35 protein-coding genes (1 of these 35 only partly in view) are annotated in these 41198 nt (G+C 40.4%); 21 read left to right on the plus strand and 14 right to left on the minus strand.

All coding sequences use genetic code 11. The features are described from left to right. The 5 genes from pgm to AAEZ18_RS09270 form a co-directional block, all read left to right on the plus strand. Positions 1–883, plus strand: partial view of a phosphoglucomutase (alpha-D-glucose-1,6-bisphosphate-dependent) gene (pgm, locus tag AAEZ18_RS09250; RefSeq protein ID WP_011328312.1) — the 3' portion only. It extends 755 nt beyond the left edge of the window; 883 of the gene's 1638 nt are visible here — the last part of the coding sequence; its start codon lies off the left edge, out of view; the stop codon is at positions 881–883. 97 nt (positions 884–980) lie between these two features. Then, positions 981–2036 carry a succinylglutamate desuccinylase gene (gene astE, locus AAEZ18_RS09255; RefSeq protein ID WP_011328311.1) on the plus strand — a complete coding sequence of 352 codons (1056 nt, stop codon included), beginning with the start codon at positions 981–983 and terminating at the stop codon, positions 2034–2036. A 264-nt stretch (positions 2037–2300) separates the two neighbouring features. Continuing rightward, positions 2301–3515: a thiamine pyrophosphate-dependent dehydrogenase E1 component subunit alpha gene (locus tag AAEZ18_RS09260; protein WP_350594572.1), complete on the plus strand. Its 1215-nt coding sequence runs from the start codon at positions 2301–2303 to the stop codon at positions 3513–3515. Continuing rightward, the gene (locus AAEZ18_RS09265) at positions 3515–4492 is read left to right on the plus strand and encodes an alpha-ketoacid dehydrogenase subunit beta (RefSeq protein ID WP_011328309.1); all 978 of its coding nucleotides are present in this window, start codon (positions 3515–3517) and stop codon (positions 4490–4492) included. Before AAEZ18_RS09260 ends, AAEZ18_RS09265 begins: the two co-directional genes overlap by 1 nt. A gap of 8 nt (positions 4493–4500) precedes the next feature. Continuing rightward, positions 4501–6075 carry a dihydrolipoyllysine-residue acetyltransferase gene (locus AAEZ18_RS09270; protein ID WP_350594574.1) on the plus strand — a complete coding sequence of 525 codons (1575 nt, stop codon included), beginning with the start codon at positions 4501–4503 and terminating at the stop codon, positions 6073–6075. Positions 6076–6151: 76 nt separating this feature from the next. Here the strand turns inward: AAEZ18_RS09270 and AAEZ18_RS09275 are convergent, their stop codons facing one another. Both AAEZ18_RS09275 and AAEZ18_RS09280 read right to left on the minus strand, forming a co-directional pair. Then, positions 6152–7324 (minus strand): putative manganese transporter, encoded by a 1173-nt coding sequence (locus AAEZ18_RS09275; RefSeq protein WP_350594577.1) that lies wholly within the window; start codon positions 7322–7324, stop codon positions 6152–6154. A 121-nt stretch (positions 7325–7445) separates the two neighbouring features. Beyond that, a complete protein-coding gene (locus AAEZ18_RS09280; RefSeq protein ID WP_350594579.1) occupies positions 7446–9071 on the minus strand; it encodes a M28 family metallopeptidase in 1626 nt (541 codons plus the stop codon). Between the two features lie 116 nt (positions 9072–9187). On the opposite strand from AAEZ18_RS09280, the gene AAEZ18_RS09285 reads away from it, so the two are divergent. From AAEZ18_RS09285 to AAEZ18_RS09300, 4 genes are all read left to right on the plus strand, one after another. Continuing rightward, complete coding sequence (locus AAEZ18_RS09285) at positions 9188–10000, plus strand: DUF3025 domain-containing protein (RefSeq protein ID WP_011328305.1); 813 nt, start codon at positions 9188–9190, stop codon at positions 9998–10000. Next, on the plus strand, positions 9997–10785 hold the full coding sequence (locus AAEZ18_RS09290) for an ABC transporter ATP-binding protein (protein ID WP_011328304.1): 789 nt from the start codon (positions 9997–9999) through the stop codon (positions 10783–10785). The genes AAEZ18_RS09285 and AAEZ18_RS09290 overlap by 4 nt, the downstream gene beginning before the upstream one ends. Continuing rightward, positions 10778–11986 carry an ABC transporter permease gene (locus tag AAEZ18_RS09295; RefSeq protein WP_011328303.1) on the plus strand — a complete coding sequence of 403 codons (1209 nt, stop codon included), beginning with the start codon at positions 10778–10780 and terminating at the stop codon, positions 11984–11986. Before AAEZ18_RS09290 ends, AAEZ18_RS09295 begins: the two co-directional genes overlap by 8 nt. Before the next feature lie 229 nt (positions 11987–12215). Beyond that, positions 12216–15275, plus strand: a complete 3060-nt coding sequence (locus AAEZ18_RS09300; protein ID WP_350594581.1) for an ATP-binding protein — start codon at positions 12216–12218, stop codon at positions 15273–15275. Positions 15276–15395: 120 nt separating this feature from the next. Here AAEZ18_RS09300 and AAEZ18_RS09305 read toward each other — a convergent pair whose 3' ends face one another. The 5 genes from AAEZ18_RS09305 to AAEZ18_RS09325 form a co-directional block, all read right to left on the minus strand. Then, complete coding sequence (locus AAEZ18_RS09305) at positions 15396–17120, minus strand: proline--tRNA ligase (protein WP_089368340.1); 1725 nt, start codon at positions 17118–17120, stop codon at positions 15396–15398. Positions 17121–17214: 94 nt separating this feature from the next. After that, positions 17215–17919, minus strand: coding sequence for a tRNA (N6-threonylcarbamoyladenosine(37)-N6)-methyltransferase TrmO (gene tsaA / locus AAEZ18_RS09310; RefSeq protein ID WP_041454438.1), 705 nt, complete (start codon positions 17917–17919; stop codon positions 17215–17217). A 403-nt stretch (positions 17920–18322) separates the two neighbouring features. Next, on the minus strand, positions 18323–18892 hold the full coding sequence (locus tag AAEZ18_RS09315; RefSeq protein ID WP_011328299.1) for an outer membrane beta-barrel protein: 570 nt from the start codon (positions 18890–18892) through the stop codon (positions 18323–18325). A 261-nt stretch (positions 18893–19153) separates the two neighbouring features. After that, positions 19154–19618 carry an acyl-CoA thioesterase gene (locus AAEZ18_RS09320; protein WP_011328298.1) on the minus strand — a complete coding sequence of 155 codons (465 nt, stop codon included), beginning with the start codon at positions 19616–19618 and terminating at the stop codon, positions 19154–19156. Between the two features lie 121 nt (positions 19619–19739). Then, positions 19740–21386 carry an electron transfer flavoprotein-ubiquinone oxidoreductase gene (locus AAEZ18_RS09325; RefSeq protein ID WP_182676647.1) on the minus strand — a complete coding sequence of 549 codons (1647 nt, stop codon included), beginning with the start codon at positions 21384–21386 and terminating at the stop codon, positions 19740–19742. A gap of 219 nt (positions 21387–21605) precedes the next feature. On the opposite strand from AAEZ18_RS09325, the gene AAEZ18_RS09330 reads away from it, so the two are divergent. Further along, positions 21606–22355 (plus strand): electron transfer flavoprotein subunit beta/FixA family protein, encoded by a 750-nt coding sequence (locus AAEZ18_RS09330; RefSeq protein ID WP_011328296.1) that lies wholly within the window; start codon positions 21606–21608, stop codon positions 22353–22355. Beyond that, complete coding sequence (locus AAEZ18_RS09335; protein ID WP_339683149.1) at positions 22356–23282, plus strand: electron transfer flavoprotein subunit alpha/FixB family protein; 927 nt, start codon at positions 22356–22358, stop codon at positions 23280–23282. Positions 23283–23557: 275 nt separating this feature from the next. Here AAEZ18_RS09335 and asnS read toward each other — a convergent pair whose 3' ends face one another. Continuing rightward, entirely contained in the window at positions 23558–24955 is a 1398-nt protein-coding gene (asnS, locus tag AAEZ18_RS09340; RefSeq protein ID WP_011328294.1) for an asparagine--tRNA ligase, read from the minus strand. 304 nt (positions 24956–25259) lie between these two features. Between asnS and AAEZ18_RS09345 the strand changes: the two genes are divergently transcribed. Next, positions 25260–25694, plus strand: coding sequence for an ATP-binding protein (locus AAEZ18_RS09345; RefSeq protein ID WP_058373461.1), 435 nt, complete (start codon positions 25260–25262; stop codon positions 25692–25694). A 55-nt stretch (positions 25695–25749) separates the two neighbouring features. Here the strand turns inward: AAEZ18_RS09345 and AAEZ18_RS09350 are convergent, their stop codons facing one another. The 5 genes from AAEZ18_RS09350 to bioA all read right to left on the minus strand — a co-directional run bounded on the left by AAEZ18_RS09350 (position 25750) and on the right by bioA (position 31593). After that, complete coding sequence (locus AAEZ18_RS09350; RefSeq protein ID WP_339683153.1) at positions 25750–26769, minus strand: ABC transporter ATP-binding protein; 1020 nt, start codon at positions 26767–26769, stop codon at positions 25750–25752. Between the two features lie 14 nt (positions 26770–26783). After that, positions 26784–28283, minus strand: a complete 1500-nt coding sequence (locus tag AAEZ18_RS09355) for an ABC transporter permease (RefSeq protein ID WP_011328291.1) — start codon at positions 28281–28283, stop codon at positions 26784–26786. Beyond that, positions 28283–29323: an extracellular solute-binding protein gene (locus AAEZ18_RS09360; protein ID WP_339683158.1), complete on the minus strand. Its 1041-nt coding sequence runs from the start codon at positions 29321–29323 to the stop codon at positions 28283–28285. Before AAEZ18_RS09360 ends, AAEZ18_RS09355 begins: the two co-directional genes overlap by 1 nt. Then, positions 29324–30136 (minus strand): hypothetical protein, encoded by an 813-nt coding sequence (locus tag AAEZ18_RS09365; RefSeq protein WP_182683482.1) that lies wholly within the window; start codon positions 30134–30136, stop codon positions 29324–29326. 155 nt (positions 30137–30291) lie between these two features. Beyond that, the gene (gene bioA, locus AAEZ18_RS09370) at positions 30292–31593 is read right to left on the minus strand and encodes an adenosylmethionine--8-amino-7-oxononanoate transaminase (protein ID WP_339683163.1); all 1302 of its coding nucleotides are present in this window, start codon (positions 31591–31593) and stop codon (positions 30292–30294) included. 99 nt (positions 31594–31692) lie between these two features. On the opposite strand from bioA, the gene bioB reads away from it, so the two are divergent. The 7 genes from bioB (at position 31693) to AAEZ18_RS09405 (ending at position 37856) form a co-directional block, all read left to right on the plus strand. After that, positions 31693–32733: a biotin synthase BioB gene (bioB, locus tag AAEZ18_RS09375; RefSeq protein ID WP_339683166.1), complete on the plus strand. Its 1041-nt coding sequence runs from the start codon at positions 31693–31695 to the stop codon at positions 32731–32733. Positions 32734–32786: 53 nt separating this feature from the next. Continuing rightward, complete coding sequence (locus AAEZ18_RS09380) at positions 32787–33938, plus strand: aminotransferase class I/II-fold pyridoxal phosphate-dependent enzyme (protein ID WP_339683169.1); 1152 nt, start codon at positions 32787–32789, stop codon at positions 33936–33938. Next, a complete protein-coding gene (locus AAEZ18_RS09385) occupies positions 33935–34831 on the plus strand; it encodes a methyltransferase domain-containing protein (RefSeq protein ID WP_197107973.1) in 897 nt (298 codons plus the stop codon). Before AAEZ18_RS09380 ends, AAEZ18_RS09385 begins: the two co-directional genes overlap by 4 nt. A gap of 36 nt (positions 34832–34867) precedes the next feature. Beyond that, positions 34868–35551 carry a dethiobiotin synthase gene (gene bioD, locus AAEZ18_RS09390; protein ID WP_306288009.1) on the plus strand — a complete coding sequence of 228 codons (684 nt, stop codon included), beginning with the start codon at positions 34868–34870 and terminating at the stop codon, positions 35549–35551. 154 nt (positions 35552–35705) lie between these two features. After that, positions 35706–36575, plus strand: a complete 870-nt coding sequence (gene htpX, locus AAEZ18_RS09395) for a protease HtpX (protein WP_089368331.1) — start codon at positions 35706–35708, stop codon at positions 36573–36575. Positions 36576–36691: 116 nt separating this feature from the next. Beyond that, positions 36692–37144 (plus strand): DUF302 domain-containing protein, encoded by a 453-nt coding sequence (locus tag AAEZ18_RS09400; RefSeq protein WP_339683176.1) that lies wholly within the window; start codon positions 36692–36694, stop codon positions 37142–37144. Between the two features lie 49 nt (positions 37145–37193). After that, positions 37194–37856 carry an NADPH-dependent FMN reductase gene (locus AAEZ18_RS09405; RefSeq protein ID WP_339683179.1) on the plus strand — a complete coding sequence of 221 codons (663 nt, stop codon included), beginning with the start codon at positions 37194–37196 and terminating at the stop codon, positions 37854–37856. Positions 37857–37938: 82 nt separating this feature from the next. Here AAEZ18_RS09405 and gloA read toward each other — a convergent pair whose 3' ends face one another. After that, positions 37939–38466, minus strand: coding sequence for a lactoylglutathione lyase (gene gloA, locus AAEZ18_RS09410; RefSeq protein ID WP_086993386.1), 528 nt, complete (start codon positions 38464–38466; stop codon positions 37939–37941). 285 nt (positions 38467–38751) lie between these two features. On the opposite strand from gloA, the gene AAEZ18_RS09415 reads away from it, so the two are divergent. Next, on the plus strand, positions 38752–39363 hold the full coding sequence (locus AAEZ18_RS09415; RefSeq protein ID WP_350550121.1) for an excalibur calcium-binding domain-containing protein: 612 nt from the start codon (positions 38752–38754) through the stop codon (positions 39361–39363). A 258-nt stretch (positions 39364–39621) separates the two neighbouring features. Continuing rightward, positions 39622–41127: an AIPR family protein gene (locus tag AAEZ18_RS09420; RefSeq protein WP_350594582.1), complete on the plus strand. Its 1506-nt coding sequence runs from the start codon at positions 39622–39624 to the stop codon at positions 41125–41127. Positions 41128–41198: the final 71 nt, after the last annotated feature.

Consider the following 41198-nt stretch of genomic DNA (forward strand, 5'->3'; position numbering starts at 1 on the left):
ATATAATTTAGACATTAGCGTTGTAAATGATGTTGTTGATCCTCGTTTTGCATTTATGCCACTTGATAAAGATGGCAAAATTCGTATGGATTGCTCGTCACCTTATTCAATGGCCAACCTTATTGCGCTTAAAGATGATTTTGATATTGCCATTGGTAACGATCCAGATTACGACCGCCATGGCATAGTAACGCCAGATGGTTTAATGAACCCTAATCACTTTTTAGCGGTTGCGATTGATTATTTGCTTAAAAATCGAGACTGGAACGCAAATGTGCAAATTGGCAAAACGTTAGTTTCCAGCTCCATGATCGACAAAGTTACTGAGCGTAATGGCCGTAAAGTAAAAGAAGTACCGGTTGGCTTTAAATGGTTTGTTGAAGGGTTAAATAAAGGCAAGTTAGCCTTTGGCGGCGAAGAAAGTGCTGGCGCCGCATTTTTACGTTTTGATGGCAGTGTTTGGTGTACCGACAAAGATGGCTTTATTATGGGCTTATTAGCGGCCGAAATACTTGCTGTTACCGGTAAAACACCGTCTGCTCTTTATAAAGAGTTAGAGCAAGAATTTGGCTCGCCGCTTTATAAACGTATAGACGCACCGGCTACAAGCACGCAAAAATCGCGTTTAAAAGCCCTCAGTGCCGACGACGTTAAAGCCGATACACTCGCAGGTGAACCTATTTTACAAAAGCTAACCCATGCGCCAGGTAATAATGCGCCAATTGGTGGTTTAAAAGTAGTTACCGAAAGTGGTTGGTTTGCAGCGCGTCCATCGGGTACTGAAGATATATACAAAATTTACCTTGAGTCGTTTAAAGGTGAAGCGCATTTAGCACTACTTGAAAAAGAAGCTAAAAAGCTAGTAGACTCAGTTATTAGCTAATATCGCTTATATTACTTAAAAACGGCTGATTTAATCAGCCGTTTTTGTTTTTAATTGCATAATAATAATTTCAATTTTACAAAGGGCTTTTATCCATATGTCAGCCACTACTCCAGATTACATCGAAGAATTAAAACAAACTGGCGACTTTTTAACGCTAAGCCGCAATAACGAATGGCACTTAGCCGCAGGGGAGTTCACCCTCAATAATGGCACAGTAGTTACTATTCATGATACCGGTGTTATAGAGTTTCAACCGGCCACTGTTTCAAGCAAAGACGTAGTGTACTCAAGTGCAGTGCACGGAAACGAAACCGCACCAATCGAAATATGCGACGAATTAATTAAACAAATAATCGCCGGTGAGCTGCTCTTAAAGCAGCGCGCTTTATTTATTTTTGGTAATCCGCAATCAATTAATATTGGTTTGCGTTTTGTAGAAGAAAACCTTAACAGGTTGTTTAATGGCCACCATAGTGTAGACGGCGTACCAATGAATAACGAACGTACCCGTGCAGCCAAATTAGAGCAGTACGTAAGTGACTTTTTTAGCCGAGGCGAGCAAGGTAGCAGCCGCTGCCATTACGATTTACATACTGCAATTCGTGGCTCTAAAAACGAAAAGTTTGCAGTGTATCCCTATTTACATGGTAAACCGTGGAAAAAGTCGCAATTACAGTTTTTATTAAGTTGTGGGGTAAATACCGTATTAATGATGAAATCCCCAGCAACCACCTTTAGTTATTATTCATCATTTGTGCATGGTGCCGATTCGTTTACGGTCGAGCTTGGCCAAGTTAAGCCCTTTGGTGAGAATGACATGAGCCGCTTTGCAAAAACCAAACAAACACTCACTGCATTAATTAGCCAAGATAAGGTTGAATATCCAGAATTTAATGCAGATGAATTCGAGTTGTTTACTGTGCACCGCACCATAAATAGAACGCAGAATGAATTTAGTTTTCCATTTTCAGATCAGGCCGAAAACTTCACAGGTTTTGCCAAGGGTGAGTTGTTAGCTACTGATGGCGATACACCTTACTACGCCGATGTGCAAGGAGAAGCGATTATTTTCCCCAATGCAAACGTAGCTATTGGGCAGCGAGCGCTGTTAACCGTTGTGCCAATGGCGATAGACAGTAATTTTATTTAAAATAGCTGATCAGACCACTTGTTGTAATAAGTTAACTATATGATTAATAAATAGTAAAATATCTGTATAGTTAACTTGCCATTTTTATACTCACTATTTAGTTTTGTTTCGTCACAGATTTGTTGAATATCACTTTACGTTAACGTAAAGTGTCGGCAGCTTTAATTAAAGACAGTGCAGATGTTGCAAAGTTTATTCGCAGCAATCAACCCACAATAATAATTTAATGGGCACTGTTTTATCGACAACAAAAGAAGGTAGGTTATGAGTAATCCAAATAACGTATCGCTGAATATTAACCATAAGCTTGAGTTTATCGATGGCAATGCGTTAACTATTCCAACCCTTAGTATTTTAACTGAGGACGGCGAGATTCATCCAGGTGCAACCGCACCCGACATTTCAAAACATACCGCAATTAAATTATACGAAACCATGCGCTTTATACGTTTGTTAGATGAGCGCATGCAAGGTGCTCAGCGCCAAGGCCGCATTAGCTTTTATATGCAATGTTTAGGTGAAGAAGCTGCAGTAACAGCCTCTGCAGCTGCGCTTGATCAAAATGATATGATTATGGCTCAGTACCGTGAACAAGCGGCTCTTCACTATCGTGGTTTTACGCTTGATCAGTTTATGAACCAAATGTTTTCTAATGAACTGGATTTAGGCAAAGGCCGCCAAATGCCGATTCATTATGGTTCTAAAGCATTAAACTATATGACCATATCATCGCCATTAGGAACACAAATTCCACAAGCGACTGGCTACGCTTATGGTCAAAAAATTAAACATATAGATGCTAAAACAGGTGAGCTTGCCAGCACTATAGATAACATCACTATTTGTTATTTTGGTGAAGGCGCAGCGTCTGAAGGGGACTTTCATGCCGGTGTAAATATGGCCGCAGTGCATCAAGCGCCGGTAATATTTTTTGCCCGTAATAATGGTTATGCTATTTCGACCCCTGCAGATGAGCAGTTTAAAGGTGACGGCATTGCTTCTCGTGGCGTTGGTTACGGTATTAAAACAATTCGTGTTGATGGCACAGATGCCCTTGCAGTGTATGCGGCAACTAAAAAAGCCCGTGAAATTGCAGTGAGCACAGGCGAGCCAATTTTAATTGAATCAATTGCTTATCGCTTAGGTGCGCATTCGACCTCAGACGATCCAAGTGGTTATCGCTCTAAAGATGAAGAAGCTAATCATCAAATATGCCCAATCGACAAGTTTAGAAAATGGCTAATTAAGCAAGACTGGCTAAACGAAGCCGACGATGTAAAAGCTAAAGAATCAATTCGTGAAGAAATTTTAGCTGCGCTAAAACGTGCCGAAGTAGTGGCAAAGCCAGCTTTAGAAGAATTAATATCAGATGTTTACGATACCCCAATTCCATCATTGCAACGCCAATATGAGCAACTAAAAGCGCATATAAAACTGCATCCAGATGCCTACCCAGTTACAGCAGGGAGAATTAAGTAATGGCTAAAATGAACATGCTACACGCAATTAACTCTGCACTTGACATTACTATGGCAGAGCATCCACAAGCCTGTATTTTTGGCGAAGATGTGGGTTACTTTGGTGGTGTATTTAGAGCAACTTCAGGCTTACAAGAAAAGTACGGTAAACACCGTGTATTTAATACCCCGCTTACAGAGCAAGGTATTTTAGGTTTTGCGAATGGTTTAGCGGCTTTTGGCGCTCCAGCGCTGGCAGAAATTCAGTTTGCAGATTATATATTTCCAGCCTTTGACCAAATAGTTAATGAATCAGCTAAATTTCGCTACCGCAGTGGTAATGAGTTTAATGTGGGTAATTTAACTATTCGTACACCTTACGGCGGCGGAATTGCAGGGGGCTTGTATCATTCACAATCACCCGAGGCTTACTTTGCACATACACCAGGCTTAAAAGTGATTGTGCCGCGTAACCCGTACCAAGCAAAAGGCTTATTACGCGCGGCAATCAAAGATGACAACCCGGTATTGTTTTTTGAACCAAAACGCTTATATCGCGCATCAATCGGCGAAGTGCCAGAAGAAGATTACACCATTGAGCTTGGAAAAGCCGAGGTAGTACAGCAAGGTACAGACGTGACCTTACTTGCGTGGGGCGCGCAAATGGAAATAATAGAAGACGCCGCCAAACAAGCAAGTGAACAAGGCATTAGCTGCGAAGTAATTGATTTACGCAGTATTTTACCATGGGATGTAGAGGCAATTGCACAGTCGGTGACTAAAACTGGACGCTTGATTGTTAGCCACGAAGCGCCAATTACTAATGGCTTTGGTGCAGAAATAGCGGCAACCATTGGTCAAGAATGTTTCCTACATTTAGAATCGCCAATTATGCGCGTGTGTGGCTTAGATACGCCGTATCCGTTAGCGCTTGAAAAAGAATATGTACCGGATGCATTAAAAGTATTGGCCGCAATTAAACAATCAATGGATTTTTAGGGGATACCATGGCTAAAGATTTTATATTACCCGATATTGGTGAAGGCATAGTTGAATGCGAAGTTGTTGAATGGCTTGTGGCAGAAGGTGACACTGTGGCTGAAGATCAGCCTATTTGTGATGTAATGACAGACAAGGCATTAGTGCAAATACCCGCTGTACATGATGGGGTAATTACCAAGCTTTATTATCAAAAAGGTGAAATTGCCAAGGTTCATGGGCCATTATTTGCTATGAATGTAAGTGGTGAAGCAGTTAGCGAAGAAGCTGATGCAGCACCTGAAAAAGCAGCTCAAACGGTTGTCAGTAATAATAGCAGCGAGCACTTAGAAGATTTTATTTTGCCAGATATAGGCGAAGGTATTGTTGAGTGTGAAATTGTTGACTGGTTAGTTGCCGAAGGTGAAGAAATAGTTGAGGATCAAGCGGTTTGTGATGTAATGACAGACAAAGCCTTGGTACAAATACCGGCAAAATATACTGGTGTTGTAAATAAGCTGTATTATCAAAAAGGTGAAATAGCCAAAGTGCACAGCCCGTTATTTCAAATGACGGTAGCAGGGCGCACAGCTAAAGCCGATGCAGATATAAATCAAGCAGTGGTAAAAGCACAAACTAATGCAGCAGATAAACCAGCGGCTATTAAAGCTGAGCAAACAACTAAAATTGTGAATAAAAAAGCAGTTGCATCGCCAGCGGTTCGTCGTAAAGCACGCGAGCTTGATGTTGATTTAACCTGTGTACCGGGCAGTGGTAAAAATGGCCGTATTTATAAACAAGACATAGAAGAGTTTGTAAAAGGCGAAGTTCCTAACACTATCGATACCTCACCATTGCACAGTGGCAATGAGCAAAGAACATCAGCTACACACTCAGGTGGTACACGTGTAGAGCCAATTAAAGGCATAAAAGCGGCAATGGCTAAACAAATGGTGGCGTCGGTTTCGACCATTCCACACTTTACCTTTAGTGATGAAGTAGACTTAACTAAGCTAATTGCGCTTCGCTCTAGTTTAAAAGAGCAGTATAAAGCGCAAGATATTAAACTAACCATGATGCCGTTTTTTGTTAAAGCATTATCGCTTGCAATGAAAGAGTACCCAGTACTTAACTCTAAAGTAAATGATGAGTGCAGCGAGCTTACCTATTATAACGATCATAATATTGGAATTGCAGTTGACTCAAAAATAGGTTTATTAGTGCCTAATATTAAGTCGTGTCAGAGCAAAAGTATTGTAGAAGTTGCAAACGATTTAACCCGTTTAACCGACTCAGCGCGAGAAGGTCGTGTTGCGCCAGATGATTTGAAAGGCGGTACTATTAGTATTTCAAATATTGGTGCAATTGGCGGCACTATTGCGACGCCTATTATTAATAAACCAGAGGTGGCTATTGTTGCTTTGGGTAAATTACAGCACTTACCGCGTTTTGATGAAAACGGCCAAGTGGTAAGCAAAGCTATAATGCAGGTGAGCTGGTCTGGCGATCATCGCGTGATTGATGGCGGCACTATTGCTCGTTTTAATAACCTTTGGAAATCGTACCTAGAAAACCCATCGGTAATGATGATGGCGATGAGCTAAACATACGCGCTTATTGTTATTAAAAAAACCAGCTTCGGCTGGTTTTTTGTTTACTGTATTTAAAAGTATTATTTACTCACCAAAAATATAAACCATAACCCACGGCTAAAGCCGGTATTGCAGTATAAAAAGTTGCTATGAGCGCGGCTTTTGGTGCCATTGCTATGGCAGGAAACAGCGCATCGCCATCGTTAGAAATAGCATTTGCAGTTAAAGCACTAAATGGAATAATACCTTGAATGTACAAAGTGGTAACAATTATTTGTGGCCCGCAACCGGGTAAAAAACCGATTAATACCGCTATAAGTGGTGCTAAATACGCATAGTGTAAAAACCATGCTTTTAAATCAAGTCCTGCCACATTTACTAATATTTCAAATAACATAAATGACACAACGACCCACGCAGTTACAAAGTGAGTGTCTTGTAATACCTTGGTAATATTAGAGGGAGGATTACGCTTACATGCATCGTCTTCTGCGGTGACTTCTTTATAGCTCTCTCCTTTAGACGAATACGCCCAAATACTGACAATAAACAGTGCCATTGCAGCGCCAAAAGAGCTAATAATGTTAGGTATATTAGTATCCCACTTGTTAAAATCAACATTAAACGCAATTAACAAAGCAATAATTAAGCTTGGAACAATAGCAACCATCCATACCGGCTTAGATATTTTAATAATAGCTGTTGGTAGCTGTATAACCTGTTGTTTATGCTGTTGTGGGAGTGGTCGCAAAAAGTCTTTTTTATGAATAGCATTTACTATCAACCCGCTTAAAGTTCCTACAACCAAGCCAATACCCATAATAATTACCCCTTCAGTAGGGCGAGTAGCAAGTAGTAAAAATGCCGCATCACCCATTGTTGCAGCTAAAACCGCGACAATAGCGCCAAAACTGGCTTGGCCTTTTGTAAATTGGGTAACAACAATAATTGCACCACCACAGCCTGGTAATGCACCTAGTATAGATGCAAAAGCAACTTCTAAAATAGGCGACTTAGCGCTTAAATAACTAAGCTCTAATTGTGGTAAACGTGCTATGGCATAGTAGTAAATTAGTAAGGTAGCTGCTACAAAAACACTGACCTGAAAAAATGCGTCACTGAGTGCAGTAATAGTAATAGCGCGTAAATTAGGTAGGGCTAAACACACTAATATAAAGAGTGGTAATAATAAGCGTTTGTTTTGACCCATAAAGCGTTTTGAATTGGCTGTTATAAATCCACTATGTGAGAGTAATTGCATAAAGTGTGGCCTAGTAAGTAACTAAGCTACACTTTACATTGCACTCAAATGATAATCAATATCATTTGAGTGCAATTATATCGATTACTCTATTTGAGTTTTTCGATTAGATAAGATTAAATTACTTACGTTGGAACTCAGAGTTAGTGTTCCACGTTGGCCATTGCTCTTGCTCAGAAATATTAAAACCTACTTTATAAAATAATTGTAGGTCTTGCACCGCGCCCGATAAATCCCATTCATCACGGTAGCGATCGCATGGTTGATGATAACAACCACGTAGTACTAAGCTCATACGCTTACGGTAGTTTGCAGTTTCTTCGTCAAAGGCTTGCGTGCCACCACCTGCGTACATGGCTGGAATGCCCATGTTTGCAAAAGCAAAGTGATCAGAGCGATAGTAACCACCCGAAGAAGGATTAGGATCGCCAGATATTGTTCTGTCTTGCTCAAGCGCAACCGTTGTTAATAAATCATCCATTTGTGATTTACCAATACCTACCACGCTAATATCTTTTACTTTGCCTAATAAATTTAAGCTGTCCATATTAATGTTAGCAACGGTTTTATTGGCAGCAATAACAGGGTTAGCTGCATAATATTTTGATCCTAATAAGCCTTGCTCTTCAGCGGTTACCGCTAAAAAGGTCATTGAACGGCTAGGGTGCTTAGGTAATTTAGTAAAGGCTTCAGCCACTTCAATTAAACCAGCCGTACCGGTAGCATTATCGTGCGCGCCATTAAAAATTTGATCCCCTTTGCGGTTTTTATCAGTGCCTAAGTGATCCCAATGTGCAGAATAAATAACATGTTCATCTGGTTTTTCACTGCCCGGTAAAGTGGCAATAAAGTTATACGAGATAGACTTTTTAATGGTGTTTTTTATCTTTATAGAGGCAGTCAAATCGCCCATATCAACGTGGTAAGCGCCTTTTGCAGCATTGGCTTTTAGTGTATCAAAATCAAGCCCTGCTTTATTAAACAGCTCTTTGGCTACGTCTGTTGTTACCCAGCCTTCAACGGCTACACGGTCCATATTGTTGTTTTCTTTTTGAAAACCAAACTGCTCACCACTCCACGAGTTTTCTACTACAGACCAAGGGTATGAAGCTGGTGCTGTTTCGTGAATAATAATTGCGCCCGCTGCACCTTGACGACTCGCTTCTTCGTATTTATAAGTCCAACGGCCATAATAGGTCATGGCATCGCCAGTGAATAAATCAGGGTTTTTAGTTGCAAAGCCCGGATCGTTTACCAGCATTACTACCGTTTTGCCTTTAACATCTAAGCCTTCGTAATCGTTCCAGTTATACTCTGGTGCATTAACGCCGTAACCAACAAATACGAGCTCAGAGTTTTCAATTGCTTGGTTTTCGCTAATGCGACTACTGCCCATTACCATGTCTGTTTTGTATTGGTAGTTTTTACCACCAATTTTTAATACCATGTCTGAGTCTGCTTCAAGCGAAACCAGCGGAACTTCTTGTAAAAAGCTATTGCCATTACCGGGCTTTAAACCCAAGGCTTTAAATTGCGCTGTTAGGTAATCAAGCGTTAGCTTTTCGCCTGGCGATGAAGGGGCACGGCCACCAAATTCATCCGATGCTAACACTTTTACATGCTTAGCAATTTCATCAGCTTGAATACTATTGTAGCCCTTAGTTACATCATCGGAGGTAATACTTGTTGTAGCGCAGCCCGCTAATACGGCAGCAGTGATAAGGGTAAGAGAGAAATAACGTTTCATATTGGCTCTATTTTTGTTTTAAGATAACCCAGTATATGAAGTTCTATTAATTAGAACCAGTTTTTGCGGTAAACTGTTACAAAATTTAAGGTATAAACTAGTAAGTACAAATAATAATGAAGCGTTTTACTCCCCCAGAAGAATTTCAGCCAAGCTGCTTACAAAGCGGCGCTTTTGAGCATTTGCGCACGTTGTTTAATATACATGAGCAAAAAAATTGGCCTCTGCCTAGCTGGTTTAGCCCACACTTAAACGCAATTAATGCCAATAACTTGGCTATTAGCTTTGTCGATGATGCAAAAATAGATTTTGCTGAGCGTTATTACGAGCAAGTTATTTTTGAAACAGGGCAGGTGCCTACGCGTACAGAAAATTGGCACGACTTATTTGGTGGCTTTATTTGGTGTTTATTTCCTAAAACCAAAGCGCTCATTAATCAACGCCACGTAGCAGATATTGCAGTACATGGCACAAAGCAGCGTACCAAACATCGCAATGCCCTAACCTTATTTGACGAATGCGGTGTTGTACTGGCTATTAGCAATACCCAATGGCAACAGTGGTTGCGCGATCATCAATGGAAAACAGCGTTTGTTGAGCATAGAGCGCAGTGGGGAAAAACCATCAAACCATTTATGTTTGGCCATGCAAATTACGAAATGCTAACTAAACCCTATATTGGTTTAACGGGTAAAGCGTTGTTTGTAACTGTACCCGATGAAATATTTTGTAAAGATTTAGTTACCCAATACCAGTACCTAGATCAAAGACTTTATGAGATGATAAAAACCGATCAGTGTTTAGCCGACAATAAACTCCTTTCACCTTTACCACTACTAGGTGTTCCGGGGTGGCATGAGGACAACACCGACGACACATTTTATAATAATACGGATTACTTTAGAGAAAAACGAAGGATACGAACATGATAGAAGTTATTGGCCTTAAAAAGAAATTTAAGCTAACTAAAGATCATAAAAAAAACAAAGTAGATGAAATAGACCCGCGCGAAGATAAAGATTATTTTCATTCAGTTAGAGATGTTAGCTTTCGTTGTGCAAAAGGCGAAGTACTTGGACTGCTAGGACCAAATGGCGCAGGTAAAACCACCACGTTAAGAATGATTTCTACTGCCTTAAAACCCGATGCCGGCAGTATTACCATTGCCGGTAACGACATAATAAAAAAGCCATTGCTGGGGCGTAAATCGATTGGGTTTCTATCGGGTTCAACCGGCTTATACGGGCGTTTAACCGTAAAAGAAAACATCGAATATTTTGCAAAACTCCATGGCATGAGCAAAAAAGATATTGCAACACGCTGCGAAGAGCTATTTACCTTGCTCGATATGCATAAATTTATAGATAAGCGTGCAGAAAACCTCTCAACCGGAATGAAACAAAAAGCCAATATTGCCCGCGCAGTAGTGCATTATCCTGCTGTAGTGGTTTTAGATGAGCCAACGACCGGGTTAGATATTATGACCACACAAACGGTAATTAACTTTATAAAAGGTTTAAAAGCGCAAGGCACACCGGTTGTTTTTTCAACGCACCACCTAGATGAAGTTGCTTTACTGTGCGACCGCGTAGCAGTGATTAACGAAGGCGTAAGCTGTTTTGATGGCACTGTAGAAGAGTTTAAACAAACAGGTAACAGTGAAGAACTTAACCAAGCGTTTATGAACATATTAACGGAGAAACGTGATGTTTGAAGTATTTAAAAAGGAATTAAGAGAGTTACTACGCGATAAAAAAACGCTCATATTTGTAGTGGCTGTGCCAGTTGCAGTGTTCCCACTTATTTTTGCCGTTGTTGCCTTTATTAGCGCACAAGCAGCTATGGATGCAGAGCAAAAAGTAAATACCTACGCTATTGTAAACGGCGACTATGCGCCAGAGTTTACCGACAAAGTGTTTTACCATAAAAGTTTTGAGCAGTATAAAGGCACTAAAACCTTTAATAGTGTTGCACAGCTTAAAGCCGCAGTGATTGCTGGCGATATTGATATGGGCATTTATTTACCAAGCAATGCACAGCAAACGTTAAATAATGCACAGCAAAGCAAATGGCAGGTAGTGTTTAACGACGCTAAGTCTATTAACTTTTTGTTTCAGCGGGTGAAAGAGCTAGCGCAAGAATACAGCGATGCGTTACAAGTACAAAAGCTGCTTAGTTTTGGCATTGACGAAGCAACGCAAAAAGCAATACTTGAACCAATTGAAGTTGTAAAAGTAGATACCGCCGACAAACGTGAAAACCTAGGTGAAAAAATAGGTGGGTTTTTACCGTACTTATTAGTACCTTTAGTATTAATGGGAGCAACTTATCCTGCCATTGACTTAGGAGCAGGCGAAAAAGAACGTGGCACCCTAGAGACATTATTGTTAACACCTATCACTCGTACACAACTTGTTTTAGGTAAATTTATTACCCTTTTAACTACTTCGATTGCCTCTACAACCATTACTGTGCTGAGTATGGGAGTGTGGATAGCCTTGGCGATTACTTTTGCGGATCTTGAATTTATTAAAGTTGCATTTAGTAGCTTAGCCGTTTCTGATTTATTAATGATTTTTGTATTACTGTTACCACTGGCGGCTATATTTTCTGCGCTAGCGTTAGCTATTTCAATTTACGCACGTACCTTTAAAGAAGCGCAAAACTACATGACACCGTTATCTCTGGGCGTTATTTTTCCGGTAATAATTGCCTTAATGCCAAATGTGGAACTCACTGTTAAAACAGCGTTTATTCCTGTCACTAATGTAGCGTTAGCAATAAAAGAAATAGTTAAAGGCACAGTAGATTACACGCTAATAGGGCTAATATTTTTAGCTACAGCTATTATTGCCGGTATTTTATTAGCTTTTTGCGTTAAATGGTTTAACCGCGAAGATGTGTTATTTAGATAGTTAATAGACAAAGCTTTAAGTTTTGAAGGCAGCACTCGCTGCCTTTTTCATTTATAAACAAATATAAATAGCGTTTAGTTTATTTCATTAAGAGCAATGGTAGTGGTAGAATACACTTCATAATTTGGCACTCTTTATTGCAAATAAAAGAGGTAAGTAATTAATTTTGAGGTTTATTGTTTCTCAATCTAGACTACTTATGTAAGTACTATAGTGTAGGTAATAGTAAATGTTAAAACGAAATTTTTTATCTAGAGTTGCAAAAAGTAATAAGCTAATACTTTTTGCCGTAATGATTTTTATGATCATTGCGTTGCCTTCAATGTATATATTTGAGCAAAAAGTAAGAAGTGAAATTTATCACACGGCGCAAATAGAGCTAAAACGTGAACTCGAAACTAAAACATTATCGTTAAAAAAACACTTTACCGACAGCGTTAACGCCATTCGATTTTTAGATGCAACCCCACCTATAAAAGCAATATCACGCGCTAGTGAAAATCAATTGTCAGATCCAGCATCTGCAACGCCTATGGCTATTTGGAAAAATCGCTTAGCGAGTATATTTTCTGGCTTTATGCGCACCGACGAAAGCATATTACAAGCGCGTTATATAATGCTAGCAGAAGGCGGGCAAGAAGTCGTAAGGGTTGATCGGACCGAGCAAGGCAAAATTACCATACTCGAAGGCGAGCAATTACAACAAAAAGGCCAACGAGATTACGTTATTAAAACCAGTATGCTTGATGAGCACACTGTTTATATTTCACCAATAAATTACAACCGTGAAAATGGTAAAATTCAGCAGCCTTATATCAGTACCTTTCGGGTAGCAAAACCTGTATTTGACAAAAACAAACAGGTTTCTGCGGTTTTAGTTACGAATTATTATGCAGAACAATTATTTAAAAGCCTCACTTTTGAGTCTCCGCAAGGCACTGCAATTTATTTAATGAATAACCAAGGTGAGTTTTTATATCATCCAAACCCAGAGCTGCGCTTTGGGTTTGAGTTTAATAAAAGCAGAACCTGGGAGCAAGAGTCTGTTGGCGCGCAAAATATGGCTGCAGACAAAACGCTGCCGTTAAATAACTACCCACAACAATACACACTGCAAAAGCGTATTTATTTTGGTAATGATATTGCCATGCTGCCACTCGAGCTTGCTGTGAGTGTAGATACGCAAACATTATTAGCAAAAGTGAGCGAGAGACGCCAAAGCTTTATTACTACATTAGCTGTATTTTTTGGTGTGTTTTTAGTTATGACCATGCTGTATCAGCGCTTTATAAACCGAAAGTTACTTATTCACTCGTTAAAAGAGCAAAATAACACAGTAATAGAAAACTCCTTAGATGCTATTTTTAGCATTTCAGAGTCGGGTAAAGTGGTGCAATTTAATAACACCGCTAAACAAGTGTTTGGCGATATACTAGAGAGTGATAACGTAAATTTTATTTCTTTATTTACTTTAAATAAAGAAGATGAGCAATGCATAAGAGAAACCATTAAAAATGGCTCTAAAATGCCCTTTGAAGCCATGCACACCGACAGTTCGGGCAATAAATACTACTACTCAATAACCCTCAGCAGTATTTATGATGTGTTTAATGAGCGTTATCAAGTTGCGGCTATTTTAAGAGACATAAGTTCGCTTAAAAATATTCAAGCTGAACTAGAGGGAGTTAATACCACTTTAGAGCTTAAAGTTTCGCAAAGAACCCGAGAGCTTGAACGCGCAATAGATGAAGCATTAGCAGCAAGCCAAGCTAAAAGTGACTTTGTAGCTAATATTTCTCACGAAATACGCACCCCTATGAACGGGGTATTAGGCATGCTAGAAATGCTTAAAGAAGATGGCTTATCAGAGCAACAGCATCATTATTTAAAACTTGCAAATAGCAGTGCTAATTCTTTAATGAATTTAATTAATGATATTTTAGATTTTTCAAAAATAGAAGCGGGTAAGCTCGATATTGATAATCACAGCTTTGATGTTGTTACTGTGTGCAGCGATATGATTAACTCATTAGCGCTACAAGGGCAACGCAAAGGACTTGAAGTATTTTTACACACCCACAATATTGTTGATCGTATGGTCGTAGGTGACAGCCATCGCCTTAAGCAAATTTTAATTAATTTGGTTAATAATGCTTTTAAGTTTACTCACAAAGGTGAAGTTAGCTTAACCATAGGCTCTAAATACATTACCGATACTAAATTACAGATGAGTTTTGCGGTTAAAGACACTGGAATTGGCATAGCAGCTGAAAATATAGATAAACTATTTGAAGTGTTTACCCAAGAAGATTCAAGCACCACACGCCATTTTGGCGGTACCGGCTTGGGTTTATCAATTTGTAAAAAGCTAGCGCAATTAATGGGTGGTAATATATCGCTAACAAGCGAAAAAGGGGTAGGGAGCACTTTTACTGCAACCGTTGAGCTGCATGTAGCACCCCAGAAAAAGCTAAATACCGGCATTGAGCTTGCTACCAGTATTGATGTTGCTGCATTAATTGCTCGCGATAATGTGTATAACAATGTGTGTGATTTATTACTGCAAACATGCAAAGTAGATAAAAGTAATATTGTTAGGTTAGATTACTTTAGTGAGCATGATGAGTTTGAAGCGGACTTATTAATTATTGACGACGACCATCCACAAGTTAATGCCCTGATTAGCTTTTGCAAACAGTACGATAAAAAATATGTACTAATTTTGCGTGATATGGTGATGAACAAACAATCGAAAAAAGTATTTCCTGATCATCTACATATTTTAAATAAACCGCTTACCCAAGATGAGTTTAGTTACAAATTAGCGAGTTTATTTGGTGCCAGTAGCGAGTTTGTTATTACCCCACCAAAGAGCTTAATTGAAGAGCCTGTAGATGCAGACTTATCAGCTTATCATGTACTTTTAGTTGACGATAATATGATCAACATAGAAGTGGCTAAAGCGATTTTAAAGCACACTAAAGTTAAAATCACCTGTGCATCTGACGGTCTTGAAGCTTTAGAGGCGTTAAAGAGCAATAAACAGCAACCTTTTAACGTTATTTTAATGGATTGCCAAATGCCTAATTTAAACGGCTACGATACCACCAGCGAAATTAGAAACGCCAAAGCCGGAATAGAATATATTCATGTGCCTATCATTGCGATGACAGCAAGTGCAATGGAAGGCGACAGAGAGCGTTGTTTAACGGCCGGTATGAACGACTACATTACTAAACCAATTAAGCCGCAAACGTTAAAAGACAAGCTTATTACGTGGTTGAGTTAACACTAAAGCGAAATAGGCGGCTTTTAATAAGTCACCTTTTTAGCTGAAGTGATTATATTTTAGATATAAAAAAACCGCTTTAAAGCGGTTTTTTTATTTATAGTTAAGTGTATTTTATGCTTAACCTTTAACAGCTGCTTTAATTGCATCGATTGCTGTATCAATATCAATCATTAGCTTTTCACCAGTGCGGCGGTTTTTAAGTTCAACTTTGTTTTCATCAAGGTTGCGCTCGCCAATAACTAATGTAAATGGTACGCCAATTAATTCCATGTCGTTAAACATAACGCCAGGGCGCTCTTTACGGTCATCAAATAACACATCAAGGCCAGCATCTTTTAAGCCTTGGTAAAGGTTGTTAGCAATATCTGGAATGCGATGCGACTTATGCATATTCATAGGCACAATAGCTAAATCAAACGGTGCAATTGGTTGTGGCCAAATAATACCGTATTGGTCGTTGTTTTGCTCGATTGCTGCAGCAACAATACGCGACACACCAATACCATAACAACCCATAGTCATTATTTGGTTTTTACCTGATTCGTTTAATACGCCAGCCTTCATTGCTTGTGAGTATTTAGTGCCAAGTTGGAAAATATGGCCAACTTCAATACCACGTTTAATTTGTAAAGTGCCTTGGCCACATGGGCTTGCATCGCCTTCTACAATATTACGTATATCAGCAACTTCATAATCAGTTACATCACGATCCCAGTTAATGCCGCTGTAATGCTCGTCGTCTTTATTAGCGCCGGCAACAAAGTCAGCTAGTATGTTAGCGCTTCTATCAACAATAATTGGCATAGACAGGCCAACCGGACCTAATGAGCCAGGTTTTGCACCAATAGCAGCAACAATGTCTGCCTCTGTTGCCATTTCAAGCGGAGAATCTACTAACGGGTGTTTTTCAGCTTTTAGTTCGTTAAGGTCGTGATCGCCGCGTAAAACTAGCGCAACTAAACCACGTACCCCGTTTTCATCAGGCGTAGCGTAAACGATTAATGTTTTAACACCGCGATGTGGTTTAACACCGTAGTGCTTTTTAAGCTCGTTAATTGTTTTAGCGTCAGGCGTTGGAAACGCTTTAAGCTCTTTTGTTGCAGCTGGGCGTGGCTCGCTTGGTGCAAGTGCTTCTGCTTTTTCAATATTTGCTGCGTAGTCGCTGCCATCACTAAATGCAATAGCGTCTTCACCAGATTCTGCAAGTACATGAAACTCATGCGATACGCTACCACCAATAGAACCCGTGTCGGCAATAACAGGGCGGTAGTCTAAGTTTAAACGCTCAAAAATATTACAATACGCTTTGTGCATTACTTGATACGTTGCATCTAAACACTCATCACTTAAGTGAAATGAATAGGCATCTTTCATTGTAAATTCGCGGGCGCGCATTACACCAAAACGCGGACGACGTTCGTCGCGCACTTTAGTTTGTATTTGGTATAAAGAAATTGGTAGCTGTTTATAGCTGCTAATTTCTTTACGAACAAAATCAGTGATCACTTCTTCGTGAGTTGGGCCAAGCGCAAAGGTACGATTATGACGATCGGTAAAACGCATAAGTTCAGGACCAAACTCATCCCAACGACCTGATTCTTCCCATAAATCTGCTGGTTGAATTACTGGCATCAGCATTTCAATCGCATTGGCTTTATTCATTTCTTCACGTACGATATTTTCTACTTTTCTAAGTACCCGTAACCCAGTGGGTAACCAAGTGTATAAACCCGAAGCGACACGACGGATCATACCGGCTCTAAGCATTAATTGATGCGATACAATTTCAGCATCCGAAGGCGTTTCTTTAAGTGTGGCGAGTATATATTGACTGGTACGCATGTTGTTTCCGAAATTAGAGTAATTATGTACATATTGTAAGGGCTTCAGTCTACCAGCGGTTGCATTTACACTAAAGCGCTAAGTGATAAATTATTTAGGTATTTTCTATACTAGTAACTAAATTATGCGACTCATTAACTTGCCAGCAAATATTATAGTTATACAAAGTCATACCGTAGCTTTGCTGTCCGTCTTTTTGCTTTTTATAAGCAGGGCGAGGATCTTGCTTTAGCACATTACTTATAAACGCCTGTAAATCTGGATATTGCGTTTGCTGCGCAATAAAATCTAGTACTTCAGGGGTAAATTCAACGCTCATGTGGGTTTCTGGGCGGGTGTCGGCAAACCCCGCACTGGCCTCTGGCATAGAGTCAGAATAGGGTAAGTAAGGCTTTATATCGATTATTGGTGTGCCATCGAGTAAATCTATTCCGGCGAGTAATAAGCTCAGTTGGCCATTTTTATACTCTATACCTTCTAGTTTTACCGCGCTCATACCAATGGCGTTAGGCCTAAAAGTGGCTCGCGTGGCAAACACGCCTTTGCGGGCATTACCACCTAAACGAGGCGGGCGCACCATAGCCGAATAGCCTTTGTCGGCTGTTTCATGAAAACGAAATAGCAGCCAAATATGGCTAAACTCATCAAGCCCGCGTACAAATTCTTCACGATTAAAGTCAGGCGCAAAAATAAGCTTTGCTTTAGCTTCTGGCACTAAACGAGGTTGCCTAGGTATAGCAAACTTTTGTTTATAAGGAGATTGAATGTGGCCAATAGCCGAAATGGTATAATCGCTCATAGTACTCGGGTGCAAATGAAATAGAGCGCTATTCTACCCATATTTAGCGTTTATGGCATTACTTGTAAGTGAGTTTATTACTTAACCTGAGCTCCGGATAATAAACCTATCTCAAGCAGCTACTTTCAGCGCTAACTGCGTTGAATTTACTTGCAATAGGCCAGCTATTGACGCGTAAATTCGCCTTATTTTCACTGAAAATCTCTGGCTAGAGAAAATAAAATTAAATATAACTATGATTTAATACGTTAGTAAATCTCTTAACCAGAGCTCAGGTTACTTATAGAAGCCTAGTCTAAAAGGTATTGATTAGACTAAGTGGTTTATATGCATGTGCGTTTAAACCACTCAAAACAAAAAAGGTAAGCCTAAGCTTACCTTTTACACACGTTTTAGGGTTTAATTAAAACATGTACTGCACTGATACAGACGCTACATCCATATCTGGGTCAATATCGTCATCAAGTTTATAGCGTTCATACTCTAAACGAAATTGAACGTTTGTTGTAAGTGCATATTCAATACCTGCACCGTAAAACGCATCACCACCATCTGTAGAAGCTGAAACAGAACCTACTGGTAAATCTTGTGTGTATTCTGCATCCCACTCAAGCCAACCGCCTTTTGCATACACAGAAAAACTCTCTGTAATAGGGTAGCCCAAGCGTGCGGCAAGCGATACGCCATCAATTTCAGCTTTGCTGTCCACATCACTTACTTCATCAAAGTTTTGATAAGCAAGCTCTAAGCTTAAATACTCGTTAAATTGTGCGCCAACGTAACCTTTTAGCATTTGTGCATCGTCGTCAAAGTCAGTGTCTTTGTCACTGTCTTCAAATTCAAAAGAATATTGACCGTAACCAACACCCGTGTAGATACGTGGAGAATCGAAATCAGCAATATCAGCCTTAGCTGCAGTATTAAAACCCAGTGTTACTAAAGCAAGTGTAGAAAGAGAAAGTGTTTTAATCATGAATTAGCTCCTTTAATAATAAAAATCAAATGCTTGAAAAAATAAGATGTAATTAAATCAAACGTCATCAAGGTAGGTGCAGTGAGCATGCCAATTATTAAAAACATAAAAAAACGGCCATAAAAACCTACTTTAGTATTGGTTTTTATGGCCGTTTGTATGATACGTGTACAGCAGTGAACTTTTATTAGTTGTTACTTTCTAAGCTCAATTGCATGTTTTACAAAAAGTGTGAGGTTTTTACAGGCACACTTTAGTTACTTATACCTTATGCAGTAAGTTTTCCGTCTCTATTGCAATTTCTTTCATTTTTATAGCGTAGTTTTCTAATTTTAAATCTTCTTCGGTAATCGCTTTAAAAGAAGGCACTGCTACTGGGTAACCGGTTTCATCCATAGCAATAAAGCTAATAACACAGTGGTTGGTTTCAACCATATTTTGTGTTTTGGGGTCGCCACAACGCACTTGAATAAATATTTGCATACTGGTTTTACCGGTATGCGCTATTTTAGCTTCCACTTCAACAATTTGGCCTACTAAAATAGGGCGTCTAAACTTCACCCCAGCAACAGATACGGTAACACAGTAATGGCCACTCCAGCCTGCAGCACATGCATAGCCAGCTTGGTCAATCCACTTCATGACGGCTCCACCATGCACTTTACCACCAAAATTTACATCAGTAGGCTCTGCTAAAAAACGAAAAACAACTTTTGACGACGGCATAACTAATTCTCTTTTATAAAAACTAGGGTAAGCATAGCGCAAAACAGGGGCACAAGCCCCTGCAAATTAGTGTAGGTTTATAATTTATATGTAAAAACCTACTTTTTATTAACAATAATAACTACATATTAGGATAATTTGGCCCGCCAGTCCCCTCCGGAGTTACCCAAGTAATATTTTGGCTCGGATCTTTAATATCGCAGGTTTTACAATGCACGCAGTTTTGCGAGTTAATCACAAACTCTTTAGTGCCAGCAATTTCTTGAATTTCATAAACCCCAGCAGGGCAATAGCGCTGCGCTGGCTCATCAAATTTAACTAAGTTTACAGCAATTGGAATACTCGGATCTTTTAATTGCAAATGACACGGCTGTGACTCTTCGTGGTTAGTATTTGATAAAAATACCGACGACAACTTATCAAAACTGAGTTTACCATCGGGTTTTGGATACACTATTTTATCGGCATCCGCCGCATCAACTAAAGTATCGTGATCTGGGGTGTTGTCTTTAAAGGTAAATGGCAAGCAACCATTAAAAATATTTTGATCTAGGGTGTTATATGCGCCACCAACAAACTTACCTAACTTGTGCATAACAGGGCCAAAGTTACGTGATTGCTGCAATTCTTTATAAGCCCAAGATTGCTCAAACGCGTCTTTAAACTCGCTTAAGTCGGTATTTGCTTGCTCATTTTCTAATGCTTTAAAAATAACTTCAGCTGCCACCATACCCGACTTCATTGCAGTATGATTACCTTTAATTTTTGCAAAGTTAAGCGTACCTGCATCGCAGCCTACCAATAACCCACCAGGAAAATGCATTTTTGGTAATGAGTGCAAGCCGCCTTTAGCAATAGCACGAGCACCATAAGCAACACGTTCGCCGCCTGCTAATACATTTTTAAACACAGGATGGTGTTTCATGCGCTGAAACTCATCAAACGGGCTTAAATGCGGGTTTGAGTAGTTGAGATCAACAATCAGTCCTACCACAACTTGGTTGTTTTCACAGTGGTACATAAATGCGCCGCCGTTAGTATCGCCTTGTAATGGCCAGCCTGTACCGTGTACTACTGTGCCTAATTGATGCTTACTTTCATCAATTTGCCAAATTTCTTTTAAGCCTAAGCCATAGTGCTGCGGTGATGACTCATCATCGAGGGCAAATTCATTAATGAGTTGTTTGCCCAAATGACCACGACAACCTTCGGCAAATACGGTGTATTTAGCGCGTAGCTCCATGCCAGGCATGTAACCATCTTTTTCGTTGCCGTCTTTATCAAGGCCCATATCGCCAGTAATAATGCCTTTTACTGTGTCGTCTTCAATAATAAGCGAATGCGCACTAAACCCAGGAAAAATCTCGACTCCCAGTGCTTCTGCTTGCTCAGCTAACCAGCGACAAACATTCCCCATAGAGACAATATAATTGCCATCATTATGAAAGGTTTTTGGTGTGGCAAAGTGCGGAATAGCGGTGGCTTTTTGTTCGTTGTTAAACCAGTAAATTTCATCCTTTGCTACTTTGGTGGTTACAGGGGCGTTGAGCTCTTGCCAATTTGGCAGTAATTCATCCAGCGCTTTGGTTTCAAACACGGCACCAGAGAGTATATGAGCACCCACTTCTGAACCTTTTTCAACGACACAGATCATGCATTCTTGTTGTTTATTTTGCGCTTGTTGTGCCAGTTTTATTGCACATGCAAGACCCGCTGGGCCTGCACCTACAACAACTACATCAAATTCCATGGTTTCCCGGGTGATCATAAATACCTCTTATTCGAATGGTTAACGTACCCTATATTTAACTACACGTTAATGAAATACATAACCCATTTGATAGATGCTAATAAAAAGTTATGGGTTGTGAATGTTTAAAGGTTATTTTAGGTTGATGTTTACGTCAATAGACAGTAGTCTGATTTCATAAAATAAATAGGTTGACGTGCACGTCAGCTTGTAGGTTTAAATAACGATGGAGTCCATATGAAAGTTCTCGTACCAATAAAAAGAGTTATAGATTACAACGTAAAAGCGCGAGTTAAGTCAGACAAAACAGACGTTGATTTGACCAACGTAAAAATGGCGATGAACCCATTTTGCGAAATTGCAATTGAAGAAGCTATTCGCTTAAAAGAAGCGGGTACAGCAAGCGAAGTTATTGCCGTAACAATTGGGCCAAAAGCCTCGCAAGAACAGTTACGTACGGCATTAGCCCTAGGCGCCGACAAAGCCATTCACATCGAAACCGATGAAAAGTTAGAGTCGCTGCACATTGCTAAATTACTTGCAAAAATTGTAGAACAAGAAGCACCAGAATTAGTTATTTTAGGTAAGCAATCAATTGATTCAGACAATAACCAAACCGGCCAAATGCTAGCTGCATTGACCAAACGTGGCCAAGGTACGTTTGCTTCAAAAGTTGAAGTGGTTGATGGAAAAGTTAATGTTACCCGTGAAGTTGATGGCGGCTTACAAACAGTAGCGCTTAATTTACCGGCTATTGTAACTACCGATTTACGTTTAAACGAGCCACGTTATGCGTCGCTGCCAAATATAATGAAAGCAAAACGTAAACCGCTTGAGGTTATTGCAGCCGATACTTTGGGTGTTGATTTAACGGCCCGTGTGCAATTAATTAGCGTTGAAGAGCCAGCTAAACGTACTGCCGGTATTATAGTTGAGGACGTGGCGCAACTTGTAGAAAAATTAAAAACAGAGGCGAAGGTAATCTAAATGAAAACACTTGTAATAGCAGAACACGATAACGGTGTATTAAAACCAGAAACCTCAAAAACAATTAACGCAGCAGCAAAACTTGGTTTTCCTATTGATGTGCTTATTGCGGGCGAAAACCTAGGTGTATTAAGCGAAGAAGTTGCGCTTATTAATGGCGTAGCCAGTGTACTGGTAGCAGATAACGCAGTATATGCACACCAATTAGCTGAAAGTATGGCAGATTTAGTGCTATCGCTTGCTGATTCTTATAGCCACATAGTGGTAAGTGCTACCACTACAGGTAAAAACTTTATGCCGCGCGTTGCAGCCTTGCTTGATGTTGCACAAATTTCAGAAATTGTTGACGTTGTTGACGCAGAAACATTTAAGCGTCCTATTTATGCGGGCAACGCAATTGCCACGGTTAAGTCACTCGATAGCAAAAAAGTTATCACTGTACGTGCTAGTAGCTTCGACTTACAAACAGAGCAAGCAAGCGCGCCAATAACGGCAGTTAATACGGTATCCGATTCTGCGCTAAGCAGCTTTGTAAGCGATGAGCAAACTAAATCAGAGCGCCCAGAATTAACCGCAGCTACTGTGGTTATCTCAGGTGGTCGTGGTATGCAAAATGGCGAAAACTTTAGTTTATTACACGGAATAGCCGACAAGTTAGGCGCTGCTATTGGTGCTTCGCGCGCAGCAGTTGATGCAGGCTTTGTACCAAATGACATGCAAGTAGGGCAAACAGGTAAAATTGTAGCGCCAAACTTGTACATTGCAGTGGGTATTAGTGGTGCAATTCAGCATCTAGCCGGTATGAAAGACTCAAAAGTAATTGTCGCAATTAATAAAGACCCAGACGCACCTATTTTTCAGGTTGCAGACTACGGTTTAGTTGCCGATCTGTTTGATGTTTTACCACAGCTAGAGCAAGCTCTATAAGTTAATAACTAAAAATTATATTTGTATTTATAGTTATAGTGATAAATTAAAAGCCGCAGTATCATTTTATGATGCTGCGGCTTTTGATTGTGCCTAATAAACCTAAGGTACTTATTCACTTAACCTGACTGGCCTATTGCAAGAAAATTCAACGCAGTTAGCGCTGAAAAATAGCTGCTTGAGATAAGTTTATTATCCGGAGCTCAGGTTACTTAGGCATAAAAAAACCAGCCATCGGCTGGTTTTTACTATGGTACACAGTAAGCGTTAACGTATTAGTACGTTGCGCTGCCTTTAGTACGAGGGAAGGCGATAACGTCACGTACGTTGCCCATACCAGTAACATAAGCAACTAAACGCTCAAAACCTAAGCCAAAGCCTGAGTGCGGCACAGTACCGTATTTACGTAAATCGCGGTACCAGCTGTAGTCGTCTTTGTTTAAGCCCATTTCGTCTAAACGAGCATCGAGAATATCTAGGCGCTCTTCACGTTGTGAGCCACCAATGATCTCACCAATACCTGGCGCTACTATGTCCATTGCGGCAACGGTTTTACCGTCTTCGTTTTGGCGCATGTAAAACGCTTTAATATCGCGTGGGTAGTTTTTAATAACAACCGGTGCTTTAAAGTGTTCTTCTGCTAAGTAACGCTCGTGTTCAGACTGTAAATCTACGCCCCATTCAACAGCGTACTCAAACTTTTTACCACAGGCTTTTAATATTTCTACCGCTTCGGTGTAATCAACTTGTGCAAAGTCTTTTTCTACAAATTCTTCAAGGCGAGTAATGGCTGTTTTTTCTACACGTTGTGCAAAAAATTCCATGTCATCGCGGCGCTCTTCTAGTACGGCTTTAAACACATACTTCAACATCTGCTCTGCTAGTTTTGCAATATCTTCTAAATCAGCAAATGCTAATTCAGGTTCTACCATCCAAAACTCGGCAAGGTGGCGCGAAGTATTTGAGTTTTCTGCGCGGAAGGTTGGGCCAAACGTATAAATTTTTGACATTGCCGACGCGTAAGTTTCACCATTTAACTGGCCAGATACAGTAAGAAATGCTTCTTTACCAAAAAAATCTTCGCTGTAATCTACTTCGCCTTTATCGGTAAGCGGTAAGTTTTGCATATCAAGCGTTGATACGCGGAACATTTCACCTGCGCCTTCACAGTCACTTGCTGTGATAATAGGGGTGCTTATCCATAAAAAACCTTGCTCATGGTAAAAGCGATGAATAGCTTGAGCTAAACAGTTACGTACACGGGTTACGGCACCAATCATGTTAGTACGAGGGCGAAGGTGAGCGTGCTCACGTAAGTACTCAATACTATGACGCTTTGCAGCCATAGGGTACGAATCTGGGTTTTCTACCCAACCTAATACAGTAACCGAGTTAGCTTGAATCTCATAAGACTGACCTTGGCCAGCAGATTGCACTAAAACACCGGTAACCGACACAGAACAACCGGCTGTTAGGCTAGTGACTTCATCATAATTATTAAGTGAATTAGGAACTACCGCTTGAATAGGATCAAAACACGAACCGTCATGAACGGCTAAAAATGAAATTCCTGCTTTTGAATCGCGGCGAGTACGGATCCAGCCTTTTACTGTAACTTGGCTGTCTACCGATACCTTGCCTTTTAATAGCTCTGAAATCGCTAAATGGCTCATCTTCACTCCAATGATATAAGTTGCCTAACTATATAATTTAACTACGCACCACACGCTGGCAAAATTGCTCTTAAACGGCGCTGCACTTGAACCCTGTATCTTACCTAGTAAAGTAAGATAAAAAAACTATTGTGGGCAACTCTTTAAAAATTTTTATAAATGCGCTTTATTTTTATACAGTTTTAAGGCCTAAATGTGAGTATTGTTATTTGTTGCTCTTATGTTTACCCATTTTGTGGCATTATGAACATTCAGATATTTTTATATTAATCGTTTTACCATTACATACTAAAAAATGGATGCTATGAAACAAGTTTTTATTTTACGAGGACTACCAGGAAGCGGTAAGTCTTATTATGCGCAAAATCTTGCTGACGAACTCGCCGGTGCAGACGAAAGCCAATATGTTATTTGCTCAACCGATGATTATTTTATTAATGATCTAGGTGAATACCAATTTGATAAGTTTAAATTGCCGCAATACCATAATTTAAATTTAGCGCGCTTTATTAACGCTTTAGCACAAAATATTCCGTTGGTGATTGTAGATAACACCAATATTAAAAAGTGGGAATTTATCGCGTACACACAAGCAGCAGTCGCTTTGGGCTATCAAGTAAAAGAAGTGATTGTGGGCGAAGTAAAAGACAAATCTATGCAGCATTTATATGCCAAGCGTAACAGCCATAACATTCCACTTAAAACTATTAGTAAAATGGCCTATATGTTTGAATGGTAATTTATACAGATTAAAAAAGCCCATGTTAATGGGCTTTTTAGTGTTGCATACTTTATTATTGCGCGAGTTGTTTATAAACCGCTAACGGATGCAAGGTACTTAAAGATACATGTACAGCATCGCCAGGGCTTACCACTATTTCATGGCTAACACGGCTGGTTACTACAGTTCCGCAGGCAAGCTTTATAGCACATAAGCGGCTGCCACCTTCAAAGCGTACCCAAATAACTTCGCCATTATTCCCCACACTACTTTGCACTAGTAATACGTCATCGGGGCGCAGCAGCACATCTACATCGCCACTATCGCAATCAACACCGTGGGCAGGGGCATTACCAATACTTGTGGTTGCTTGGCCTTGGCTAAACTGGCCGCTTATAAAGCTGGCTTCCCCTAAAAAACGTGCCACAAATCGATTGTTAGGCGTACTAAAACAGCGCTCTGGTGTATCAATTTGCTGAATTTTACCGCCTTGCAGTACACCCACACGATCGCCAACCGACAGTGCTTCTTCTTGGTCGTGCGTTACCCAAATTGCAGGTACGCCCGCCGCTTTAAGGGCGTTTCGAATATCCCAGCGCAGCATGTCTTTAAGTGCGGCATCTAAGTTAGAAAGCGGCTCATCTAATAATACAAAGTCGGGCTGGTGGGCAAGGGTGCGCGCAAGTGCAACGCGTTGTTTTTGCCCGCCTGAAAGCGTTGCCGGTTTTTTATTTCTAAACTCATCAAGGCCAAGTAACTTTATCCAATGTTCGCCTGGGCTGGTGTCTTTTAACCTAAAATAAATATTTTGCTGCACGGTTAAGTGCGGAAATAAAGCAAAGTCTTGAAATACCATACCTACACTGCGTTTTTCTGGAGGCATAGTAATTTTAGGGGTTGCCCGCCATTTACCACTGTTTATTTCGCCTTCGCTTATAGGTATAAGGCCGGCTAGTGCCTGCAAAATAGTACTTTTACCACAGCCAGTAGGGCCTACAAGCATAAGAATTTCGTTATTACCTAATGATAGGTTTAAATCGCTTACTACACGGTTACTGCCATAATCTATAGACAACTGACTTACAGATAGCATTTGTTATTAAATCCTTAATGTTCGAGCTGGTTGCGTTTTTCGCCAGTGAGCATAATAGCTAACGCGCACGCAGAAATCACCACTAATAATAACCCTGGAATAGCAGCACGGCCAAAATAGCCGGCTTCGTATACACGCCACAAATAAGTAGAAAGGGTTTCAAATCCAGTAGGGCCAAGCAATAATGTGGCCTCTAGCTCGCGCATCGACTCTAGAAACACTAATGCTGCACCGGCAATAATACCGCGCATAGTTAAGGGCAGAGTTATACGCATAAATGCTTCGCGTGGGCTGGCGCCAAGTACTCGGGCCGATTTTACCAAGCTTGGATCTAAGTGCTCGGTGCTGGTACGAACTGAGCCTACAGCAAGGGGTAAAAAGCGCAGCGTATAAGCAATAATAAGCAACCCTAATGTTTGATACAAAAAGGGCAGTTGCAAGCCGCCATAAACAAGCGCTGTGCCCATTACTATGCCCGGAATACCAAAGCCAAAGTAAGTTACGCGCTCCATTACTTTACCTGCTTTACCGCTAAGAGCCGCATGAGCAACCGGAATGGCCACAATTACAGCTACTACAGCAGCAATTGCTGAGGCATATGTTGAGTTCCAAGCAATACTAAAATCAAAGCCGCTAAAACCATCCCGTGCCAGCCACAACGAAAATATAGCTAAAGGTAAGCCAATGGCTAATAACAAAATAGGCGCAAAAGTTATAAACATAGCGCTTAACTGCCACTTTTTAGGGAATAAAATAAGTGGTCTGCCTTGGCGTTCAGTGGCGGTTTTTATTTGTGATTCAATCATTAATAAAAAGCCAACAATAACCATTAATTGCAACGAGAGCATAGCCGCACGGCCCAAAGCAAAGGCGTTGTATTCCACATAAATAACTCGGGTAAAGGTATCTAAGCGCATCATTGCCGGTGTACCAAAGTCAGATAAAGTATAAAGTGCAACAAGCAAAGATCCCGCGGCAATACCATTAACTACGCGGGGTAATATTACTTTAAATACACTTTGTGTCATCGACATACCCAGTGTACGTGCAGCGTTTACCATACTGGCATCAAGGCTGAGTAAGGACGAGCGGGTGGTCATCATTACAAACGGAAATGTGTACAAGGTCATTACTATGGCTGCGCCGCTAAGGCCGTCCATTGAGGGCGTTGGAATGCCAAGCAGGTTATTTATTTCCCCCCCAGGGCCAAAAGCTGCATAAAGTGTAAACGCCCCTATATAACTAGGTATAGCTAAGGGAGCTGCAAATATAACCAGCCATAATTTTTTAAATGGCAAATGTACATAAGCGCTAATAAACGCCAGTGGCACGCCAATTAAAATAGAACCCAATACAGTTAACGCCATTAACGATAAGGTATTAGCTAAAATGTCGAGGTTATGGCTGTCAAATACTGAGCTTGTGTCGCTGGCAAGGGTAATTAACACATAAATAGGGGTAAGCGTAATGAGCGCTGCAAGCAGCGCCATTGGGTAGGATGCTGGTAGTCGCATTACAGTACGCCGCTACTGCGCATTAAATCGATAGTGGGGCGTAAATCGGCGAGCTGAGTTAAATCAATTTTAGGCGGCGAAATACTCGATAAAGACGGTATGCCCTGTGGCACACTAATGCCATTAACAAGTGGGATTTCGTAAGCTTCACTGGCTAAATAGCTTTGCACTTCGGTGCTTAGTAAATAACGCATAAAATTAGTTGCTAACGGATCGTCACTTAAAGCTAACACCCCTGAGGCATTGACCAAACAGCCCGCATCGTTTTGGGTAAAAGCTAAATCTAACTTAGCATCGGGCTTACCCGACTTTAACCTAAGTGTGTAATAGTGATTTGCAAAACCAATATCAACTTCACCGCGCTCAACGCCCATAACTACACCTAATTCACCGGCATAGGTTTTAGAGCGCTTTTTAATTTTTTTAAGCCACTTAGCGGTTTTGTTATCACCTTCTAAAATTCGCATTGCAGTTACAAACGACTGGAACGATGCATAAGCAGGGGCCCAACCAATACTTAAATCGCTGTCGGCAATTTCCATAATGCTGGTGGGAATTTGCTCTTTAGTTAAACGCGACGTGTTGTATGGCAAGGTACGAATACGGCCGGTTACCGGCGTCCATTCTTTATATCTAAATTGCGGTTGTAACTGAGCCGATAAATCACTTGGTATTGGCTGTGCAAGGCCAGCATCGGTAACTAAACCAATTGCGCCTGAGTCAACCGCCCAAAATAAGTCAGCACGGCGAACGCCTGCTTTTGCTTCAGCTACTATGGTATTTGCTAATGCAGCAGTTGGGCCTCGGCGTATACCGAGTTTAAGGTTTGGATTTTTCTTCTCGATAGCTTGTAATACGTTTTCGTATAAGCCACCTTCACCACGCCCTAAATAAAGCGTAAGCTCACCCTCTAGTTTAGGTAAGCTATCTACAGACACAGGGTTTGCTATATTGGCCGCTAGTGCGCGAGCAAGAGGCAGTGGTAATGCACCCACAGCCCCAAGCGCAACCAGGCCTTGTATAAAGGTCCTACGCTTCACTTAAAATACATCCTTACGTGTTTTTTCGGCTTTTTCGATCAGCGTTTTAGCGCGATCTAATTTTGTTTGCATGTCGCTTATTACATTACGTACTTCGTCTACGCTTTTGTTGCTAGAAATAGCAAGTGGCAGTGTTACGTTAAAGTCTTTCTCTAACACTTCAACTAAGTTAGCGTCTTGCGCTATTAGTGTGCCTTCTACGCCTTCAAATAAGTGTAGGTAAGTGTCGTGTACAATTTCGGTGGCTTCGTCGTTTAAACGCTCAGCAAATTTTGCAACAACACGATCGAGTCGGTGCTTAATTTCGTCGATAGTGGCACTTTGGGTCATTTCTTTGGTTGCAGTTGTTGTTACATTTGCTAATAAACCCTGTTGCTGAAATTTTGCCGCTAATTTAACAGCGCCAAGGCCTTGCCATAGGGCATTGTTCATGGCTTGTTGTTGTTTACGAACTTCAGTTGCAGGCTGTTTGTTTTCGATAGCCATTTTTACACCGTAAATACCTTGCCAAATAGAAGCGTAAACAGGTACAAAATTGGTTTCTATGGCGCTGTGAAATTTAACCGATTCCCAATATTCAATAAGGTCATCTGTTTTTACCGCTTTAGCACCTTTAGTATCGTAGTCGCTTACCATAGTATCGACTTTGCCAACCATCCACTCTACTTCTTCGGCGTAACTTTTAAGATTAGCCTGAAGGTGATTAACATGCTCGCCAATAGGGCCATTAGCAAGTACCGGTTGCGTTATAAAAGCAGAGGCTAATAACAGGCTTACGCCTAACGCTTTAGCTGGTTTAAATAATAAGTTCATAAAAGAGTCCGAAAAGGTAACTGTAAATGATAGGTATTATCATATAGGTAAAGGTCACTGAGATCAATACTCTAAAGGTGAGTTAAGGGGCTGTTTGTTTATTAGGGCAAAGTGTGTACAACTTTTAACCCTAAAACTTTAATTTAGCGGTAAGTTTAAGCGTAATGCTTGCCTTTAATGGCGTTATAAATGGCATCACACAAGGTTTTTATGCTGCTATGGTCTGAAATATATGGCGGCATTAAATAAATAAGTTTACCAAAGGGGCGTATCCACACACCTTGTGCTACAAAATAAGCCTGAATTTTAGCCACATCAACATTGCCTGCTTCCGCTGTTAGCTCTACCACCCCAATAGCGCCTAAAGTGCGTACATCGGCTACGTCATCAAGCTCTTTGCACTTATTGAGTTGTTGTAGTTGGCTGTTTAGGTTGGTTATGCGCTGCTGCCAGTTTTGCTCAAGCAGTAAATCTATACTGGCACAGGCCACAGCGCAGGCAAGCGGGTTGCCCATAAAAGTAGGGCCGTGCATTAATACACCGGCTTCGCCTTCGCTTATACCTGTGGCTATTTTGTCACTGGTAAGAGTGGCCGATAGGGTCATAGCGCCGCCAGTGAGTGCTTTGCCTATACACATTATATCGGGCTGAATATTAGCATGCTCTACGGCAAATAATTTACCGGTACGGCCAAAGCCTGTGGCTATTTCGTCGCATATAAGTAACACCTTATATTGCGTGCATAACTTGCGTACGCAGGCTAAGTACTCAGGGTGATAAAAGTTCATGCCACCAGCATTTTGTACAATTGGCTCAATAATAAATGCCGCAACGCTCTGGTGGTGCGCTTTAAAATACGCTTCAAGCTCGGTTGCCTCAGCTTGGTTAAATTCACTATTAAATTGGCTTACCGGGGCTGGTACAAAAATATGCTCGGGTAAAAAGCCGCTGTACAAACTGTGCATTGAATTAACTGGATCGCATACACTCATAGCCGCAAAGGTATCGCCATGATAGCCCTTGTAGGGAGTCATTAATTTTTGTTTGTTAGAAATACCTTGGCTAAGCCAATACTGCAGCGCCATTTTTATAGCTACTTCAACACTTACCGAGCCGCTATCGGCTAAAAATACCTTAGTTAAGCTAGCAGGGGTAATGCTTACTAGCTTTTTACACAGCTCTACAGCGGGTTTATGGGTAAATCCGCCAAACATAATGTGGCTCATAGAGTTAATTTGCTCAATCATGGCGTTATTTAAAACTGGGTGGTTATAGCCATGTATAGCGCTCCACCATGAGGCCATGCCATCAATGAGTTGCTCGCCTGTTTCAAGCTCAATAATATTATGATTTGCGTGGGTAACAGGGTAAACCATTATAGGCTTGGTCATAGAGGTATAAGGGTGCCAAATATGCTGGCGATCAAAATTTAGGTCAATCGTATTCTTTTTAATCATATGTAAACTTAAGTGGGCTTGGGTTCGTTGACAATGGTACTTCAAGAAGTAGACTAAGCCAATATCACCGTTATGAAAAAATAAAGAGAGTAGAAAACTATGGAACTTGCACCTGTTCGTCACAACTGGACCCACAGTGAAGTTAAAGCAATATTTGAAATGCCATTTAACGATTTACTATTTAAAGCCGCATCGGTTCATCGTGCTAATTTCAACCCAAATGAAGTGCAAATTTCTACTTTATTATCGATTAAAACCGGTGCCTGCCCAGAAGATTGTAAATATTGCCCGCAGTCTGGGCATTACCGAACCGATTTAGAACGCGAACGCCTAATAGAGGTAGAAAAAGTAGTAGAACAAGCGCGTTTAGCCAAACAAAAAGGCGCAACTCGTTTTTGTATGGGGGCCGCGTGGTCAGATCCAAAAGACAGAGACATACCGTATATTTCGCAAATGGTTAAAGAAGTAAAAGAACTTGGCCTAGAAACCTGTATGACCCTAGGCATGCTTAATAACGAAAAAGCCCATGAACTACGCAATGCTGGGCTTGACTACTACAACCATAACCTTGACACCTCGCCTGAGTATTACGAGCAAATTATATCTACCCGAACTTTTCAAGACCGCCTAGATACCATAGGCAATGTACGCGACGCGGGTATGAAAGTATGTTCGGGCGGTATTGTAGGTATGGGCGAGCAAGCAGCCGATCGCTATGGCTTATTAATGCAACTGGCCAACTTAGATCAACAACCAGAAAGCGTACCCATTAATATGCTGGTTAAAGTTAAAGGCACACCGCTTGAAAACGTAGATGACTTAGATCATTTTGAGTTTATACGCACAATTGCAACCGCGCGCATTATGATGCCGCACAGCTATGTGCGTTTGTCGGCAGGGCGCAACGCCATGAACGAGCAAATGCAGTCAATGTGCTTTTTTGCAGGTGCTAACTCTATATTTTATGGCGACAAACTGCTTACCACCGAAAACCCAGATGCCGATGCCGATATGGCCTTAATTAAAAAGTTAGGGATGAATCCAGAAACTCGTCACGACTATTCAGATGAAGCCGTAGCCGCGTCGCTTTCATCGCAAGTGGCCGACAAAGCAACGTCTAAGTTATTTTACGAAGCATAACCATAGCCATAATAATAACTAAGCTATAACTAAGCCTAGGTAAACACAGCCAAATGTCATTTGAATTTATAAATACGCATCTGCAAGCTTGCTTGCACGATGCGCTACTGCGTAAACGCCACCAAGTACAGCATGCTACGGCGCGCAAAATTACTATTAATAACAAAACCTATCTTAATTTTGCCAGTAACGACTACTTAGGCTTTGGCGATAACGCAATTGCTTTAAATGAATTACCGGCATTAGGGAGTCACAGCTCAGCGTTAGTTACCGGTTATCAAGTTCAGCAACACGCACTAGAGCAGTATTTATGCGCACAGTTAGGTTACGAAGCCGCCATGCTGTTTAGCTCGGGCTTTAGTGCTAATAGCAGTGTAATAAAAGCGCTGTTTCAAGATAAAACGGTAGCGCAGCACAGTGCTGTTTTTCAAGATAAGCTTAATCATGCCAGCCTAATAGACGGCGCACTGCATGCTAACGCCGCTTTAATCCGTTTTAATCATAACGACATGAACCATTTACGCGCCCGCTTAGAAAAATCAACAGCGCAGCATAAGCTAATTATAAGCGAAGGTGTATTTTCGATGGATGGCGACAAAGCGCCACTTAGCGAGCTACTGGCGTTAGCCAAACAGCACAATGCTTGGCTAATGATAGACGATGCTCATGGTTTTGGCGTATTAGGTAAAACCGGGTTAGGCAGCTGCGAGGCGCTTAATACCGAGCAACTACCTGAGTTACTGGTTATTACTTTTGGCAAAGCGGTAGCCAGTAGCGGCGCGTGTGTATTAGGCAGTAAACATTTTATTGATTACATGCTGCAATTTAATCGCGATTACACTTATTCCACGGCTATGTCGCCGCTTATTGCAGGGCTTACTCTTGCACGTATTAAAGCGATTAAAACTGCAGATGATAAACGCGCTAAATTAAAGGCAAATATTAGCTACTTTAAGCAACTTGCTAAACAACATAATATTGCCGTAATGGAGTCAAGTACCGCTATTCAGCCCATTGTTTTAGGCTGCGCCGAGCACACCTTAAACGTGGCTAGTAAACTTAAAAAATACGGTGTTTGGCTTACTGCTATTCGCCCGCCAACCGTTGCTCATAACACCGCACGTTTGCGAATCACTCTCAGCGCAGCGCATACAAAGCACGACATTAACCATTTAGTTAATAGCTTAGTAGGTGCATTAGTATGATTGCTCAAACACTTTTAAATGCTGCTTCTATAACAACACAGCCATTAAATACAGAGCCAAATAGGCAGCCGTTAAATATACAATCATTATCAGCAGGGCCTATATTATTACCAAGCTGTAGCCTTAAAAAGGGGGCGCAGAGTAAGTTTTCAAAAGCAGCCAGCAGTTATAACCACCATGCTAATGTGCAAAAACAAGCCGCAGATGATTTATTTAAACTTATAAAAGCGAATGCAAATAGCAGTAATAAAGCCAAACTGTGTATCGACTTAGGCGCAGGGCCATTAGTTAATACACATACTTTGCAAACATTATTTGGCAGCGTTATTGCCATGGATCTTAGTTTAAACATGCTACAAAGCAGCGCACTAAATACGCCACGGCTATGCGCCGATATGGATAATCTTCCGCTGCAAGCCAATAGTATTGATATTATTTACAGTAACTTTGCAGTGCAATGGTCGGCCGATTTTGCTCAATTATTAAAATCGCTTTATACTGCGCTCAAACCAGGCGGGCAAGCCTATATTAGCTGCGTTATTGAAGGCTCGCTTAACGAGATAAAAACCGCATTTAGCGCACTTGATAACAACAGCCATATAAATACCTTTAATAGCGAACAGTATATAAACCAATCAGTCCAAAAATCTGGGTTTACTATTAATACAATACAAAAAGCCTTGTATAGCGATGAGTTTACATCGCCATTAAATGCCATTCGCTCTATTAAGGCCATAGGTGCTACAGCGCAAAATCACAGTAATACGCGCAGAGGCTTGTTAACTAAGCACGCTTTGCAGCAGGTATGCAGCGCATATCCGCTTAAAAATAATAAAGCGCACGTGTCGTATCACGTTATGCTATTAGCACTTTGCAAAAAAACAGTTAAATAAAAACCGCTAAATAAAACAGCAAAGGTAAATAACGCCATGAAAGAATTTTTTATTACCGGCACCGACACCGACGCCGGAAAAACCCACGTTACCAGTTTATTACTAAAGCTACTTGCGCAACATAAAAAGCAAGCAATTGGTTTTAAACCGCTCGCGTCTGGCTGCGAAATGGCGTTTGATCAGCTAGTAAATGCCGATGCACTAATATTAATGGAAAGCGCAACGGTAAGTGCCAAGTACGATGTAATTAATCCGTTTGCCTTTGCACCTGCTATTGCCCCGCACATAGCCGCCGAGCAAGCAGGGGTTACTATTACTGCAGATAAGCTAAGCAGCGCGTATAAAAACGTAAAACAGCAAGGTGCCGATTATATACTTACCGAAGGTGCTGGTGGCTGGGCGCTGCCTATAAGCAACACAGATTATTTATACAATTGGGTTAAAGCAGAGCAACTGCCGGTAATATTGGTAGTAGGTATAAAGTTAGGCTGCTTAAATCATGCACTCCTTACGACTGCACATATGCAAAGTATGGGTATAAATTGCATTGGCTGGATTGCAAATCAGGTTGATCCAAACATGGATGAGTACCAAGCTAATCTTGATTCACTTAAATTACGTTTACCCTTTCCTATACTGGCAATAAGCCCATACAGTGAGCAAACCCCTAAATTACAAATATATAAAACACTGCTAGAAAATTTCGCACTAAACACATAAAAAACACTTGTTTTACGACATAGTTTGTCACAGAATAGCACTGACGTTGTGACATACTGTGTCATAACGCAGTGATTGCTTTTAATCAATTTAGTGCCAAACGCACTAAACATATTAATAGTACCGCAATCGATATTATTTTTTGAGGACAAGTATGAAACGTGTTTTTTTATTTTTACTAACAAACCTCGCAGTTATGTTGGTATTAGGTGTAGTGCTTTCAATAGTGATGAGTGTATTTGGACTAAGCAACCGTAGCTTAGGCGGTATGCTAATGATTGCCACTGTGTTTGGTTTTGGTGGCTCGTTTATTTCGTTATTTATGTCGAAATGGATGGCTAAAAAATCAACCGGCGCACATGTTATTACCCAACCACGTAACGAAACCGAACATTGGCTAGTAACTACGGTTGCAGCACAAGCGCAAAAAGCCGGCATTAAAATGCCAGAAGTGGCCATTTACGACAGCCCAGAAATGAACGCATTTGCCACCGGCCCAAGTAAAAACAACTCACTAGTGGCAGTAAGCACAGGTTTATTACACAGTATGAGCCAAGATCAAGCCGAAGCCGTACTTGCCCACGAAGTATCGCATATTGCTAATGGCGACATGGTAACGCTTACACTTATACAAGGCGTGGTAAACACCTTTGTTATATTTGCCGCTAAAGTGCTAGCAGGCATAGTAGATAACTTTATAAACAGTAACAACGATGAACAAGAGGGCGGCAACAGCTGGACCTACTTCCTGTTCGATATGTTGTTTCAAGTAATTTTTGGCATTTTAGCCAGCGTTATAGTGGCTTATTACAGCCGCCAACGTGAGTTTGCTGCCGACAGCGGCGCTGCCAAACTAGTAGGCGCAGACAAAATGCGTTCAGCCCTTGAGCGATTAAAGCAAAATCATCCTTCGCAACTAGAAGGCTCAATGATGGCGTTTGGTATTGCCAGTGGTAAAGGTATGGCTGAGTTGTTTTCGTCGCACCCACCGCTTGACGCCCGCATAGACGCACTGCGTAAATAATGTTTTAGCGCAAAGTTATTGCATATATACTAAGCCAGCTTAACCGCTGGCTTTTTTGTGACTAAATTACATGCTAAGTTGGTTGCTCATATGTTTAACCAAACCAGAGTTTATACATGAAACTATTAAGCACCACTTTTGTATTTGCGTTACTTTTTGTGTTTTTTCCGGCTAAAGCAACAAACGGCCTAATAACACTACAAAGCCAGCAAAGCGCCAAAGCCACTATGAATAAGTTTGAGCTACTGGCTAAAAATAAAGGACTGACAATTTTTGCACGTATTGATCACGCCGCAGGGGCTAAAAAAGTAGGGCAGCAGCTTGGCTATACCGAAGTTATTATATTTGGTAATCCACAAGGCGGTACTCCTTTAATGCAGTGCGCGCAAACAATGGGGATTGATTTACCGCTTAAAGGACTTGTTTGGCAAGACGCCGATGCAAAAGTATGGTTGAGCTACAACGATCCGAGCTATTTAACTAAGCGCCATGGTGCAGCGCAATGCGCTGTTGCTACAAAGCTTGCCAATGTACTTGCAGAGCTTGCTGCAAAGGCTATACAGCCCTGAGCTTAATTACCAACCCTAAAAAAGTAATTTAAACAACGAGGGAATATACATGAAGTTTTTAGTATTTTTAGGCACAGTACGCAATAGCACACCCCCTAAACCAGCAAGGCTTGGTGAGCGCGTAGCCCAAGCATGTATAGCGTGTTTGCAAAGCCAATTTAGTACACACGAAATAGAGCTAATCGACGCGCTAGATTACCCGCTCGAACCGGTATTTAAGCCACACTTTGCTTACCCCAAAAGTAAAGCTCCCGAGCAGCTAAATACCCTAGCTGATAAAATTGCCGCAGCCGATGGCTACATTATGGTCAGCCCAGAGTACAACCATTCTATGAGCCCAGCACTGGCCAACTTATTAAACCATTTTGGCAGCTCACTGTTTTCGTACAAGCCCAGCGCTATTGTTACTTACTCTGCTGGGCAATGGGGTGGTATGCGCGCCGCAATGGGTATGCGTAACTTTTTAAGTGAATTAGGCTGTTTACCCGTATCAGCAATGATCCATGTACCAAAAGCGCAAGAGGTAATGACTGAAAATGGCTCGTTCAATGATCAAAGTGAACAAGACACTTGGTTTAATTACTTCTCACGTACATTTACCCAATTAGCCTGGTGGGCAGAGGCTGCTCAACAGCAAAAACTAACTCAAAATCCAACTGAAGTGTTAAGCAGCTTTACTAAAGATCCCTCACAGCGAAACGCTCCTAAATAAACTAAGTTTAATTAATAACGCCTTCAAACAATAAAGCCAGCTTAGCTGCTGGCTTTATAATTTAAAACATACGACCTAGCTATTACTGAGACATAATAATTTCGGTAATGCCCTCGGCCGAGAGTATTTCAATCCAATAACCGTCGGGGTCTTTAATAAACGCCAAACCTTTCATCGAGCCATCGTCTGGTTTTTTTACAAACTCTACATCGTATTTTGCAAAGCGTTCGCACGCGGCGTATACATCGGGTACGCTAATACCAATATGGCCAAAGCCTTTAGGCTCTTCGTTACCACTTACATAGCCTGCAAAGCTATCGTCGTTTTCTGTGCCCCAATTATGGGTAAGCTCAATTAGTGCAGGGCGGCGAAACACCCATTCAGCTTTGGTTTTATCATCGCCCGCAGGCAGTTGTTGCTCGTAACCTAAAAAGTACAGGGTAAACTTCATACCAGGAAAGTCATATTTGCCCAACAACTTCATACCTAATACGTTTTCATAAAATGCTAATGACGGTTTTGGGTCTTTAATTCGCAGCATAGTTTGCTGCATTACATAACCTTCGGTCGCTTTAGTAACTTGCTCTGGAGATTCGTTATAGCTAGACATAAGATGATCCTTACTAAAAAATTTAAAGCACAACAGACTTATTAAGTATTTCTAGCGCCATCATAATCAACAGCACCGCAAATTAAAACCACCCTATGTAATTCATTCGTTATTCAATCACTATTCAATAATTAGTTAATTAAAATACCGCCAAGCAATGGCTATAAAGTAGTTTAATTTTAAAATTACTTAAAATAAGTTTACCGACCACTTTTAGAAACGTATAGTTTGCATAAGTAACACATAAAAAATAACTAATAAAAAGTATAAAAATCAGGAACACCAATGAACAAAGGATTGTTAACGTCGTGGAACGACAACCGAGGCTATGGTTTTATTAAATCTAGCAGTGTTGCACACGACACCTTTATACACATATCTTCGCTTAAACACATGAACCGCAAACCCAAAGTAGGCGACACTATCTATTTTGAGGTAGCTACTAATCCCAATGGTAAAAGCAAAGCCGTAAACTGCCGCATTGAAGGCGTAATTGAAAGCAAAGTAGAAACCAAACTAGCAAAAACAGCTGCTTTTAATAAACCCTTTAAAATGAGTAAAGCAAAAAAGAAGTCGAGCACTTTAGCTAACCTTGTTGCGCTGGTAATTATATTAAGCATAGGTTTTAGCGCATACAATAGGTACTTCGCAAACACTCATGCAGGCAATAAAAACAACACCCCCGTTATTACCAATGCCGACTTAACCACCTTTGATGAGAAATACCCAAAGGCAGTTATTCCTAAAAACACTCAAAATTTTAGCTGCGATGGCAGGCAACACTGCAGCCAAATGACCTCACGAGCCGAAGCTGTATTCTTTATAAAAAACTGCCCGAATACAAAAATGGATGGCGATAACGACGGGATACCTTGTGAAAATGATTCAAGGTTTTAAAGAGGTGATAATTGCAGATGCGTTTTTATAAAAAATAAATTTAATTTGATACTGTATATAAATACAGTTCTGTAGGTTTTGTCCCATAACATTATTAAAAGTCGTTTTGGGATTAAATTATAAAGGTTACAAAATAGAAATTGTAACTTCTTGTTTATAAATGAATTATATGTTTTTGTCGAACAACGTAACGTATAAATACTAAGACGTTATAACTTTACGAGTCCATATTGCTCATCGTTAATTATAGGAAAGGAAATGTCCAAAAATAATCAAATCTTACTTGATGCAATAATTAAACAAGAAATGGAAGATTTAGAAGAAAATATACCATTGAGTGATTTCTTCGAATTTTACTCCGCGCTTCAGGTATTAAAAGAGAATGAATTAAGTTATGACGAAATAAATACCGGTATCGCAGGTAAAAGTCATGACGGTGGTGCCGATTCGCTTTATTTATTTGTAAATGGTGAACTGGTTAAAGAAGATGATGACTTAGCGGATAAGTATAAAAAGAATGTAGATATTGAATTTGTATTAATTCAATCAAAATATGAAAATAAATTTTCAGAAGATCCACTATTGAAGTTATCAAGGTTATGCCGAAGTCTCTTTGATTTAGACTTTAATCCTGAAGACTATATTGGCCAATATAACGAGCACGTGTTATCTGCGTTTGAATTATTTAAAAAAACTTATGTGGGGCTAATTACAAAAAAACCAAGATTGAAAATTAGTGTTTATTATGTTTCAAAAGGTATTGATATTCACCCTAATGTATATAAGCAGGCAGCATCCTTAGAAAACGACATCATTGATAAATTACCTGCTTCAGAAGCAAAAGTTCATTTTCTCGGAGCCGAAAAACTAGTCAAAATGACACAAGAAAGACCAAATGATGTGTTTCGTTTGAAAATATCTGAAACTCCATTATCAACATCAGGACAAGTATTTATAGCACTTACAAATTTAGTTGATTATTACAACTTTATTACAGATGAAAATGGTAAATTAATTCGGCATATTTTTGAGTCTAATGTTCGTGACTATCAGGGCAAAACAAACGTAAATAATGAAATCCAAGATACACTAGAAAACCCTGGTGACGAAGAGTTTTGGTGGCTAAATAATGGTGTAACTATTTTAGCAAGTGAAGTTGCTGCACCAGGGGGGAAAGAACTAGTTGTACACAACCCAGAAATTGTAAATGGATTACAAACATCTTCTGAAATACACCGTTTTTATAATAATAACAAAGATAAGATAGAAGGTGAAAATCGAGATGTTCTTGTCAGAATAATTGTTGCAGAAAGTGAAGAAACACGTGATCGAATTATTCGTGCAACAAATAGTCAAACTCCAATTCCAAAATCTTCTTTGAGAGCAACAGATCAAGTACATCGTCAAATAGAAGATTTTCTTAAGCCGAGAGGTCTTTATTATGATCGAAGAAAGAACTTTTATAAAAATGAAGGGAAGAAGCCTAAAGAAATAATTAGTGTCCCTTTCATGTCTCAGTGTTTAATTTCAGTACTAATGCAAAAACCAAACTTTGCAAGAGCTAGACCATCAACTTTATTAGAAGATGATGAGTCTTATTCTAAATTGTTCCATAAAAATAATGATTTACAGACTTATTACTTAGTTGCACTTCTAGGACGAAAAATTGAGGAGCAGTTAAAAAAAGATAAAGCATATACTACTATTGAAATAGCGGATATTAAGTTCTACATCCTATATACAGTAAGTTGTTTAATGTATTAAGCGACAATTACGGTGGCCGGTCTAGCGACAATTATCTTGGCCGGTTGATCTGATAAGGTTCGGTACAGCAG

Source organism: Pseudoalteromonas sp. 19-MNA-CIBAN-0066, from assembly GCF_040308705.1.
Classification (GTDB): Bacteria; Pseudomonadota; Gammaproteobacteria; order Enterobacterales; family Alteromonadaceae; genus Pseudoalteromonas; species Pseudoalteromonas nigrifaciens.

Excerpts from the sequence above, each read along its gene's own strand:
- astE (WP_011328311.1), top strand. The coding sequence starts at position 981 with ATGTCAGCCACTACTCCAGATTACATCGAAGAATTAAAACAAACTGGC.
- AAEZ18_RS09260 (WP_350594572.1), top strand. The coding sequence starts at position 2,301 with ATGAGTAATCCAAATAACGTATCGCTGAATATTAACCATAAGCTTGAG.
- AAEZ18_RS09265 (WP_011328309.1), top strand. The coding sequence starts at position 3,515 with ATGGCTAAAATGAACATGCTACACGCAATTAACTCTGCACTTGACATT.
- AAEZ18_RS09270 (WP_350594574.1), top strand. The coding sequence starts at position 4,501 with ATGGCTAAAGATTTTATATTACCCGATATTGGTGAAGGCATAGTTGAA.
- AAEZ18_RS09275 (WP_350594577.1), bottom strand. The coding sequence starts at position 7,324 with ATGCAATTACTCTCACATAGTGGATTTATAACAGCCAATTCAAAACGC.
- AAEZ18_RS09280 (WP_350594579.1), bottom strand. The coding sequence starts at position 9,071 with ATGAAACGTTATTTCTCTCTTACCCTTATCACTGCTGCCGTATTAGCG.
- AAEZ18_RS09285 (WP_011328305.1), top strand. The coding sequence starts at position 9,188 with ATGAAGCGTTTTACTCCCCCAGAAGAATTTCAGCCAAGCTGCTTACAA.
- AAEZ18_RS09290 (WP_011328304.1), top strand. The coding sequence starts at position 9,997 with ATGATAGAAGTTATTGGCCTTAAAAAGAAATTTAAGCTAACTAAAGAT.
- AAEZ18_RS09295 (WP_011328303.1), top strand. The coding sequence starts at position 10,778 with ATGTTTGAAGTATTTAAAAAGGAATTAAGAGAGTTACTACGCGATAAA.
- AAEZ18_RS09300 (WP_350594581.1), top strand. The coding sequence starts at position 12,216 with ATGTTAAAACGAAATTTTTTATCTAGAGTTGCAAAAAGTAATAAGCTA.
- AAEZ18_RS09305 (WP_089368340.1), bottom strand. The coding sequence starts at position 17,120 with ATGCGTACCAGTCAATATATACTCGCCACACTTAAAGAAACGCCTTCG.
- tsaA (WP_041454438.1), bottom strand. The coding sequence starts at position 17,919 with ATGAGCGATTATACCATTTCGGCTATTGGCCACATTCAATCTCCTTAT.
- AAEZ18_RS09315 (WP_011328299.1), bottom strand. The coding sequence starts at position 18,892 with ATGATTAAAACACTTTCTCTTTCTACACTTGCTTTAGTAACACTGGGT.
- AAEZ18_RS09320 (WP_011328298.1), bottom strand. The coding sequence starts at position 19,618 with ATGCCGTCGTCAAAAGTTGTTTTTCGTTTTTTAGCAGAGCCTACTGAT.
- AAEZ18_RS09325 (WP_182676647.1), bottom strand. The coding sequence starts at position 21,386 with ATGATCACCCGGGAAACCATGGAATTTGATGTAGTTGTTGTAGGTGCA.
- AAEZ18_RS09330 (WP_011328296.1), top strand. The coding sequence starts at position 21,606 with ATGAAAGTTCTCGTACCAATAAAAAGAGTTATAGATTACAACGTAAAA.
- AAEZ18_RS09335 (WP_339683149.1), top strand. The coding sequence starts at position 22,356 with ATGAAAACACTTGTAATAGCAGAACACGATAACGGTGTATTAAAACCA.
- asnS (WP_011328294.1), bottom strand. The coding sequence starts at position 24,955 with ATGAGCCATTTAGCGATTTCAGAGCTATTAAAAGGCAAGGTATCGGTA.
- AAEZ18_RS09345 (WP_058373461.1), top strand. The coding sequence starts at position 25,260 with ATGAAACAAGTTTTTATTTTACGAGGACTACCAGGAAGCGGTAAGTCT.
- AAEZ18_RS09350 (WP_339683153.1), bottom strand. The coding sequence starts at position 26,769 with ATGCTATCTGTAAGTCAGTTGTCTATAGATTATGGCAGTAACCGTGTA.
- AAEZ18_RS09355 (WP_011328291.1), bottom strand. The coding sequence starts at position 28,283 with ATGCGACTACCAGCATCCTACCCAATGGCGCTGCTTGCAGCGCTCATT.
- AAEZ18_RS09365 (WP_182683482.1), bottom strand. The coding sequence starts at position 30,136 with ATGAACTTATTATTTAAACCAGCTAAAGCGTTAGGCGTAAGCCTGTTA.
- bioA (WP_339683163.1), bottom strand. The coding sequence starts at position 31,593 with ATGATTAAAAAGAATACGATTGACCTAAATTTTGATCGCCAGCATATT.
- bioB (WP_339683166.1), top strand. The coding sequence starts at position 31,693 with ATGGAACTTGCACCTGTTCGTCACAACTGGACCCACAGTGAAGTTAAA.
- AAEZ18_RS09380 (WP_339683169.1), top strand. The coding sequence starts at position 32,787 with ATGTCATTTGAATTTATAAATACGCATCTGCAAGCTTGCTTGCACGAT.
- AAEZ18_RS09385 (WP_197107973.1), top strand. The coding sequence starts at position 33,935 with ATGATTGCTCAAACACTTTTAAATGCTGCTTCTATAACAACACAGCCA.
- bioD (WP_306288009.1), top strand. The coding sequence starts at position 34,868 with ATGAAAGAATTTTTTATTACCGGCACCGACACCGACGCCGGAAAAACC.
- htpX (WP_089368331.1), top strand. The coding sequence starts at position 35,706 with ATGAAACGTGTTTTTTTATTTTTACTAACAAACCTCGCAGTTATGTTG.
- AAEZ18_RS09400 (WP_339683176.1), top strand. The coding sequence starts at position 36,692 with ATGAAACTATTAAGCACCACTTTTGTATTTGCGTTACTTTTTGTGTTT.
- AAEZ18_RS09405 (WP_339683179.1), top strand. The coding sequence starts at position 37,194 with ATGAAGTTTTTAGTATTTTTAGGCACAGTACGCAATAGCACACCCCCT.
- gloA (WP_086993386.1), bottom strand. The coding sequence starts at position 38,466 with ATGTCTAGCTATAACGAATCTCCAGAGCAAGTTACTAAAGCGACCGAA.
- AAEZ18_RS09415 (WP_350550121.1), top strand. The coding sequence starts at position 38,752 with ATGAACAAAGGATTGTTAACGTCGTGGAACGACAACCGAGGCTATGGT.
- AAEZ18_RS09420 (WP_350594582.1), top strand. The coding sequence starts at position 39,622 with ATGTCCAAAAATAATCAAATCTTACTTGATGCAATAATTAAACAAGAA.